This window comes from Kitasatospora sp. NPDC033851 (assembly GCF_055576085.1).
Genome location: NZ_JBVIRL010000005.1, coordinates 225,661 through 282,372, shown reverse-complemented (window position 1 = coordinate 282,372; position 56,712 = coordinate 225,661). Strand labels below are relative to the sequence as shown.

The 56,712-nt window shown below is 73.6% G+C and carries 49 protein-coding genes (1 of these 49 only partly in view); 22 read left to right on the top strand and 27 right to left on the bottom strand.

Translation table 11 applies throughout. The annotated features are described in order from the left end of the window. Positions 1-38 precede the first annotated feature (38 nt). Positions 39-707, bottom strand: coding sequence for an NADPH-dependent F420 reductase (locus tag ACZ51D_RS12990; RefSeq protein WP_465620624.1), 669 nt, complete (start codon positions 705-707; stop codon positions 39-41). Between the two features lie 114 nt (positions 708-821). On the opposite strand from ACZ51D_RS12990, the gene ACZ51D_RS12985 reads away from it, so the two are divergent. Then, positions 822-1,244, top strand: coding sequence for a winged helix-turn-helix transcriptional regulator (locus ACZ51D_RS12985; protein ID WP_465620625.1), 423 nt, complete (start codon positions 822-824; stop codon positions 1,242-1,244). A 162-nt stretch (positions 1,245-1,406) separates the two neighbouring features. On the opposite strand, the gene ACZ51D_RS12980 is transcribed toward ACZ51D_RS12985, so the two are convergent. From ACZ51D_RS12980 to ACZ51D_RS12965, 4 genes are all read right to left on the bottom strand, one after another. Beyond that, entirely contained in the window at positions 1,407-3,050 is a 1,644-nt protein-coding gene (locus ACZ51D_RS12980) for a M4 family metallopeptidase (RefSeq protein ID WP_465662252.1), read from the bottom strand. Positions 3,051-3,544: 494 nt separating this feature from the next. Beyond that, positions 3,545-5,656 (bottom strand): protein kinase domain-containing protein, encoded by a 2,112-nt coding sequence (locus tag ACZ51D_RS12975; RefSeq protein ID WP_465662250.1) that lies wholly within the window; start codon positions 5,654-5,656, stop codon positions 3,545-3,547. A 124-nt stretch (positions 5,657-5,780) separates the two neighbouring features. Continuing rightward, a complete protein-coding gene (locus tag ACZ51D_RS12970) occupies positions 5,781-6,770 on the bottom strand; it encodes an alpha/beta fold hydrolase (RefSeq protein ID WP_465662358.1) in 990 nt (329 codons plus the stop codon). A gap of 284 nt (positions 6,771-7,054) precedes the next feature. Beyond that, positions 7,055-7,813: a dienelactone hydrolase family protein gene (locus ACZ51D_RS12965; protein ID WP_465662248.1), complete on the bottom strand. Its 759-nt coding sequence runs from the start codon at positions 7,811-7,813 to the stop codon at positions 7,055-7,057. 108 nt (positions 7,814-7,921) lie between these two features. On the opposite strand from ACZ51D_RS12965, the gene ACZ51D_RS12960 reads away from it, so the two are divergent. Then, positions 7,922-8,257 (top strand): DUF6191 domain-containing protein, encoded by a 336-nt coding sequence (locus ACZ51D_RS12960; protein ID WP_465620633.1) that lies wholly within the window; start codon positions 7,922-7,924, stop codon positions 8,255-8,257. Between the two features lie 14 nt (positions 8,258-8,271). Here the strand turns inward: ACZ51D_RS12960 and ACZ51D_RS12955 are convergent, their stop codons facing one another. Then, positions 8,272-8,658: a VOC family protein gene (locus ACZ51D_RS12955; RefSeq protein ID WP_465662356.1), complete on the bottom strand. Its 387-nt coding sequence runs from the start codon at positions 8,656-8,658 to the stop codon at positions 8,272-8,274. 110 nt (positions 8,659-8,768) lie between these two features. Beyond that, on the bottom strand, positions 8,769-9,641 hold the full coding sequence (locus tag ACZ51D_RS12950; RefSeq protein ID WP_465620635.1) for a (2Fe-2S)-binding protein: 873 nt from the start codon (positions 9,639-9,641) through the stop codon (positions 8,769-8,771). Positions 9,642-9,928: 287 nt separating this feature from the next. On the opposite strand from ACZ51D_RS12950, the gene ACZ51D_RS12945 reads away from it, so the two are divergent. The 10 genes from ACZ51D_RS12945 to ACZ51D_RS12900 all read left to right on the top strand — a co-directional run bounded on the left by ACZ51D_RS12945 (position 9,929) and on the right by ACZ51D_RS12900 (position 22,672). Continuing rightward, a complete protein-coding gene (locus ACZ51D_RS12945; RefSeq protein ID WP_465620883.1) occupies positions 9,929-10,894 on the top strand; it encodes a FecCD family ABC transporter permease in 966 nt (321 codons plus the stop codon). Further along, positions 10,891-11,925, top strand: a complete 1,035-nt coding sequence (locus ACZ51D_RS12940; protein ID WP_465620637.1) for a FecCD family ABC transporter permease — start codon at positions 10,891-10,893, stop codon at positions 11,923-11,925. Before ACZ51D_RS12945 ends, ACZ51D_RS12940 begins: the two co-directional genes overlap by 4 nt. Further along, positions 11,925-12,956: an ABC transporter ATP-binding protein gene (locus tag ACZ51D_RS12935; RefSeq protein ID WP_465662246.1), complete on the top strand. Its 1,032-nt coding sequence runs from the start codon at positions 11,925-11,927 to the stop codon at positions 12,954-12,956. Before ACZ51D_RS12940 ends, ACZ51D_RS12935 begins: the two co-directional genes overlap by 1 nt. Positions 12,957-13,002: 46 nt before the next feature. Further along, positions 13,003-13,998, top strand: a complete 996-nt coding sequence (locus ACZ51D_RS12930; protein ID WP_465620640.1) for an ABC transporter substrate-binding protein — start codon at positions 13,003-13,005, stop codon at positions 13,996-13,998. A 147-nt stretch (positions 13,999-14,145) separates the two neighbouring features. Then, positions 14,146-15,372: an ATP-grasp domain-containing protein gene (locus ACZ51D_RS12925; RefSeq protein ID WP_465662244.1), complete on the top strand. Its 1,227-nt coding sequence runs from the start codon at positions 14,146-14,148 to the stop codon at positions 15,370-15,372. A gap of 92 nt (positions 15,373-15,464) precedes the next feature. Continuing rightward, positions 15,465-17,288, top strand: coding sequence for an IucA/IucC family protein (locus tag ACZ51D_RS12920; protein ID WP_465662355.1), 1,824 nt, complete (start codon positions 15,465-15,467; stop codon positions 17,286-17,288). After that, a complete protein-coding gene (locus tag ACZ51D_RS12915) occupies positions 17,285-18,508 on the top strand; it encodes an MFS transporter (protein WP_465662243.1) in 1,224 nt (407 codons plus the stop codon). The genes ACZ51D_RS12920 and ACZ51D_RS12915 overlap by 4 nt, the downstream gene beginning before the upstream one ends. After that, positions 18,505-20,364 carry an IucA/IucC family protein gene (locus ACZ51D_RS12910; protein WP_465620646.1) on the top strand — a complete coding sequence of 620 codons (1,860 nt, stop codon included), beginning with the start codon at positions 18,505-18,507 and terminating at the stop codon, positions 20,362-20,364. The genes ACZ51D_RS12915 and ACZ51D_RS12910 overlap by 4 nt, the downstream gene beginning before the upstream one ends. Continuing rightward, entirely contained in the window at positions 20,361-21,617 is a 1,257-nt protein-coding gene (locus tag ACZ51D_RS12905) for a type III PLP-dependent enzyme (RefSeq protein WP_465662241.1), read from the top strand. The genes ACZ51D_RS12910 and ACZ51D_RS12905 overlap by 4 nt, the downstream gene beginning before the upstream one ends. Positions 21,618-21,874: 257 nt before the next feature. Beyond that, entirely contained in the window at positions 21,875-22,672 is a 798-nt protein-coding gene (locus tag ACZ51D_RS12900) for an inositol monophosphatase family protein (protein ID WP_465620887.1), read from the top strand. A 27-nt stretch (positions 22,673-22,699) separates the two neighbouring features. Here ACZ51D_RS12900 and ACZ51D_RS12895 read toward each other — a convergent pair whose 3' ends face one another. The 6 genes from ACZ51D_RS12895 to ACZ51D_RS12870 form a co-directional block, all read right to left on the bottom strand. Beyond that, the gene (locus ACZ51D_RS12895) at positions 22,700-23,902 is read right to left on the bottom strand and encodes a cytochrome P450 (RefSeq protein WP_465620650.1); all 1,203 of its coding nucleotides are present in this window, start codon (positions 23,900-23,902) and stop codon (positions 22,700-22,702) included. A 53-nt stretch (positions 23,903-23,955) separates the two neighbouring features. Next, positions 23,956-24,777, bottom strand: a complete 822-nt coding sequence (locus ACZ51D_RS12890) for a tRNA-dependent cyclodipeptide synthase (RefSeq protein ID WP_465662239.1) — start codon at positions 24,775-24,777, stop codon at positions 23,956-23,958. A gap of 519 nt (positions 24,778-25,296) precedes the next feature. Further along, positions 25,297-26,811 carry a pyridoxal phosphate-dependent decarboxylase family protein gene (locus tag ACZ51D_RS12885; RefSeq protein ID WP_465620654.1) on the bottom strand — a complete coding sequence of 505 codons (1,515 nt, stop codon included), beginning with the start codon at positions 26,809-26,811 and terminating at the stop codon, positions 25,297-25,299. Continuing rightward, complete coding sequence (locus ACZ51D_RS12880; RefSeq protein ID WP_465662237.1) at positions 26,808-28,301, bottom strand: diaminobutyrate--2-oxoglutarate transaminase; 1,494 nt, start codon at positions 28,299-28,301, stop codon at positions 26,808-26,810. The genes ACZ51D_RS12885 and ACZ51D_RS12880 overlap by 4 nt, the downstream gene beginning before the upstream one ends. Positions 28,302-28,505: 204 nt before the next feature. Continuing rightward, positions 28,506-29,231 (bottom strand): response regulator, encoded by a 726-nt coding sequence (locus tag ACZ51D_RS12875; protein ID WP_360490140.1) that lies wholly within the window; start codon positions 29,229-29,231, stop codon positions 28,506-28,508. Further along, complete coding sequence (locus ACZ51D_RS12870; RefSeq protein WP_465662234.1) at positions 29,228-31,207, bottom strand: sensor histidine kinase; 1,980 nt, start codon at positions 31,205-31,207, stop codon at positions 29,228-29,230. Before ACZ51D_RS12870 ends, ACZ51D_RS12875 begins: the two co-directional genes overlap by 4 nt. A 174-nt stretch (positions 31,208-31,381) precedes the next feature. Between ACZ51D_RS12870 and ACZ51D_RS12865 the strand changes: the two genes are divergently transcribed. Continuing rightward, entirely contained in the window at positions 31,382-32,806 is a 1,425-nt protein-coding gene (locus tag ACZ51D_RS12865; RefSeq protein WP_465662232.1) for a cation:dicarboxylate symporter family transporter, read from the top strand. Between the two features lie 111 nt (positions 32,807-32,917). Here ACZ51D_RS12865 and ACZ51D_RS12860 read toward each other — a convergent pair whose 3' ends face one another. Next, complete coding sequence (locus tag ACZ51D_RS12860; protein ID WP_465662230.1) at positions 32,918-33,895, bottom strand: hypothetical protein; 978 nt, start codon at positions 33,893-33,895, stop codon at positions 32,918-32,920. Between the two features lie 44 nt (positions 33,896-33,939). Next, complete coding sequence (locus ACZ51D_RS12855; protein ID WP_465662228.1) at positions 33,940-34,608, bottom strand: RNA polymerase sigma factor; 669 nt, start codon at positions 34,606-34,608, stop codon at positions 33,940-33,942. Between the two features lie 228 nt (positions 34,609-34,836). Here ACZ51D_RS12855 and ACZ51D_RS12850 point away from each other — a divergent pair, with 228 nt between their 5' ends. Beyond that, on the top strand, positions 34,837-35,208 hold the full coding sequence (locus ACZ51D_RS12850; protein WP_360490150.1) for a hypothetical protein: 372 nt from the start codon (positions 34,837-34,839) through the stop codon (positions 35,206-35,208). Between the two features lie 203 nt (positions 35,209-35,411). Here the strand turns inward: ACZ51D_RS12850 and ACZ51D_RS12845 are convergent, their stop codons facing one another. From ACZ51D_RS12845 to ACZ51D_RS12815, 7 genes are all read right to left on the bottom strand, one after another. Then, positions 35,412-36,014 (bottom strand): GTP-binding protein, encoded by a 603-nt coding sequence (locus tag ACZ51D_RS12845; RefSeq protein WP_360490152.1) that lies wholly within the window; start codon positions 36,012-36,014, stop codon positions 35,412-35,414. A 118-nt stretch (positions 36,015-36,132) separates the two neighbouring features. Then, the gene (locus ACZ51D_RS12840; RefSeq protein ID WP_465662353.1) at positions 36,133-36,480 is read right to left on the bottom strand and encodes a DUF742 domain-containing protein; all 348 of its coding nucleotides are present in this window, start codon (positions 36,478-36,480) and stop codon (positions 36,133-36,135) included. A gap of 200 nt (positions 36,481-36,680) precedes the next feature. After that, on the bottom strand, positions 36,681-37,091 hold the full coding sequence (locus tag ACZ51D_RS12835; protein ID WP_465620666.1) for a roadblock/LC7 domain-containing protein: 411 nt from the start codon (positions 37,089-37,091) through the stop codon (positions 36,681-36,683). After that, on the bottom strand, positions 37,088-39,910 hold the full coding sequence (locus ACZ51D_RS12830; RefSeq protein ID WP_465662226.1) for a sensor histidine kinase: 2,823 nt from the start codon (positions 39,908-39,910) through the stop codon (positions 37,088-37,090). The genes ACZ51D_RS12835 and ACZ51D_RS12830 overlap by 4 nt, the downstream gene beginning before the upstream one ends. A 138-nt stretch (positions 39,911-40,048) precedes the next feature. Next, entirely contained in the window at positions 40,049-40,912 is an 864-nt protein-coding gene (locus ACZ51D_RS12825) for an MHYT domain-containing protein (RefSeq protein WP_465662225.1), read from the bottom strand. 375 nt (positions 40,913-41,287) lie between these two features. Then, a complete protein-coding gene (locus ACZ51D_RS12820; protein WP_465662224.1) occupies positions 41,288-42,649 on the bottom strand; it encodes a cytochrome P450 in 1,362 nt (453 codons plus the stop codon). A 171-nt stretch (positions 42,650-42,820) separates the two neighbouring features. Continuing rightward, positions 42,821-43,888 carry an RNA ligase (ATP) gene (locus tag ACZ51D_RS12815; RefSeq protein ID WP_465620673.1) on the bottom strand — a complete coding sequence of 356 codons (1,068 nt, stop codon included), beginning with the start codon at positions 43,886-43,888 and terminating at the stop codon, positions 42,821-42,823. Positions 43,889-44,363: 475 nt separating this feature from the next. On the opposite strand from ACZ51D_RS12815, the gene modA reads away from it, so the two are divergent. The 3 genes from modA (at position 44,364) to ACZ51D_RS12800 (ending at position 47,324) form a co-directional block, all read left to right on the top strand. Continuing rightward, positions 44,364-45,215 (top strand): molybdate ABC transporter substrate-binding protein, encoded by an 852-nt coding sequence (modA, locus tag ACZ51D_RS12810; RefSeq protein WP_465662223.1) that lies wholly within the window; start codon positions 44,364-44,366, stop codon positions 45,213-45,215. Positions 45,216-45,313: 98 nt separating this feature from the next. Beyond that, positions 45,314-46,120 (top strand): ABC transporter permease, encoded by an 807-nt coding sequence (locus ACZ51D_RS12805; RefSeq protein ID WP_465620890.1) that lies wholly within the window; start codon positions 45,314-45,316, stop codon positions 46,118-46,120. 109 nt (positions 46,121-46,229) lie between these two features. Continuing rightward, positions 46,230-47,324, top strand: coding sequence for an ABC transporter ATP-binding protein (locus ACZ51D_RS12800; RefSeq protein WP_465662221.1), 1,095 nt, complete (start codon positions 46,230-46,232; stop codon positions 47,322-47,324). 106 nt (positions 47,325-47,430) lie between these two features. Here the strand turns inward: ACZ51D_RS12800 and ACZ51D_RS12795 are convergent, their stop codons facing one another. Both ACZ51D_RS12795 and ACZ51D_RS12790 read right to left on the bottom strand, forming a co-directional pair. Then, positions 47,431-48,090 (bottom strand): response regulator transcription factor, encoded by a 660-nt coding sequence (locus ACZ51D_RS12795; protein ID WP_465620678.1) that lies wholly within the window; start codon positions 48,088-48,090, stop codon positions 47,431-47,433. Positions 48,091-48,196: 106 nt separating this feature from the next. Further along, a complete protein-coding gene (locus ACZ51D_RS12790; RefSeq protein WP_465662219.1) occupies positions 48,197-49,468 on the bottom strand; it encodes a sensor histidine kinase in 1,272 nt (423 codons plus the stop codon). A 235-nt stretch (positions 49,469-49,703) separates the two neighbouring features. Between ACZ51D_RS12790 and ACZ51D_RS12785 the strand changes: the two genes are divergently transcribed. Genes ACZ51D_RS12785 through ACZ51D_RS12775 form a run of 3 tightly spaced genes read left to right on the top strand, consistent with a single transcriptional unit; the run spans position 49,704 to position 52,143 of the window. Beyond that, positions 49,704-50,621, top strand: a complete 918-nt coding sequence (locus tag ACZ51D_RS12785) for an ABC transporter ATP-binding protein (protein ID WP_465620682.1) — start codon at positions 49,704-49,706, stop codon at positions 50,619-50,621. Further along, on the top strand, positions 50,618-51,364 hold the full coding sequence (locus tag ACZ51D_RS12780) for a hypothetical protein (RefSeq protein ID WP_465620684.1): 747 nt from the start codon (positions 50,618-50,620) through the stop codon (positions 51,362-51,364). Before ACZ51D_RS12785 ends, ACZ51D_RS12780 begins: the two co-directional genes overlap by 4 nt. Before the next feature lie 29 nt (positions 51,365-51,393). Further along, positions 51,394-52,143 carry a hypothetical protein gene (locus ACZ51D_RS12775; protein WP_465620685.1) on the top strand — a complete coding sequence of 250 codons (750 nt, stop codon included), beginning with the start codon at positions 51,394-51,396 and terminating at the stop codon, positions 52,141-52,143. Positions 52,144-52,341: 198 nt separating this feature from the next. Here ACZ51D_RS12775 and ACZ51D_RS12770 read toward each other — a convergent pair whose 3' ends face one another. Beyond that, on the bottom strand, positions 52,342-53,481 hold the full coding sequence (locus tag ACZ51D_RS12770) for a helix-turn-helix domain-containing protein (protein WP_360490177.1): 1,140 nt from the start codon (positions 53,479-53,481) through the stop codon (positions 52,342-52,344). 87 nt (positions 53,482-53,568) lie between these two features. Between ACZ51D_RS12770 and ACZ51D_RS12765 the strand changes: the two genes are divergently transcribed. Both ACZ51D_RS12765 and ACZ51D_RS12760 read left to right on the top strand, forming a co-directional pair. After that, positions 53,569-54,624 carry a ferredoxin reductase gene (locus ACZ51D_RS12765; RefSeq protein ID WP_465662217.1) on the top strand — a complete coding sequence of 352 codons (1,056 nt, stop codon included), beginning with the start codon at positions 53,569-53,571 and terminating at the stop codon, positions 54,622-54,624. A gap of 7 nt (positions 54,625-54,631) precedes the next feature. Then, a complete protein-coding gene (locus ACZ51D_RS12760) occupies positions 54,632-55,750 on the top strand; it encodes a fatty acid desaturase family protein (RefSeq protein ID WP_465620689.1) in 1,119 nt (372 codons plus the stop codon). A 33-nt stretch (positions 55,751-55,783) separates the two neighbouring features. On the opposite strand, the gene ACZ51D_RS12755 is transcribed toward ACZ51D_RS12760, so the two are convergent. Together ACZ51D_RS12755 and ACZ51D_RS12750 are read right to left on the bottom strand one after the other, a co-directional pair. Then, positions 55,784-56,584 (bottom strand): aminoacyl-tRNA hydrolase, encoded by an 801-nt coding sequence (locus ACZ51D_RS12755; RefSeq protein ID WP_465620691.1) that lies wholly within the window; start codon positions 56,582-56,584, stop codon positions 55,784-55,786. Positions 56,585-56,685: 101 nt separating this feature from the next. After that, on the bottom strand, positions 56,686-56,712 hold the 3' end of the coding sequence (locus ACZ51D_RS12750) for a hypothetical protein (RefSeq protein WP_465620693.1). The gene runs 498 nt beyond the window's last position; only the last 27 of its 525 coding nucleotides appear in the window; its start codon lies beyond the right edge, outside the window; its stop codon occupies positions 56,686-56,688.

Sequence of the window (56,712 nt, the reverse complement as noted above, 5' to 3'; positions counted from 1 at the left end):
CCGCAGGTTCTGGGGGCCACGGCGGCCTGCCGGCCCTGCTAGCCCTCGTCGTCGGTCGCTCCCGGCGCCAGGGCCGGCGACGGGAAGACCCGGCGCGCCTCGCCGCCCGACCACCAGACGCCGATCGCGAAGACGGCCGTCGCCTCCAGCAGTCCGGCCCGGTCGAGCCCGCCGCAGTGCACCGGCAGGCAGCCCATGGAAGCCACCAGGTCGGCGACCAGCGCGGCGGCCACCGGGTCGTCCGCGCAGTACGGGACGCCGAGCGGGGTGCCGCCCTCGAAAGCGGGCCGCGGCAGGGTCCAGATGCTCTCGTGGCAGATGCCGAACACCTTGGCCACCCGGGCCGCCGGAGCCGTCGAGGCGAGCCGCGCGGCGATGGAGTCGGCGGTTCCCGTCGTGGTCAGGTGCGGGCCGTCCGCGCCCGGGGCCATCGGCACGGTGCAGTCCAGGAGGGTCCGCCCGGCCAGTTCGGCCGCCAGCGGGGCGACCACCGCCACCGCCGCCGCGGCCGGTACCGCGACCAGTACGGCCTCCCCGAACCTCGCTGCCTGCGCCGGGTCGCCGCCGTCCACCGCGCCCATCGCTGCAGCCAGTTGCTTCGCCGCCTCCGGGTCGCGACCGCCCACCAGTACCTCGTGCCCGGCCCGCACCCAGGCCCCACCGAGGGCCGCCGCCATGGCGCCCGTCCCCAGAATGCCGATCCGCATGTCCACTCCTCGCCATCGGTGCCCGACCGCAGTCGGTGCGAACTTCCGTACCCGGCACGCTAGGCGGCCCGATGCACACCGCCCGGTACGCATCGGTTCGGGCAGGATGGCCGCATGGACACCACGAGCCGCAGCGGCGAGATCGAGAAGGGGGACGGCGAGGAGGCCGACGACCTGGGCGGCGGCGCCTTCGCGGCCGACTGCCGCGCCCGGCTGGCCTTCGAGGTGATCGCCAACCGCTGGGACAGCGTTGTCGTCTACGTCCTCGGCGAGCGGGGACCGATGCGCCCGCGGGCGCTGCTCGACCGGATCGGCGGGATCAGCCCGAAGGTCCTCAACGAGGCGCTACGGCGACTGGAGTACAACGGCCTGGTGGAGCACCGCCGTTACGCCGAGGCCCCGCCACGGGTCGACTACGCCCTCACCGAGGCGGGCGCGGCCCTGCTCGGCCCGATCCGCGCACTCGGCTCCTGGGCCGTCGAGCACGGCGACGCCGTCCTCGCCGCGCAGGAGCTGCACGACATCGGCCGGTCCTGACGTGTCGTCAAACGGCAAGAAGCGGCGGGGGCGACGGTGGTCCGCACCCCGTCGCCCCCGCCGCCCATGGCCCTTCCGGCCGGCACCCACGGCCCGGCAGGGCCTCGGTTTCGCCCGAGTCAGGTCAACCCGACTCGATCAGTCCGACCCGGTCGCCCCACCTCAGTTGACGTTGACCGCCGTCCAGGTGGCGGCGACGGCGTTGTACTCCGTGCTGCCCGCGCCGTACAGGTCGGTCGCCGCGCTGAGGGTGGCCGCACGGGCCGCTGCGTAGTCGGTGGTGGACGTGAAGTACGTGGTCAGCGCCTTGTACCAGATCTGCGCGGCCTTGTCCCGGCCGATGCCGGCGAGCGTCGAGTTGTCGTACGTCGGGCTGTTGTAGTTGAACCCGTTGATGCTCTTCGCGCCGCTGCCCTCGGACAGCAGGTAGAAGAAGTGGTTGGCCACGCCGGACGAGTAGTGGACGTCCAGGTTGCCGACGTTGGCGTCCCAGTAGTCGGCGGACTGACCGTCCCTGCTCGGCTGGTCCATGTAGCGCAGCGGGCTGCCGTCGCCGTTCAGGTTGATCAGTTCGCCGACCCAGTAGTTCGGGGGGTTGGAGGGCAGGTTGGCGTAGAACTCGACCATCGTGCCCATGATGTCGGAGGTGGCCTCGTTGAGGCCGCCGGACTCGCCCGCGTAGTTGAGGTTGGCGGTCGCGGCGGTCACGCCGTGGGTCATCTCGTGGCCGGCCACGTCGAGTTCGGTGAGCGGGGCGGCGTCGCCGCTGCCGTCGCCGTACGACATGCAGAAGCAGTCGTCGCTCCAGAACGCGTTGACGTAGTTGGAGCCGTAGTGCACCCGGCTGAGGGCGCCGACGCCGTCGTTGCGGATGCCGTTGCGGCTGAAGGTGTTCTTGTAGAAGTCCCAGGTGGTGGCGGCGCCGAACTGGGCGTCCACGGCGGCGGATTCGCGGTTGGCGGCGGTGCCGTCACCGAAGGTGTCGGTGGTGTTGGCGAACAGCGAGCCGCTGCCCGAGGTGCCGTTGCTCATGTCGGTGGTGGACTGGCCGCCACGGGTGCCGTCCTTGAGCTGGTACTGCCCGCCGCTCTCCGCGGTGGTCAGCGCGACCTGGCCGACGAAGACGCCCTTGCCGGTGCCGGCGGCGGTCTGCACCTTCTCGTGGGTGGACAGCACCTGGCCGCTCGCCGCGTCGGTGACCAGGACCTGGCTGCTCGGGGTGCCGTCGGCGCGCACGCCTTCGACGGTGGTGCGGTAGGCGAGGCGGGGGTTGCCGTCGGTGGCCCAGACCACCAGTTGGGCCTTGCCGGTCTGGTGGACGTCGGCCAGCGGCGACTGGTCGGCGTCGAGGGTCGCCCCGACGGTGGCCTTGACCGCGCCGGTGGCCTGTGCGGCGGCCTGGTCGGCCGGGACCTTCGGGGTGACGCTCGGCAGGTCGATCCGCGCGGAGACCGCCTTGGAGACCGACTTCACGGCACCGTCGGCCTTCTGGTGGACGACCAGGTCGCCGCCGATCACCGGCAGGCCGGCGTAGGTGCGCTCGAAGCGCAGGTGACGGGTGCCGTCCTTGTCCACCACGGCGTCCTTGGCGACCAGTTGCTCCTTGTCGCCGAGGCCGAGCGCCTTGGCGAGCGGGCCGGCTTGGCCGCTCGCCACCGCGAGCACGGTCGCGTGCTGCTGGGCGGCCTGGGCCTGCGGCGAGGGCGAGGAGGCGGGGGCGGCCTGGGCGGCGGTGCTCACCTGGATCACACCGGTCAGCAGGGCGGTGGCCGAGAGTACGGCGACAGCCGCGAGCTTTCGCTTCACGTGGGAGTCCTTCCGGGAAACCGCGTCTGGGCGCGGTCACGCCACGTCCCGGGGGCCGGGTCGGCACCTGTGGGGCGGAACGGGCGCTGACGTGCTGAAATCCCGTGCAGTCGAGCGGCTCGCCACCAAGGGTGGGGGTGGGGGCTACCGCTGGGGATGACCACAAGCATGACAATCCAACAGATGAAATGACAGGTCTGCCTCAAGGATTGGCCAGGTCCCGCCACGGGGTAAAGGGTGTTCAAGTGGCAGGCGAATCGGGGCGATTCACCGCATCCTGCGATTCGTTTCCACTCGAACCATGTCCGACCGCCTGCGCGGCAGCCCTTCGCCCGCCGAACGGCCGTCCGGCGGGCGGATTCGATCGACCTGCGATCGACTTTTACATCTGTGTAGAACTTTCCACACGGTCCCTTGACACCCGGGTGGCGAGGGTCCGCCACCCCGCACCCTTGTCCGCGCGCCTGACGACTGCTAGGACTCCCCGGACGCCTTCACTGGAGCCGCCACTCCTGGGCCGTATTGCCGGGGGTACAGGTCACCATGGTGACCGCGTTGCCCGGACCGTTGTTGGTCATGCAGACCGAGTTCATGTAGTCGGCCAGCGTGTACGAGCCCGCGGTGGAGCCGTTGCGGACGGTCCAGTTGGTGAGGTAGCTGAACCCGTTGCTCAACGCGACCTTCCCGTCCGTGGTCTGGACGAGCTGCGGGCCGCCGTTGTTGCAGGCGTTGAAGAGGATCCACGAGCCGGGGTTGGTCGACCGCACCCAGCCGTACTGCGCGGCACCGCCGAGCACGATCGGGTTGTCGCCGTTCAGGTTGTCGTCGCGCATCCCGATCGAACGGCCGTCCTTGACGCTGACGATGGTGCTCCAGCTGTTGCCGCCGCAGGACGGGGGCCGGCTCGGGCTCTGCGGGGCCGCGGTGGTGCCGCCGCCCGTGGTCTGGGCCGGCGGCTGCGGGTTCTGGTTGGCAGGCGGGGCGGGCGGGTTGGCACCGCCGCCGGGCTGGTTCGCCTGGCCGCTACCGGACCCGTTGCCGGACGTGCCACCGGACCCGTTGCCACCGGCCCCGTTGCCGGAGGTACCACCGCCGGAGGCCGTGCCCGCACCGCCGGCCCGGCTGCCGCCCGAGGCGCCGCCGGCGTTTCCGGCCTGGCCCGGAACCGGGACGGGGGCCTGCTGCTGGTTCGGGGTGCCGGGCGCCGGCTGGTCGGGGGTCGGGGTGGCCGCCGGGGCGTCGGTCGGCGGCGGAGTGGCGGGCCCGGTGGTGGTCGCGGCGGCCGGGCTGCCGGTGACCGGGTTCGCGGAGACGGTGACCACGACCGTCGGCTGGGCGGCGGGCGGCACGGCCGCACCGGAGTCGCCGGGGCTGCGGTCGACCAACAGGGCGGTGGCGGTGCCCATCGAGATGACGACGGGGATGATCACGGGCACCAGCAGGGCGCGCCGGGACCGGCGCTTGCCGGGCTCGGTCTGCGCCTGCGACTGCACCTTCGCGACCTCGTCCGGCGAAGGGGTGTCACGCATGGCGGGAGTGACCACGGCGCCGGCCTTCGCCGACCCGCCCTTGGCCGACCCGCCCTTGGCCGGGTCGCCCTTGTCCGACGCGCCCTTGTCCGGCTCGCCCTTGTCCGGCTCGCCCGCGGGCGTCTCTCGCTCGGCTCGTTCCTTGGCTGCCGCCTCGGCTTCTCGCTTGGCCTCCCCCTCTGCCGCCGAGCCGGTGCCGGACCGGAGGGCGATCGTCCGGCTGTCGCCCGTGGCGCTCCCGGATCCGACGCCGCCGAGCGCCGCGCGGGCCGCGGCCGCCATCGCGGCGGCGTCCGCGAACCGCTCCTCGGGCTTCTTGGCCAACGCCCTGGCGACCAGCACCCGGACCGCCGCAGGGAAGGCCTCCGGCAGCTCCGGCACCGGCTGGTTGACGTGCTTGAGCGCGATCTGCAGCGGCCCGTCACCGGAGTACGGCGGCTTGCCCACCAGCAGTTCGTAGCAGACCACGCCGATCGAGTAGAGGTCGGTGGCCGGCCCGAGGGGCAATCCCTCGGCCTGCTCCGGGGACATGTAGAGCGCGGTGCCGATGATCGCGAACGGGGCGGTGAGCTTGGTGCTGGCGATCGCCCGGGCGATGCCGAAGTCGGTGACGGCCACCCGGCCGTCGGTACGCACCATCAGGTTGGACGGCTTGATGTCCCGGTGCACGATGTCCCGCCGGTGCGCGGCGTGCAGCGCGTCCAGGGCGCCGGCCACCAGGCCGAGGGCGCGCTTCACGGTCATCGGGCCGGTGTCCTCGAGCACCTGGTCCAGCGGACGGCCGTCGATCAGCTCCATGACGATGTAGGCGCAGCGCTCGTCACCGTCCGCACCGCTCTCGCCGTAGTCGTGGACGTGCACGACGCCGGGGTGGTCGATCGCGGCGACCAGCTGGGCCTCCCGGCGGAAGCGCTGGGCGGCGGTGCCGTCCTCGAACAGCTCCGAGCGGAGGATCTTGACCGCCACCTGTCGCGCCAGCACGGTGTCCTCGGCCCGCCAGACCGAGCCCATCGCGCCGCCGCCGATCTTCTCGACCAGCCTGTACCGCCCGCCGAGCACGGTGCCCGCCCCGCTCATGCCCCTGTCCCCCCGTGTGTCGTGACCCTCCCCGACGGGTCGTCGGCACACAGTGTGCCAGAGCGTGTCGTGTCCTCAGCCGCTCGGATGTGCAAAGGAATTGAGCACAACTGCCAGAGCCTTGTCAGACCTTCCGGATGTATCGGGCGTGGTCGGACACCTCCAGCGCGGCCGCGATGACCGCCCTGGGCCGGTCGGCGTGGACGGCATGACCGGCGCCGCGCACCACGATGTGCGTTCCCCTGATGGCACCGGACGCGATCTGCGACTGCAGGGCGGTCCACCGGGAGCGCAGCACCCCGGGCAGCCCCTCGGTCGCGCTCAGCACGGCCACCGGCACCTCGGGCAGCCGCGCCGTGGAGCGGCGGCGCCGGATCTCGGGGGCGGCGACGGTCGTCAGCCGGTTCTCGGCGAGGACGGTCCACCGCTGGTGGTGGTGCGCGACCACGGCCGCCTCGGCCCGGGCGATCGGATCCGCCGCTCCGGGCGAGGAGGGCGCCAGCGCCGCACGGAGCAGCCACATCCGGTTCAGCGCGGCTTCGGCGACGCGGATGGCCGGCGGCTGGAACTCCTCGTGCGCCGGGTCCACCAGGACCAGCCCGGCCACCAGCTCCGGCCGCTGCCAGGCGAGGAGTTGGGCCAGCTGGCCGCCCCAGCTGTGGCCGACCAGGACCGTCGGCCCTGCGTCCAGGTGCCGCACCAGGGCGGCGAGGTCCTCGAGCTGACCGTCCAGGGTCGGAGCTGCGGCCCGGGCCACGGCCAGGCCGGTGGCGCGCCCTGTGGCGCCACCTGTCGCACCGCCTGTCGCGCGGCCTGTCGCGCGGTGGGGCTCGCTGGCGCCGAGTCCGGCCCGGTCGTACGCCACCACCCGCCCGTGCCGGGCGAGTTCGGGCAGGACGGGCGTCCAGGTGAGCGACGGGGTGCCGCAGCCTGCGATCAGGACCACCGGCGCGCCGCCGCCCTGCCCGGCCTCGACCCAGCGCAACGCCCTTCCGCCGCGGTCGAGTTCGCCCGGCCGCACCCCGCCGGGCGTGCACTCGGCGAATGCCCGCGCGATGGTGTCCTGGACGCTCCGCAGGCCCGGCCCGCTCTGCGTCCCCCGCTTGCCTTGCATGATGTGCACGTACGGCCCCCTGGATCCGTCGCTCGGTCCCGTTCCCCCGATGCCCGCGGTCGTTACCCCGATGCCCAGCGCGACGCGACCCGACTCCTCGTCAGGCACCCGACGTTGCCCGCCGGTCCGCTCCGACGCCCGAACTCCGTCGGTCCGGGCAATGAACCGGAGGCCAACAGATCGGGCGCGGACCGTGCCGGCGGGGCCGGACGCGGCCGGGGCGGGCAGGCGAGCCGGCGGGCAGGTCGGCGGAAACCGGACGCGGGCGGACCCGCGGACGGGCCTCAGGCCGGCAGGACGCGCTTCAGCAGGCCGAGCAGCGCCTCCCAGTGCCGTTCGTCGGCGGCCGCGTCGTAGCGGATGGTGTCGGCCTGGGTGTATCCGTGCAGGGCGCCGGTGTACACCTCGGCCCGGTACCGGACGCCGGCGGCGGTGAGGGCCTCGGCGAGCCGGTCGATCTGCTCGGGCGGCAGCGACTCGTCCTGGTCGGCGTGGCCGAAGTACAGCTCGGCGGTGATCCGGTGGGCGCCCAGGTGCGGGCTGTCAGGGCGCTCGGTGGCGAGGTTGCCGCCGTGGAAGCCGGCCGCCACAGCGATCCGGTCCGGGTGGCTGGCGGCGGTGCGCAGGGCGAGGAGGGCGCCGCGGCAGTAGCCGGTGAGGCCGACCGGGCCGTCCTGGACCAGCGGGGACTCGGCGAACCAGCGCAGGTAGGCGTCCGCGTCGCGCTCGGTCACGTCGGGGGTGAGGGTGGCGAGCAGCGGGATGAGCCGGTCGAAGAGCGCGTCGTCGCGCTCCGGGTCGATGAACTCGGGCAGTTCGACGACCGGCGCGCGGCCGTTCCGGTAGTAGGCGTTGGGGACGAGCACGGTGTACCCGGCCGCGGCCAGGCGGTCGGCCGTGCTCTTCAGATGCGGCCGGAGCCCGAAGGCGTCCATGTAGAGGAGGACGCCCGGGTGGGCCCGATCGTCGTCGGGGTGGGCGAGGTAGGCGTCGGCAGTGCCGTCCGCCGTCCGGATGTTCACGAGGGTTCCGCGCACGGTCATGGTGAGGGCGCTCCTTCCGTTCGTGCGGCAGCGTAACCGGTCGGCGCGGCACCCGATCCGAACGGGCCTTCGGGGAACGCCCCTGCCCCGGTGCGGCGTTGAGCGGACATGGGGTTGATCGTGGGTGTGGTGGCGGCAGTGGCGGCAGTGCTGGGACTGGCCGTGCTGGCGGCGTGGCAGATCCGGGACGAGGCGTCACCGCGTCAGCGGCAGCGCGGGCCCGGGGTGGGCTTCGGCGTCGGCGGGATGGACGAGTTGCACGCGCTGTTCAGCCCGGGAAAGCGGATACAGGTCGAGCAGAAGAAGGAGCAACTGGCGCTGCGGGACGACGCGCAGGCCGGATCACCGCCGCACTTCGGCGTGGACCTGGACCGGGGCGTGGCGGTGCTGCCCGGCGGGACCGGAGACCCTGCGCCCGGCCCGGCGCCGCGCGACGGGAGCTGAACGGGCCCGACCGGTCAACTCCCCCAGGTGCGGGAGCAGAGCACCAGCCGGTAGCCGTCCGGGTCGGCTATCGTCACGCCGAACTCGTCCCAGTACGGGTTGTGGGCCTTGACCCGGGTGCCGCCGGCCGCCTCCAGCCGGGCGACCAGGGCCTCGTCCACCGGCGTGCCGAGGTAGACGACGAACAGGTCGTCCGGCGTCGGGGTGGGCTCCAGCGGCCGCTCCGGGTCGTGGGTGAGTTCGAAGTGCCAGGAGCCGCCGGGCGGGCCGACCATGAGCAGGTCGTGCTCGCCGGACACCCGCTCGGTGGTGCGCCACAGCACGTCGAGACCGAGGCCGCCGACATGGAAGCGCTCGGCCGCCGCGAGGTCGCGCGAGGGGCGGGCGATCCGGACCCGCATGGTGGAATCGATCACGCGGGTGACCATAGCCGATGCCACTGACAACGAACCCCGGTGCGCCGCACGGTTGCGGACGGTCCGTCAGGGACGCCAGGGATACGGCCGGGCCGTCAGAGCCGTTGCAGCCGTTCCTCGTCGGTGGTGCGCGGGCAGGTCAGGCAGGCGACGGCCTCGGGCTTGACCGCGTAGTAGAGGCAGCAGCCGAGCCGGGTGCGGGTGTGGTGGGCCCGCCCGTCGGGGGTGCGCAGGCGGCGGAAGTCGGCGGCGCCCGGGAGCGGCTGGGTGCCGCCGGGCAGGACGGCCTCGGCGGCGGCGACGGCGGCGTCCTCCGCAGCGGCTTCCTTCGAGGCAGTGTCCTTCGAGGCGGCGCTGTCCGCCTCGCCGAGCATCCGGCCGAGGTACCAGATGGCGGAGGCCAGATCGTCCGTCACCATGCCCCAGAGCGCCCGGTCGCGGCGCCGGGTGGGCCCGGCGAGCGCCGCGAGCACCGGCTCGACGTGCGCGACCACGGCGGCCCGCAGTTCGGCACGGAGCTCGTCGTCGCCGGGGAGGGTCACGTGACCGCGTGGACGCAGCGCGAGCGCGCCGGTGGGGGCGTGCAGCCAGAGGTCGGCGGGGTCGACGACGGGGACCCGCCGGGCGAGGTGCCAGGGGCCGGCGACGATCAGGCAGGTCGACCAGACGTAGTGGTGCAGCAGCCGGGAGGCGGTGACGTGCGGTCGCGGGGCGCGGCCGTGCTCGGCGGCGATGCGGTCCTCCTCGCCGGCCAGGACGGCGGCCAGCGCCCGTTCGTCGGTGGCGAGTTCGGCTCCGGAGTACCAGCCGTCGGCGGCGCGCGGGGCGGGCTCGGCAGCGTCGAGCAGGCGCAGCTCCAGCACCGGGCACAGCTCCAGCAGCCGCCGGTAGTCGCCGACGAGCGCGGTGGACGCCGCGAGCGGCAGGGCGCCGCGAGGCACGACGGGCAGGGGTGTTCCGGGAACCATCGACACTCCCGAGATCGATTCCGTATGATCGATTAAGGTGAGGCTCACCTTACAATGCCTCATGTCGCTCGGCGACCACGCAGGACCTCGCCGATCGACACATTGATCCGGCACGCCGGATCGGTCGGGGGGCAGTCGGGGGGTCAATCGGGACCGGTCGGGGGCAAACGAACCCCGCCTTGACGAACTTAGGTAAACCTAACCTAAGATATCGCCTCGTGCTGAGAACCGAACCGTCGGCCTCCACAGCCCCGGCGACGCCTCGTGCCTCGGCGGTCCGGCAGCCCTTGCTGCTGGCCGCCGGCGTGTGCGCGCTCGTGCTGTGTGCGGCCCTGAGCCTGGCCCTGGGCTCCCGATCCATTCCGCTGTCCGCCGTCGTCGACGCCCTCACCGGCGCCGCCCACGGCGGTGACGCCGATGTGGTGACGGGCCTTCGGGTCCCGCGCACGCTCATCGGGCTGGCCGTCGGGGCCGCGCTCGGCGTCGCCGGGGCGGTCGCCCAGGGCGTCACCCGCAACCCGTTGGCCTCCCCGGTCACCCTCGGCATCAACGCGGGCGCGAGCCTCGCCGTGGTCGCCGCGATCTACGTGCTGGACCTCTCCCGGCCGGTCGAGTACGTCTGGTTCGCCTTCGCCGGCGCGGCTGTCGCCGCCGTCGCCGCGTACGCGATGTCCCGGCGCGGCGGGGACCTGGACCCGGTCCGGCTCGCGCTCGGCGGCACCGTACTCACCGTGGTGCTCACCTCCTGGACCTCGGCGCTGATGCTGGCCAGTCACCGCACTCTGGACGAGGCCCGGTTCTGGCTGGTCGGCTCGATCGCCGGGCGGCACCTGGACGCCCTCACCCCCGTCCTGCCCTTCCTCGCGCTCGGTCTGGTCGGCGCCCTCGCCATCTCGCCCGCGCTCAACGCGCTGGCCCTCGGTGACGAGACCGCGCAGTCGCTGGGCGTGCCGGTGGCCCGGATCCGGGTGGCCGGGGGGCTCGCCGTCGTCCTGCTCGCGGGCAGTGCGGTGGCCGTCGCCGGGCCGGTGGCGTTCATCGGACTGGCCGCCCCGCACCTGGTCCGCCCGCTGCTCGGCAACGACCACCGCTGGCTACTGCCCGGCTGTCTGATCGCCGGTCCGTTGCTGCTGCTCACCGCCGACGTGCTCGGCCGACTGGTGGTCCGCCCGTCCGAGATCGAGGTCGGCATCGTCACGGCCTTCCTCGGCGCACCGCTGCTCGCGGTGCTGGCCCGGAAGGTGGCCCGGTGACCGCGCTCCTCCTCCCCGCCCGGGCCCTCTCCCGCCGCCGGACCCGTACCGCCGTCTGGTCGCTGGTCGCCGCCGCGCTGCTGGTGCTGCTGACCGGGGTCGCGCTCGGCACCGGGCAGGTCGGCATCCCCGTCTGGGACGCGCTGCGCGCGCTCGTCGGACAGGGCGATCCCGGCAACGTCCTGGTGGTGCAGCAGTTCCGCGCGCCCCGCGTCGTCTCCGCCCTGATCGCGGGCGCCGGACTGGCGATGGCCGGCTCGATGCTGCAGCGGCTGTTCCGCAACCCGCTGGCCGCCCCCGACACCATCGGCATCACCGGCGGCGCCTCCTTCGGCGCGGTGCTGATGCTCGCCACCGGTGCCTCCCAGCAGCTGATCCCGCTGGCCGCGGTCGGCGGCGGGCTGCTCGCGGCGCTGCTGCTCGGCGGCTTCGCCTGGCGCTCGAAGATGGCCGTCACCCGGCTGGTGCTGGTCGGCCTGGCGGTGCAGCAGGGCCTGGCCGCCGCCGTGAACCTGATGATCGTACGGTTCCCAGCCGAGCTGGCCTCCTCGGCGCTGCAGTGGACCACTGGCTCGCTCTACGGCCGCAACTGGACCGAGGTGTGGATCGGCGGCTCCGCCATCGCGCTGACCGCCGTCGGCGCCCTGCTCTGTCAGCGGCGGATCGCCGTGCTCGACCTCGGCGACGACTCCGCCGGCAGCCTCGGCCTCAACCCGGCCCGCGACCGGCTCTGGCTGCTGCTGCTCACCATCACCCTCGCCTCGCTGGCCGCCGCCCTCACCGGGCCGGTCGCCTTCGTCGCGCTCGCCGTCCCGCACCTCGTCCGGCTGCTCGCCGGGCCGCCCACCCTCGGCACGCTCGGCCTCACCGCGCTCACCGGCGCCGTGCTGCTGCTCTCCGCCGACCTCCTGGTGCTCCACGTGATCCCCGTCCACGGCCTGCCGGTCGGTGCCGTCACCGCCACCCTCGGCGCGCCCTGGCTCCTGGTGCTGATGATCCGCCAGGGCCGGCTTCCCCAGAGGAGCAGCTGATGACCTCCGTCGAGACCTCCACCGCGGCCATCGCCGTGCCCGCCGCCGCAACGTCCCCGGAGACCTCCGCCGTGCCCGCTGCCGGGACCTCCCCCGCGACCTCCGCTGTGGCCGCCGCCGTGCCCGCCGCTGTGCCCGCGAACCGGCTGGCCGCCCGGGGCCTCGGCCTGCGCTACGGCGACCGCACCATCGTCGAGGGGCTCGACCTCGAACTGCCCGGCAACGCCGTCACCGCGATCGTCGGACCGAACGCCTGCGGCAAGTCGACGCTGCTGCGCGGGCTCGTCCGACTGCTCGACCCGGCCGCCGGCACCGTCACCCTGGACGGCGCGGACATCCACCGGATGCCCGCCCGGGCACTCGCCAAGCGGATGGGCCTGCTTCCGCAGCAACCGGTCACACCGGAGGCAGTCACCGTCGAGGCGCTGGTACGGCTCGGACGGTACCCGCACCAGCGGATGCTCAGCCCGTGGTCCAAGGCCGACCAGGCCGCCGTCGAGGAGGCGCTGGAGCGCACCGGCACCGCCGAACTCCGCGACCGGCAGGTCGACCGACTCTCCGGCGGGCAGCGTCAGCGGGTTTGGATCGCGCTCGCGCTCGCCCAGGAGACCGACCTGCTGCTGCTCGACGAGCCGACCACCTTCCTGGACCTGCGTCACCAGCTCGACGTGCTCGACCTGGTCGCCGACCTGCACGCCGAGGCCGGACGCACCGTCGTCATGGTGCTGCACGACCTCGGGCAGGCCGCCCGGTACGCCGACCACCTGGTGGTGCTCAAGGACGGGCGGCTCGCGGCCGCCGGTCCGCCGTCGGAGGTGCTGACGGCCGAGCTGGTGGAGACCGTCTTCCAGGTGCCGTGCCGGATCGTGCCCGACCCGGAGACCGGCACGCCGCTGGTCGTGCCGCGGGCGCGGAATCGGGCACGGAATCGGGCACGGTGCTCCGGTGCCGCCCCCGCTGCCTCCACCGGCTCCACTTCCTCCGCTGCTTCAACTGCTTCCGCTGCGTCCGCTGACTCCGTGGCGCCCTGAACTTCCCTCCCCCGTCCCCCCGTTCGACCCGATCCAAGGAACCCCGATGAACCGCCGACTCCCCGTCGCCGCCCTCGCCGTCGCCCTCTCGACCACCCTGCTCGCCGCCTGCGGCAGCAGCGGGGACGGTGCCAAGTCCGGCGGCGACTCCGCGGCCTCCGCCTCGGCCGGCACCGCCGCCGGGTTCCCGCGCAGCGTCAAGCACGCCGCCGGCACCGCCGAGCTCAAGAGTCGGCCCAAGCGCGTCGTCGTCCTGGACAGCGGCGAGCTGGACGACGTCACCCTGCTCGGCATCACGCCGGTCGGCGCGGTGTCCCCGCACATGAAGACCGAGGGCGGGTTCCCCAATTACCTCAAGGACAAGATCAAGGACACCAAGGACGTCGGCCCGATGAACGAGCCGAACCTGGAGCTGATCGCCTCCCTCAAGCCCGACCTGATCCTCTCCTCCAAGGTCCGCCACGCCAAGGTGTACTCCCAGCTGAACGCGATCGCCCCGACCGTGCTGGCCGAGACCACCGGGTTCCCGTGGAAGGAGAACCTGGCGCTGTACGCCCAGGCGCTCGGCAAGGAGGAAGAGGCCAAGAAGGCGCTCGCGGACTACGAGGCGCGGGCGAAGAAGCTCGGCGAGGAGATCAAGGCCAAGTTCAACGGGACCATGCCGACCGCGTCGGTGGTCCGCTTCGTGGCCGGGCCCACCCGCCTGTACGCCAAGTCCTCCTACAGCGGCGTGGTGCTCAAGGACGTCGGCCTGGCTCGCCCGGCCTCGCAGGACGTGGACCAGAACATCGTCGAGGTCAGCGCCGAGCAGATCAACCAGGCCGACGCCGACCTGGTGTTCGTCACCACCGCCGACGACCCGACCAAGACCAAGGAGAGCGAGGTCCAGCAGACCCCGGTCTGGCAGGGCCTGAACGCCGTCAAGAACAACAAGGTGTTCAACGTCCCGGACGAGACCTGGATGTCCGGCATCGGCGTCCAGGCCGCCGACGCGATGCTCGTCGACATCGCCAAGGCCGCGGGTGTGGACGCGCCCCAGTAGTCGTCCCGCGAACGCCGGCGAACGGATGACAGCTGACAACCGACAGCTGACCGACAACAGCTGGCAGCTGACATGTAACAGATTTCGAAAGTTGTCAGCTGTCATCCGTTCGCCCACCCTCCTCCGCCATCCCTCCGAGGACTCTCCATGCGGCTCTACCTGCTCGCCCTGAACCCCACCGACTCGGTCACCGCCGGCTTCCTGCCCGCCGCCGCCCGGCTCGGGCTCGACGTCACCGTCCTCACCGACTGCGCCGAACCCCACCGGCAGGCCTACGCCACGCTCCCCTTCGCGGCGCCCGAAGTCCTGGAGTGCGACGTGCGCGACTTCCGCGCCGTCGTCAGCCTGGTCTCCCGCCGTGCCCTGGCCTCCCCCGACCACGCGCCCGACGCGGTGTTCAGCAACAGCGACCACCTGCAGACCCAGACCGCCCTGGCCGCCGAGTACTTCGGCCTCCCGGCCAAGGACTGGAAGGCCGCGCTGCGTGCCAAGGACAAGGGCCAGCTGCGCCGCCACCTCGCGCTGACCGGCCAGGACACCGTCTGGTCCGCCGAGTTGGCCCCCGGGCAGGACCCGGCCGAGCTGGACCCGCCGTTCCCCTGCGTGGTCAAACCGCGCGAAGGGGTGGCCAGCGAGGACGTCACCCTGGTCGCCGACGCCGCCGAACTCGCCCAGCGCTGCCAGGAGATCCAGCACCGCAGGGCCGGAGCGACCCTGGTGGTCGAGGAGTTCCTGGACGGGCAGCTGTACACCCTGGAGACCCTCGGCGACGGCCGCCGCCGACACGTCCTCGGCGGCTTCCGCACCCGGCTCTCCCCGCCGCCGGACTTCATCGAGGAGGTGCTCACCTTCGTCCCGGCGCACCCTCAGCCGGTGGTCGACCAGGTGTTCGCCCAACTCGACGCGCTCGGTGTGGGACTCGGCGCCTGCCACACCGAGTTCGTCCTCCAGCCGGACGGCCGCGCCCGCATCATCGAGGTCAACTACCGCGCCATCGGCGACCAGTGCGACCTGATGCTCGCCGAGATCCTCGACATACCCCTGTTCGAGCTCATCCTCGGCGTCCACCTGGGCCGCGAACTGCCCGCCGACCTGGCCGAGCGGTGCGCCGCCGCCCCCCGCCGGGCCCGTAACGAGGCGGTGTGCGCCGCCCGCGCCGGCGTCCTGACCGCCGCCCCCGGTCCGTCCGACGAGGTGCACGACGGCGTCCGGCTCGCATACTGCCCGCTGCGCGCGCTCGGCGAACGCCACGAGCACTACCGCACCAACCGCGACTACCTGGGCGTCATCTGGGCCGTCGGCGCCGACCAGGGCGCGGTGGACGCCGCCGTCGCCCGTTTCCTCGCCGCCAACCGGTGGGAGATCACCCCGTGACCGCCGGAGACCGGCCCGCAGCCGCCGAGGCCCGCCCCACCGGCGACGTCCACCCGATGAGCGACGTCCACCCCACCGGCGACGCCCGCCCGATGAGCGACCCCCGCGCCACGAGCCAGGGCCGTCCCACCACCGCCGCCGAGCAGCTCACCCTGCGGGTGCTCTCCGCCCTGCTCCGCGAGGACGTCCTCGGCCTGCGAACCAGCGGCGCCGTCGAGGAGCGTCCGGACGGCCCCTGGCTGACCGTCGCCGAGCTGCGACTCGCCCTGCCGGTGGCCCCGGAGGGCTTCCAGTGCGAGTACGCCGCCCGACTGCCGATGCTGGAGCTCGACGGGCACCGGATCACCGGCCCGGACACCGTCGTGGCGGCCCTCGCCGGGCTGGCCGAGGCCGAGGACCGGCCCGGCTGGGCGGACTTTGCCGAGGAGTGCCGGCAGACCCTGACCACCATGGAGCTGCACGAGCGGGCCCGCGCCGAGGTGCACGACCGGCTGACCGACCTGTACGGCGCCGACCCGACCGACTGGACCGGCCTCGCCGCCGCCCTCGGCTACGACACCCTGGCCGCCTACCTCGATCACCCGGTCTACCCGACCGCGCGCGGCCGCTCCGGCCTCACTGATCCCCAACTGCGTTCCTACGCACCCGAGTTCCACTCGGCTTTCGAACTGCGCTGGCTGGCCGTGCCAACCGACGCGCTGACCGTCCACGGCGAGCGGCCACTGCCCAGCTGGTGGCCCACCCCGGCCTGGCTCGGCCTCGCCGACCAGTGCCCCGGCGACGGCTGGACCACCCTGCCGGTCCACCCGCTCACCGTCGGCGCGCCGCTGGACGAGGCACTGGCGGCCACCGGCCTGGCCGACCGCGCGGTGCTCGCCGAACGGCCGTACCTGACCGTCGTTCCGACCCTGTCCATGCGCACCGTCGCCGTCGCCGACGACCCCGCCTGCCACCTCAAACTCCCGCTCGCCACCGCCACCCTGGGCCGCCTCAACCGCCGCACGATCAAGCCCGGCACACTGGTCGACGGCGCGGCCGGCCAGCGGCTGTTCGAGGCCGTCCTGGAGCGCGAGCCTCGGTTCGCCGGCCGGATCCTGCACGCCGACGAGCAGACCTGGGCGCACGCCGGGCACGAGCTGCTGGCCGTCCTGCTGCGCCGCTACCCGGCCGGGTTGGAGGGGGCGTCGACCCTCCCGCTGGCCGCCTTGTCGGCCCCCGCACCGGACGGCCGCCTGGTCATCGACCACCTCGCCGACCGCTACCACGGCGGCGACGTCCTGGCCTGCTACGACGCCCTGCTGGAGGTGCTGCTGGACTGGCAGACCACGCTGTTCGGCTACGGCATCGCCCTGGAGTCGCACCAGCAGAACACCTCGCTGGTGCTCGACCGGGACGGCCTGCGGTTGCTCTACAAGGACGACGACGGCCCGCGCGTGCACACCGCCCGGATGACCGCGGCCCTCGGTGAACTCGCCCCTTCCGCAGCCGAGTTCGACGACCAGCGGATCTTCGGCGACGACGACCGGGCCCTCACCGACCTGTTCGCCACCATCACCGGCCACCTCTGCACCGGCTCGCTCGCCTTCGGCCTCGCCGACCACGGCCGAGCCGAACTCCCGGACGCCCTTGCCCTGTTGCGCAAGCGCACGGCGGAGGCCATCGAACGGCTCGGGCCGGTGGGCGAGCCGCTGCGGGCGGCACTGCTGGACGCCGAGCGTCTGCCGGTCAAGGCCATGGTCACCGCCGGCACGCTGCTCAGCAAGAAGCGCTCGGGCGCCGCCGACATCAACAAGCACTACACCAGCGGCCCCAACTACCTGCGCGACCAGCCGGGCGACCACCTGCGCGACGCCGCACGCGACCCCGCGCGGGGTGCCGTACGCGACGCCGCGCACGCCGACGGGACCACCCGATGACCGTGGAGACCCTGCCGCAGCAGTCGCAGCCCTCGGCCGCGCAGTCCGGCGGGCTCGGCCGACGCCAGGTGCACGCCGTCGCGGCCTGCTACTTCGTCGCATCCTTCGCTGCGCTCGGCCTGCCGCCGTACCTGACCGCGATCCTGCCCGGACTCGGCGACCCCCAGGCCCGCTGGGCCGGCGTGCTGTACATCGTGCCGACGGTGTTCAGCGGGATCGGCGCGCCGCTGTGGGGCCGGCTGGCCGACCGCTTCGGCCGCAAGCGGCTGCTGCTGCGCGCCCAACTCGGGCTCACCGTCTCCTTCCTGCTGGCCGGAGCCGCCGACAGCCTGCCCGCCTTCACCCTCGCACTGGTCCTCCAGGGCTTCCTCGGCGGCACCTTCGCCGCCACCAACGGCTACCTGGCCGCCGCACTCGACGGGAGTCGACTCTCCCGCGCGCTCACCCTCATGCAGGGCAGCGCGCGGGCGGCCCTGGTGGCCGCGCCGATCCTGGTCGGGGCACTCTCCCCGTGGATCAACCCGCACCGCCAGTACCTGGTGATGGCCGTGCTCCCGCTCACGGCCGCGGTGTTCCTCTCGCTGCTGCCCGAACCCGAGTGCCCCGAGGCCCCGGAGGCCACCGCGGGCCGGGCGTCCGAGAAGACCGTCTCGGCATCGCTCCTGACGCTCTACGTCTTCGAGTTCGCCTTCGTCTTCGCGACGGTCATCTCCTTCCCGTACCTCATCGCCCTCGCCGAACAGCGCCTGCCCGGTGTGGACGGCATCACCACCGGCGTGCTCTTCGCCCTGCCGCACCTGTGCTACCTGGTGTTCGCCGCCCGCACCCACACCGTGTTCGGCTCCCGTCCGCACACCGGCATCGCGCTCGGCTTCGGCTTCGTCGCGCTCGGCCTGGCCGGACACGCCGTCGCGTACTCGCTGCCCGTGTTCATCGCCGTCCGACTGCTGCTCGGGGCCGGGCTCACCCTGGGCCTCGTGTGCCTCGCCGTGCTCGCCGCCGGGGCCGCCAAGGGGCGCGCGCCCGGCCGGATGTTCGGCACCCTCGAACTCGTCTCCAAGGGTGGCGCCGTCGCCGCCGGCGCCGTCGCCGCGCTGGCCAACGGGCGATTCGGCGCCGCCGCCCCCGTGGTGGCCGGAACCGCCGCCGCCCTGCTGGCCGCCGTCGCGGCCACCGCACTCACCCTCCCGTCCCTCCGCCAGCGCTGGAGTCGCCGATGACCGCCGAGCAGATGACCGACAAGCCGACGGCCCACGAGCCGACCGCCCCCGCGCCGATCGCCGACGCACCGATCACCCACGCACCGATCGCCCACGCACCGATCACCCACGCGCACCGCATCGGTGCGGGCCCGAGCACCGGCGAACTGCCCACCGCCGACGAGGCGGTGGCCCACACCCTGCTGAACTGCCTGCTGCGCGAGGTCTCCGCGCCCGAGCACCAGACCGCCGCCGACGACGGCCGTCTGCTGCTGCGGCTGCCCCGCCGCGGCGCCCTGCTGCGGGTCGCCCTGCGCCGTACCTCGCTGCTCGGCGCACACCGCTTCACCGGGCCGGTCGAGGTCGAACGGGATGGCGACTGGGCCGAGTTGGGTTGGCAGGAGCTGGCCGGGTACGTCCAGGACGAGCTGGAGCTGCGCACCGGCACGGTCAACGAGGAGTTCCTCGACCAGGTGGCGTCCAGCCACGACGGGGTCCGCCAGGGCCTCGCCCGCCGTCCGGCCGCCGGCGCCGACCGCTACCTGGAGTCCGAGCAGGCCCTGCTGTTCGGACACCGTTTCCACCCGGCCCCCAAGTCCCGCTCCGCCGCCCGCGGCGACTGGCGCCGGTACGCCCCGGAGTCCCGCGCGGACTTCCCCCTGCGCCACCTCGCCGTCCGCCCCGAACTGCTGGCCGAGGAGTCGCTGGACGGGAGCGTCAGCGCGCTGCTGGACGGCCTCGGCGAGGTGCCGGACGGCTACCGGCTGCTGCCCGTCCATCCCTGGCAGTACCAACTCATCGGCGACCACCCGCTGTTGCCCGACGCCATGGCCCGAGGCGATGTCCTCGACCTCGGCCCGCGCGGCGAGCGGTTCACCGCCACCGCGTCCGTGCGAACCCTGCACGGTGCCGACGCCTTCCTGAAGTTCAGCCTCAACGTCCGCATCACCAACTGCCTGCGCAAGAACGCCGCTTACGAGCTCACCGGCGCCGTCGCGCTCACCCGACTGCTCGCCCCGGCGCTCGCCGACCTCGCCCGGCGCTTCCCCGACGCGGCGATGCTCCGCGAACCGGCCTTCCGCACCCTCGCCCTGCCCGGCGCCGACGGCCACCCCGACCGGGCGCTGTACGAGGGCTTCGGCCTGATCGTCCGCGAGGGCTTCGGCGGCGTGCTGCGCCCCGGCGTCACCCCACTGCTCGCGGCCGCCGTCGCCGACGAGCACCCGACCAGCTCCGCGCACATCTCCCGCCTGCTGGGCGGCAGTTCGGACATGGTTCCGGACGGCGCGGCGGCGCTGGAATGGTGGCGCGCCTACCTGCGGCTGCTCCTCCCGCCGGTCCTGGCCGCCTACTTCGACCACGGCGTGGTGCTGGAGCCGCACCTGCAGAACGTGCTCATCGGCGTGGACGCCACCGGGCACCCGGTCCAGGTGCTCCTCCGCGACCTGGAAGGCACCAAGCTCGTCCCCGAGCACAACGCCGACATCCTCGCCGCCCTCCCGCCCGAGGTGGCCGGACCGATGACGTACGACGCCGAGCGCGGCTGGGACCGGGTGGTCTACTGCCTGCTCGTCAACCACGTATCCGAGCTGCTCGCCGCCCTCGCCGACCGGCACCCCGAGCTGGAATGCGCGCTCTGGCAGGCCGTCCGGGACACCCTGGAGGAGTACGGCACCGCCCACGGCTGCCCGCCCCGGCTGCGCGCCCTGCTCGCCGGCGTCCCACTGCCCGCCAAGGCCAACCTGCTGACCCGCTGGGAGCGCAAGGCCGACCGCGAGGCCGGCTACGTCCGGATGCCCTCCCCGCTGGCCGGCTCCGTCCTCGCCGAGGCCGCCCGCATGCCCGTCCGCCTTCCCGCCGGGAGCATCGCCCGATGACCGAGACCGTCCGCGCCGGCGAAACCGTCCGCGCCACCGAGACCGACCGCGCCGCCGAAACCGTCCGCAGCCACGTCGCCGCCCTCGTGCCCGACGAACTGCCCGCCTACGTCTACGACCTGGCCGCACTGCGCGAGCACGCCGCCGCCGTCCGGGCCGCGCTGCCCGAGCGGGTCGAGCTGTACTACGCCGCCAAGGCCAACCCGGAGGCGCCGCTGCTCATCGCGCTGCGCGACGCGGTCGACGGCTACGAGGTCTCCAGCGGCGGCGAGTTGGCGCACGTGCGGGCCGCCGTGCCGGACGCCCCACTGGCGTTCGGCGGACCGGGCAAGACCCCGGCCGAGATCGCCGCCGCGGTGGCGGCCGGGGTGCACCGCTGGCACATCGAGAGCGAGCAGGAACTGCACCGCCTCGCCGCCGCGCTCGCGGACCGGCCGGAAACGGTCGTGGACGTACTGCTGCGGGTCAACCTGGCCGTCACCACGGACGCGCTCGACGCCGTGCCGCTGGCGATGGGCGGACGGCCGACACCGTTCGGCCTGGACCCGGAGCAGGCCGAACGGTGCGTCCGGCTGCTCACCGACGGCGGCCCGTCGGCGCGACAGTTGCGCCTGCGCGGCGTGCACGCCCACCTGGCGAGCGGGCTCGCGGCGGCGGAACAGCTGTCGGTCGCGTCGCAGATCGTCGCCTGGTCGGCCGCGCTCGCCGAGCGGCACGGCTTCCCGCTCGAGGAGGTCAACATCGGCGGCGGGATGGCCGTGGACTACCAGGACCCGGCGGCGCGCTTCGACTGGACGGCCTTCGGAGAGGGCCTGGCCAAGCTGCTCGACGACCACCCCGGCCTCACCCTGCGGATCGAACCGGGCCGGGCGCTCACCGCCTACTGCGGCTGGTACGCGACCGAGGTGCTGGACGTGAAGCAGAGCCACGGCGAGGACTTCGCGGTGGTCCGCGGCGGCACCCACCACCTGCGCACCCCGGCAACCCGGGGGCACTCCCAGCCCTTCGAGGTGCTTGCGGTGGACGCCTGGCCGCACCCGTGGCCACGCCCCGCCGTCACCACCGGCCGCGCCACCCTGGCCGGGCAGCTCTGCACCCCGAAGGACGTCCTCGCCCAGGCGGCCGACGGCGCGGAGGGGCTGCGGGCGGCGGACCGGGTGCTGTTCGCCATGGCGGGCGCGTACGCGTGGAACATCTCGCACCACGAGTTCCTGATGCACCCGCGCCCGGGCTTCCACTACCTGGGCGGGTGAGGGCGAACGGGCGACGGCTGGCGGCTGGCGGCTGGCGGCTGACGGCTGACGGCTGACGGCTGACGGCTGACGGCTGACGGCTGACGGCTGACGGAGTTCAGTCGACAGACGACAGATAACGGCTGACAGATAACAGATAACAGATTTCAACATCTGTCATCCGTCAGCTGTCAGCTGTTCGCCTCCCCCGTCCGCCGCAGCCCCCTCCGCACACTCGTGCGACAGTGGTAAGCAGCGAAGGGAGCGCGAACGTGCTGATGGACAAGGTGGCGGAGATACTCGCCGAGGCATCGGCCGAGGCGGTGGAACCGCGCTTCCGGGCGCTGGCCGCCGGCGAGGTGATGGAGAAGGCACCCGGCGAGGTCGTGACGATCGCCGACCGTGAGGCCGAGGCCATCATCGCCCGCCGCCTGTACGAGCTGCTGCCGGTGCCCGTGGTCGGCGAGGAGGCCGTCGCCGCCGACCCCTCGCTCGCCCGCGCCCTCCACGACGAGCCCGCCGCCTGGCTGGTCGACCCGGTCGACGGCACCTCCAACTTCGTCGCCGGCCGCCCCGATTACGCCGTGATGTGCTCCCTCGTCCGCGCCGGCCAGACCGTGGCCTCCTGGATCTGGCAGCCCGCGACCGCCACCGCCTACCGCGCCGAACTGGGCGCCGGAGCCTGGCGCGACGGCGGGCGCCTCACCCGCCCGCCGGCACCGGCCGACCCCGCCAAGCTGACCGGCGTCCTGAAGAGCCGCTTCCTCGAACCGGACCACCGCCACCGCCTCGAAGCCAACTGCTCCGTGTTCGGCGAGATCCGCCCCGGCCGGAACGCCGCCGGGGTCGAGTACCCGGACATCGCCGAGGGCCGGTTCGACTTCATCCTGTACTGGCGCACCCTCCCCTGGGACCACGCCCCCGGCTCCCTGCTCGTCACCGAGGCCGGCGGCGTGTCCGCCCGGCTGGACGGCAGCCCCTACCGCCCCGAGGCCCCCGGCTGCGAGGACGGCCTCCTCGTCGCCGCCGACCCGGCCACGTGGGAGCTGGCCCGCGACGTCCTCATGGGCGCCTGACCCCGCGCAGCCACCGGCAGCACCGCGTCACCACACCACCGGCAGCCGCTCCGGCATGCGCTTGATGAACCCCGGCCGCCAGGCCAGCTGCTCGACGGGCAGGGCGAGCCGCAGCTTCGGCAGCCGCTCGACCAGGGCGGTAACGGCGATCTCGGCGTGCGTACGGCCGAGCGCCGAGGCCGGGCAGAAGTGGCGGCCGGCCCCGAAGGCGAGGTGCGGGTTCTCCGTCCGGTCGAAGTCGATCCGCTCCGGGTCCGGGAAGACCGCCGGGTCGTGGTTGGCACCCTCGACCAGGACGAGCACCAACTCGCCCTCCCGCACCAGGACATCGCCCACCTGGACGTCCGCGAGCGCCAGCCGCGGCAGCGCGTCACCGATCGACAGGTTGACCCGCAGCAGCTCGTCCACCGCGCGGCCGATCAGCGCGGGCTCCCGCCGCAACCGCTCGGCGAGTTCGGGCTGTTCACACAGATAGATGACGGCGTTCAGCAGGAAGGCCGAGGTGGACACCGCGCCCGCGCCGAACAGCGACAGGGCGACGGTGGCGAGCAGTTCGTCGCTCACCCGGTCCGAGACGTCCGGGGAGCGGCGCAGCCAGGCGAACCGCCCGAGCAGCCCGTCCACCGGCTCCGGATCGGCGTTGAGCTTCCCCAGCATGTAGCCGAGATCCCTGTACCAGTTGGGCGTTGCCCCCTCGAAGGGCACCGGGCTGGTCAGGAAGGCCACGTCGATTCCGGACATCAGCCGCCGCCAGTCGTCGGACGGGATGCCGAGCAGTCGGCAGTGCAGCGCGGCCGAGTACGGCTCGGTGAAGCCGTCGCGCAGTTCGCCGGGCGCGCCCTGCATGTCCAATGCGTCGATCAGGCGGTGGGCTTCGGCCTGCAGCCAGCCGTCGAGTTCCTTGTCGGCACGCGGGGAGAGCGTCTTCATGACGGCGTTGCGCAGCCCGGCGCTGTTGATGTTGCCCATGTTGTTGACCACCTCCGGCGGGATGGTCAGCGCGTACTGGCGCGGGACACCGGGGTTGGCGGTGTCCTTGAGGCTGAACCGTTCGTCCTCCAACACCTGCTCGGCCAGCTCGTAGCTGCTGACCAGCCAGGCGGGGTCGCCGGTCATGGTGCGGACCCGGGCGATCGGTTGCTGCTCGCGCAGCCGGTTGGCCTCCTCGGGGAGCACGTCGCCCCGCCTGGAGAGCGGGAAGGTCAGGTCGGTCGTCAGCAGTTCCGTCACGTGTGGCTCCTTGGGTGAAGCGGCGGTAAGCCCGGAGAGGGACAGGGAGTTGGCTATGCGGCCCGGGCGGGACCGGCTCCGACCGGCGCGGCTCCGGTCACGACCGGTTCGCGCCCCGCCGCCGGCAGCTCGGACGCGAGGACGGCCGGAACCGAGGGCACGTGGGCCGGCCGGACCACCGCGTAGGCCTGGCCCGCCGCCGCCCGCATCCCCTCGTCCCGCCCGAACAGGACTGGCGTGAGCGGCAGCTGCAGGTGGTAGCAGCTGACCGAGGACGACACCCCGAGTAGCGCCGGGGTGTCCAGGAAGAACGGCAGCTCGGCCGTGATGTAGCGCAGTCCGGCGGCGAGTTGGGGCTCGTTGGGAGCCAGTCCCTCGTCCAGCCGGGCGGTCAGGAAGCCGCGCGCCATGCCCTCCGCAGCGGCCCGGTACACCAGGTCGGTCCGCAGGCCGTCGACGGCCTGGCGATGCAGCCGCCGGTAGGCGTCGTCGGCGGTGAAGTCGGACAGGGCGTGCACCCGTACGGCACTCTGGGAGCCGGAATCCGCCACGCCCCGGTCGATCCGGCGGGCGGTGGCCTTGACCTCCTTGGCGGCCCGCCGCTGCGCGTGCTCGGGGGTGTGGCCGAAGGCCTCGAACTGGGTCGCGACATGGAGGTCGGCGTACACGATGTCGATGCGCTCGAAGAACTCCAGCCCCCACCCGATGAGTTCGGCGATCCGGCGGTGACTGAAATAGCTGTTCCCCGGACTGACACCGATGAGCAGGTGCTCGCCCCGCTGCCAGATCTCCCGGCACCGACGGGAGTACGGGAGGGCCTCGTACAGGCCCGCCGGGGTGGTTATCGGCTCGTCGTCCGGGATGGTTTCGCGCATGCCTTGCCTCCGCTTCACAGCATGGTCACAGGACGGGGGTTCACGTGGATTTACCGGGGTTCACAGAAATGCACGGCGGATAGGCGGAGTTCACCCGGATGCCAGGGAGTGATCACCGCGCCTGGGCGACGAGTGCCTGATCAGGCGACCTACCCCGGGGTGCCGTGTGCGCATGGTGGGGCTGCGGCCACATGAAGTTACCGCCGCTCTTCGGGATCTCCGCAAGCCCTACCCGGGGGTTGGCGGAATGTGATCACCGGGCGGCCGGAAACAGCCTGTACACCCTCGCGAAGCTATGTCCACGGACATTGTCAGGGCACGGTCCGATAGCCCCGAACAGCCTCCCACGCCAGTGTCACTTCCTCCAACACCGCTCCGGAAAAAGGCTTCTGATTTGGGAACAGAAGAAAGGGCGCCACACGAACCGTGTGACGCCCGAGCCGCGATACGTGAACCACGACGCCCGAACCGCGACGCTTGAAGCACGACGAGTGGAGCACGGCGCCTCTGGAGGAGCCGCTACCCCGCCCGTTCGCCCGCCACCTTGCGACCCGCGCCCACCACCTCCCGCAGCAGCGTCCCGACCTCCCCGGCTGTCGTGTGCGGGTTGAGCAGCGTCAGCTTCAACCGCACTCGGCCCGGCCCCGCCCCCGGCAGTTCCGTGCGCCCGACCACCGCCCGCCCGCTGCGCAGCAACAGCCGCCGCAGTCGGCCGTTCAGCTCGTCGAGTGCCTCCCCGTCCGTCACACCCTGCGGGCGGTAGCGGAAGAGGACAGCGGTGAGGACGGGGTCGGCGTGCAGTTCGAGGGAGGGGTCGGCGCGGATGGCGTCGGCGGCGACGTGGGCGAGGTCGTGGCAGGTGTCGACGAGGCGGCCGAGGCCCTCTCGCCCGAGGGTGCGCAGGGTGACGGCGAGTTTGAAGGCGTCGGCGCGGCGGGTGGTGCGCAGGGAGCGGCCGAGCAGGCTGGGGTAGCCGGCCTGTTCGTCGTCGACGGGGTTGAGGTATTCGGCACGGCGGGCGAGTGAGACGTACGTTTCGGCGCGGCGGACCAGGAAGATCCCGGCGGCGGCCGGTTGCCAGCCGAGCTTGTGCCAGTCGAGGGAGACCGAGTCGGCGCGGGCGATGCCGTCGAGCAGCGGGGCGAGCCGGTCGGAGAGCAGCGCCCCGCCGCCGTACGCGGCGTCGACGTGCAGCCAGGCGCCGTACCGTCCGGCGAGGTCGGCGGCGGCGGCCAGCGGGTCGACGGCTCCGGTGTCGGTGGTGCCGGCGGTGGCGACGACGGCGATCGGGGTCCGTCCCGCCCAGCCGGCCTCGGCCAGTGCCCGCTCCAACTCGTCTTCCCGCATCCGGAGTTGACGGTCGACGGGGACGGGGACGACGGCCCGTTCGCCGAGTCCGAGGAGTGCGGCGGCGCGCTGGACGGAGAAGTGCGCGGCTTCGGAGGCGAAGATGCACGGCCGGGCGCCCGCCGGGATCCCGTCCAGCTCCACGATGCCGTCGAGTTTCTGGTCGCGCGCGAGCATGAGCCCCATCAGGTTGGACTCGGTGCCGCCGGAGGTGAGGACCCCGGTGGAGCGCCGGGGGTCGTAGCCGACCAGTTCGGCGAGTTCCGCGAGCAGCGCGGTCTCGAGCGCCGTGGCGGCGGGGGCCTGGTCCCAGGAGTCCTGTGACGGGTTGAGGGCGCTCACGGCGAGGTCGGCCGCGGCGGCGACGGCGAGCGGCGGGCAGTGCAGGTGGGCGGCGCAGGCGGGGTCGGCGGGGTCGGCGGCGCCGTAGGCGAGGAGTTCGGTGAGGCGGGCGAGCGCGTCGCGGCCGCGGGCGGCGGCCAGGGCGTCGCCGACCAGCGCGGCGATCTCGGCGGGGCTGCCGGCCGGCAGTGGTCCGGAGCGCATGGCGGTGCCGGTGTCCAGGGCGTCGAGGACGGTGGCCAGCAGTGGCCCGAGCGCACCGGGCCCGGCCGCACCGCCGGACAGGGCGTCCGGCGCGACCTCGCCCCCCGGCAGCCCGACCGGTCCGGTTCCGGGCCCGCTCACCGCTCGGCCTTCCCCGCACCACGCGCCGACGGCGACGCCGCCGCAGCCCCAGCCCCAGCCCCAGCCCCAGCCCCAGCCCCAGCCCCAGGAGCCTCCACCAAAGAAGAAGAAGCCGCCGCGATCGCGTCCGCGAGCCGCTCCAGTACCGCCGCCACCTGCTCGTCCGTGATGGTGAGCGGCGGGAGCAGCCGAAGTACCGCGTCGTGGCGCCCGCCGAGTTCGACGATCAGCCCCCGCGCCAGGCACGCCTCCCGCACCCGGACGGCGAGCGCCGGGTCCGCCGGGTGGGCCCCGCAGGCGTCGGCCTCGGCCGTCGGGTCGACCAGTTCGACCCCCAGCATCAGCCCCCGCCCGCGCACGTCGCCGATCACCGGCAGTTCGCCCGCGAGTTCGCGCAGCCGGGCCGTCATCCGCTCGCCGACGACGGCCGCCCGTTCGGCCAGGCCGTGCGCCGCGACGTACCGCAGGGTCGCGGCTCCGGCGGCCATGGCGAGGGTGTTGCCGCGGAAGGTGCCGGTGTGGGCGCCGGGCCGCCAGCCGTCGTAGTCCTCGCGGTAGACGACGACGGCGAGCGGCAGGCTGCCGCCGATGGCCTTGGAGAGCACCATCGCGTCCGGGACGACTCCGCTGTGCTCGACCGCCCACATCGCGCCGGTCCGGCCGACGCCGGTCTGCACCTCGTCCACGATCAGCGGGATGCCGCGCTCGGTGGTGATCCGGCGCATCTCGCGCAGCCAGCCGTCGGGGGCGGGAACGACGCCGCCCTCGCCCTGGACGGCCTCCAGGATCATCGCGGCGGGCGGCACCACACCGCCCGCCGGATCGTCCAGCAGCCGCTCGACGTACGTCGCGGCGAGGGCGGCGCCCGCTTCGCCGCCGACCCCGAACGGGCAGCGGTAGCCGTACGGGTAGGGCAGCCGGACGACCTCGCCGCCGCTCGGCAGCGGCTCCTTGACGGCGACGTTGCCGGTGAGCGCGAGGGCGCCGGCGGTCATGCCGTGGTACGCGCCGGTGAAGGCGAGCGCGCCGGGGCGGCCGGTGGCGGTCTGCATCAGCTTGAGCGCGGCCTCGACGGCGTCCGTCCCGGCCGGGCCGCAGAAGTGCACCCGGGCGCGGGTGGCGAACTCGGCGGGCAGGCTCTCGAACAGAGCGCTGGTGAAGTCGTCCTTCTCGGCGGTGGCGAGGTCGAGCAGGTGCAGCGGGGCGCCGCTGTCGAGGGTGCGGCGGATGGCTTCCAGCACCACCGGGTGGTTGTGGCCGAGGGCGAGCGTGCCGGCGCCGGAGAGGCAGTCCAGGTAGCGCCGCCCGTCGGCGCCCTCGACGGTCATGCCGTTGGCGCGGACCGGGACGATCGGGAAGGAGCGGGCGTACGTTCTGGCGGCGGATTCGCGGACGCGCTGACGGCGCAGGATGGCCTCACCGGTGGCCGGGGGCGGGGTCTGAGCCGGGGCTCCGGAGGCGGCCTGGGCAGGTACGGCAGCGAGCGACACGACAACCCCCAGGAGAAGTTAGGTAAGCCTAACTTTATCGCTCCTGACCTGGCGGAATGCCCGCGGGTCACCCAGAATCACCCGAGCGGGTGAACCTCCCCCGGTTCCGCCCCACGCCCTCCTCCGACTCCCCCTGCCGTTCTCAACGACCGCCGCACCGAAAGGTCACGCCCCACCCGGCCCGCCCGGCCTCGCGTCCGGTCCTCAGGGCTTCGCCTTCCACCGGTAGCAGAGTTCCGGCCGCCCGACGTTGCCGTACTGCGGCTCCCGCACCGCCCGCCCGGTGTCCACCAGGTGCTCCAGGTAGCGCCGCGCGGTGATCCGCGAGACCCCGGCGGCGGCGCCCGCGGCCGCCGCCGACAGCCCGGTCGCGGCCTCCCGCAGCACCGAGGCGACGGTGTCCAGGGTGGGCGCGCTCAGCCCCTTCGGCAGGGTGCTGCGCTCGGGGGTGCGGAGCAGGGCGAACGCCTGGTCGACCTCGTCCTGGCCGGTGGCCTCGCCGGTGCGCCCCAGACTGTCGCGGTAGCGGGCGTAACGCTCCAGCCGGTCGTGCAGGGCGGCGGCACTGAACGGCTTCAGCAGGTACTGCACGACCCCGGCCGAGACCGCCTGCCGGACCATCGCGAGGTCGCGCGCCGAGGTCACCGCGATGACGTCGGTACTGTGGCCGGCGGCGCGCAGCGTACGGCACAGCTGCAGCCCGTGGCCGTCCGGCAGGTAGAGGTCGAGCAGGGTGAGGTCGACGGGAGTCCCGGCGGCGCGGGCCCGGTCCAGGAAGCGCAGCGCGTCCGCGCAGCTGTGGACGGTGCCGGCGGCGTGGAAACCGGGCTCGCGCTCGACGTACAGGGTGTGCGCGGCGGCCGCCACCGGGTCGTCCTCGACGACCAGGACGGAGATCCCCGGCGGCTCGGTTTCGTGGCGCGAGGTCATGCCCGAACCCCTTCCGGCTCGCGTCCTTGCCGCTCCCGCCCCTCCGGCTCACGCCCTCTCGGCCCTCCCGACCCCTGCGGTTCCTCCGACATCTCCGACTCCCCCGACATCTCCGACTCCCCCGACTCCCCCGGGTCCCCCGGTCGGCCGGCCAGTGGCAGCCGGACCGTCAGCACCGCGCCGCGCTCGCGCCCGACCTCGACGGTGCCGCCGTTGCGCCGAGCGGCCTGGGCGACCAGCGCCAGCCCGAGGCCGTGCCCGCGGCCGTCCTGCTTGGTGCTCCAGCCGCGCCGGAACACGTCCTCGACGGCCGAGGGGTCGATGCCCGCGCCGGTGTCGGCGACCCGCAGCAGCAGACAGTCGCCGTCCGTGCCCTCACCACCAGCGCTGTCCGAGGAGCCACCGCCGCCCGAGGAGCCGCCGTCCTCCGAGGAGCCATCGCCGCCCGCGGGGCCACCGCCCGAGAACCCACCGCCATCGACCCGCGCCGTGACGGTGACCTCCGGCGGGACGGGGCTCTGCGCGGCTCCGGCGATGGCGGCGTCCACGGCGTTGTCGATCAGGTTGCCGAGGACGGTGATCAGGTCCCGGGCGGAGAGCCCGGGCGGGAGCACCCCGTCGTCGATCCTGCTGTCCTCGGTGAGGGTCAACTCCACGCCCCGCTCGGCGGCTTGGGAGGCCTTGCCGAGCAGCAGCGCGGCGAGCACCGGCTCGCCCACCGCGGCGACCACCCGGTCGGTGAGCTGCTGGGCGAGCTCGAGTTCGGCGGTGGCGAACTCCACCGCCTGTTCGTGGCGGCCGAGTTCGATCAGCGAGACGACCGCGTGCAACCGGTTGGCGGCCTCGTGCGCCTGGGCACCGAGCGCCTCGGTGAAGCCGCGGACGGAGTCCAACTCGCCACTGAGCGCCTGCAGTTCGGTGTGGTCCCGGAGGGTGACCACCCGGCCGAGGCCAGTGCCGATGGTGGAGGTGTTGAGCACCACGACCCGCTCGGCGGTCAGGTGCACCTCGTCCCGGACCGGCTCTTCACCCAGGACGGCCGCCACCAGCGCCTCCGGCAGGTCCAGTTCCGCCACCGGTCGCCCGTCCACGTCGCCTGCCAGGCCGAGCAGTTCGCGGGCGGCGTCGTTGCACAGCACGACCCGGTGCGAGCGGTCCAGCAGGACCAGTCCCTCGCGCACCGAGCGCAACGTGGCCTGGTGGTACTCGTAGAGGTGGCTGAGCTCGTCCGGCCCCATGCCGTGAGTGTGCCGCCGCAGCCGGGAGTTGGCGAGATAGGTGCCGACTCCGCCGAGCGCGAGCGCGGCCACCGCCACCCCGACCAGGGCCATCAGCGGGCCGCTGAGCTGCGCGGAGATCGACTCGACGGTGCGGCCCGCGCTGACCAGCGCGATCACCCGGTGCCGGTCGTCCCATACCGGCGTGACCACCCGGACGGACGGGCCGAGCGTGCCGGTGTACGTCTCGCTGCGGGTCTGCCCGGCGAGCGCCCAGTCGATGTGCCCGAGGTAGCGCTTGCCGATCTGCTCGGGCAGCGGGTGGGTCCAGCGCACGCCGTCGGTGTCCATGACGGTGATGAAGGAGACCCCGGTGTCCGTCCGCACCTGCTCGACGTACGGCTGGAGCACCGTGGTCGGGTCCGGGCCGGTGACCGCGGCCCGGACGGACGGCGAGTCGGCGACGGCGTGGGCGACCGCGGTGACCTGGCGGCGGGCCGCGTCCTCGTTCCGGTCGGCGGTGAAGAGGTACGCGAGCACCGCGCCGCCCGCGACCACGGCGGCGACGATCACCACCTGGACGACGAACAGCTGCCCGGCCAGGCTGCGGACCAGCCGACGGGGAAGGCGCCGGGGCAACCTGCGGGGCACACCCGACGGACGGGGCAACCTCGACGGACGGAGCAGGCGGGACGGACGGAGCAGGCGGAGCAGGGAGAGCCGTCGGCGCGGGGCGGTGGGGGCGGTGCGCTCGGACATGCCAGCCAGTGTGCACCACGGGCGGCTCGGCCGACCCTGCTGCACCGGTGCCGACCCTGCTGCACCGATCGTGAACTCTATGAACGCAAACGTGACCTCCGTCACGCCTCGGCACATAGTTCGGAGCGGCCCACCACCCGGGGCCGCCAGGACTGCAGGGCGAAGGAGCCGCAGATGTCGATCGCTGGAGCCGCAACGGCGGGGGGACCCAGACACAAGGACCGGACCCACTACCTCTACCTCGCCGTGATCGCCGCGGTGATCGCGGGCGTGGTGGTCGGGCTGGCCGCCCCCGGCTTCGCCGTGGAGCTGAAGCCGGTCGGCACCGGGTTCGTCAATCTGATCAAGATGATGATCAGCCCGGTGATCTTCTGCACCATCGTGCTGGGCATCGGCTCGGTGACCAAGGCGGCGAAGGTCGGCAAGGTCGGCGGCCTGGCCCTCGGCTACTTCCTCGTCATGTCGACCGTCGCACTGGCCATCGGCCTGGTCGTCGGCAACCTGCTGGAGCCCGGCGGCGGCCTGCACCTGACCGCCGCGCTGGCCAAGTCCGGCCACGCCCAGGCGGCGGCCGGCGGAGCCCAGTCGACTGCCGACTTCCTGCTCGGGATGATCCCCGACACCATGTTCTCGGCCCTCACCCAGGGCAAGGTGCTGCAGACCCTGCTGGTCGCCCTGCTCACCGGCTTCGCCCTGCAGGCGATGGGCCCGGTCGGCGCCCCGGTGCTGCGCGGGATCGAACACGTGCAGCGGCTGGTCTTCCGCGTCATGGCGATGATCATGTGGGTCGCGCCGATCGGCGCCTTCGGGGCGATGGCCGCCGTGGTCGGCGCCACCGGCACGGCCGCGCTGAAGAGCCTCGCGGTCATCATGATCGGCTTCTACCTGACCTGCGCGCTGTTCGTCGTCGTGGTGCTGGGCACGCTGCTGCGCCTGGTCGCCGGGGTCAATGTGTTCGCGCTGCTGAAGTACCTCGGCCGCGAGTTCCTGCTCATCCTCTCGACCTCCTCCTCCGAGAGCGCGCTGCCCCGCCTGATCGCCAAGATGGAGCACCTGGGCGTCAGCCGCCCGGTCGTCGGCATCACCGTGCCGACCGGCTACAGCTTCAACCTCGACGGCACCGCGATCTACCTCACCATGTCCTCGATCTTCATCTCCGAGGCGATGGACAAGCCGATGTCGATCGGCGAGCAGCTCTCTCTGCTGGTGTTCATGGTGATCGCGAGCAAGGGCGCGGCCGGGGTCACCGGCGCCGGCCTGGCCACCCTCGCGGGCGGGCTGCAGTCGCACAAGCCCGCGCTGGTGGACGGGGTCGGCCTGATCGTCGGCATCGACCGCTTCATGTCCGAGGCCCGCGCGCTCACCAACTTCGCGGGCAATGCCGTCGCCACCGTGCTGATCGGGCACTGGACCGGTGAGCTCGACACCGAGCGCGCCCACCGGGTGCTGGCCGGCGAGGTGCCGTTCGACGAGCTGACCCTGGTCGACGGCCACGGCACCGACGGCCACGACACCGACGGCCACGGCGAAGGCGGCCCGGCGCCGGAGGAGGAGCCCGAGACCGCCCCCGCCCGGGGCGCCGCGCCCGCCGCCGCCTGAGCGACCGCGCGTCCCCTTCACTCCCCCGGTCCGGCGCCTCCCCCACCCCCCGGAAACGGCGCCGGGCCGGGGGCCCTTCCGTCCCCCGGCCCCGACGCCATGGGCCGCCCGTCACAGCTCCTGCGAGCCGCTGACCGCCCAGGCCACCCCGCTGGCCGGATCCTCCAGCGCGACGTGCAGGTGGTGCAGCCCGGCCGCCGGCTCGTGCCAGGTGAAGCAGCGCATCCGGGCCACCAGCGCGTTCACCTCACCCGGCACCGGCCCGTCCGCCCCGGCCATCGCCGCCAGCGCCCGCCACAGCCCCAGCCGCCCGTGCGCGCAACCCTGCGCCCGTCCGACGGCGGCGGCCCGTACCAGCGCCGGGTAGGCGAGCGCGAACGGCAGGTACCCGCCGACCACCCGGCGGCCACGGGCCAGCAGCGCGGCCGCCAGCGGGGCCTGGCCGCGGACACAGACCACCTCCGCCCACGGCGCCAGCGCGCCCAGCTCGGCCAGCGCCCGGGTGACCCGCTGCCCGACCGGCCGGCCGTCGGCCCGCGCCACGGGCGCCGGCAGCTCCACCTCGCCCAGGCCCTCCCGGCTGGCCGGCAGGGTCAGCAGCGCGCTCCGCGCGCCTCCGCCGGGCAGGTACTCCCGCACCCGCGCCGGCTCCTCCCACCCCGCCGCCTCCCACGGCTCCAGCCGCAGCGGCACACCCTCCGGATCGGGCTCGGCCCCGTACGAGAGGTCCTCGCCGAGCAGCACCCGGGTGTGCGCGACCAGCCGGCGCACCGGGGCCGGGCCGAGCAGCGGCGCCAGCCGCAGCCAGGAGTGCCGGGTCGCGAGCACCTCCCACAGCGGGCCGGCGTCGTGGTCGGCCACCCCGGCGACCGTCCCCTCGCCGCCGTCCCGGTCGAACAACCGGACGGCCAGCTCGGGCGGCGCCGCGTAGGCGATCAGATGGCCGAGCGGCGCGGTCAGGGCCGCCGCGGTCTCCTCCCCCGCTTCGACCACGGCGGCCGCCCGGCCCTGCCGGTAGGCGGCGAGCAGCTCGTGCCAGCGGCCGCCCTCGGCCAGGGCACGCAAGCGGCGGTCCTCGTACGTGATCACGATTTGAGCGTACGGGCCGGGGCGGCGCATCAGCTGACTTGCCGTCAGCTCGGTGCGTCGGGCCGCCGCGCGGCGGGCGGCGGACGACCCCAGTCCGCGCCCCGCTCACCCTCCCGCCCACGCTCCCGTTCGCGCTCCCGTTCGAGGACGGCGCGCAGCCGCCCGTGGGCCCGGCGGCGGGTGACGGCCAGGGTGCTGCGGTGCAGCCCGAGCAGTTCGGCGGCCTCGTCGACGCTGTAGCCGTCGAGGTCGACCAGCGCCACCGCACGGGCCTGCTTGGCGGTCAGGAAGCCCAGCAGCCGGACCACCTCCCAGCGCGCCTGCAGCTCGGCCATCCCACCCGCCCGGGGATCGGGCATCGCGCAGCCCCGCCCGGCCCGTTCGCCCGCCTCCGGCACCTCGGGCATCGGGACCCTCCGGCGCTCCCGGCGCCACTGGTCGCGCAGGATGTTCACCATCGCGGTGAACGCGTAGGCGTACGGCTGCGGATGGCCGAGGAAGCGCTCCGGCCGGCGGGCGATCCGCAGGTAGACGTCGTGGACGACGTCCCCGGCGGCGAGCGGACTTCCGGTGAGCGAGGCGGCCGCCTGCTGGAGGCGGGGCAGCAGATCGGTGAACAGCCGGTTGAAATCGGCCGGTTGACCGCCGCTCTCGCACGGGCCGAAACCCTTTTCCGGCCCGCCGCCCACTCGTCGACCGCCGCAATCCGCCATGCCGCTCTCCCCGGGAATCGGCACCCCGAACGCCCGATCGGGCCTGGTCGCAGCCCAATCGGAGCCGTTGTGACACAGGTCACATCATAGTTCGTCGTCTCACTGTTCGCAGTCATTCGTATGCAATACGTCACCGGCCGTACGGGGAGCGGGAATTCGTCCCCGCCCACGCATCCGGACGGCCGGGGCGCTCCACCCATTGAGAACCGTCCAGCAAGGAGAAGCACCATGCGAGGCTGCATCGCCAGGAAGATCGCCACGTTCGGGATGGCCGCCGCGGCCACCCTCGGCGTGCTCGGGACCACCACCCTGCCGGCCGCGGCGGCGCCCGCCCCGGACCAGAGCATCACCCCCGGGTCCATCGCGGCGTCGAACACCGTCGCCGCCGCGCCCTACCACTGCGTCATCACCGCGAACTACGGCTGGCGCTGGGAGGGCTACTGCAACATCTACTCCGGCTGGCTGCGCACCATCACCTACTGTGCCAACGGCACGCACACCACCGGCCTGTGGATCGGCGCGCGGCCGGAGGCCTGGGACGTCTGGGGCAACTGCCCGGGGTCCGCCTGGACGAAGATCGTCTTCCAGTGGCACAGCTGAACGTGCCCCTGCGACCTGGCGGCCCCGGCGCGGACGGCGGCCGACGGTCGGCGGGGTGAGGGGCGACAGGTAACAGGTACCAACTGACAGCTGACAGATTTCGAAATCTGTCAGCTGTCAGTTGTCGGCTGAACTCTGTCAGCTGAACGCTGTTATCCGAAAGCTGTCATCTGACCGCCGACGCCCGTCACACCGACACCACCTCACCCGAACCCCGCCGGCGCGGCGTCCGCGAGCAGCCGGGCGGCGCGCACCCGGCCGGCGTGCTCGACCAGGTTGATCAGCACCTCCTTCCCCGACGACCGGTGGCGCGCGTCGCAGAGCAGCACGGGCGTGCCGGTGTCCAGGTCCAGCGCGCGGGCAACCTCGTCCGGGCCGAACTCCCCGGCCCCGGCGAACCGGTTGACCGCGACCACGAACGGGATGCCCCGGTGCTCGAAGAAGTCGACGGCCGGGAAGCAGTCCGTCAGGCGGCGGGTGTCGGCGAGCACCACGGCACCCAGCGCGCCCTGGGCCAACTCGTCCCAGAGGAACCAGAAGCGGTCCTGCCCCGGAGTGCCGAAGAGGTAGACCGCCAGACCCTCCCGGATGGTGATCCGCCCGAAGTCCATCGCCACCGTCGTGGTGCTCTTGCGCTCCACACCGTCGAGGTCGTCCACCCCGCGCCCGACCTCGGTCAGCCGCTCCTCGGTGCGCAGCGGGCGGATCTCGCTGACCGCGCCGACCAGCGTCGTCTTGCCGACCCCGAAGCCGCCCGCCACCAGGATCTTGAGCGCGAGCACGGTGCCGTCGGGGTCCTCCGCCACCGACGCTCCGGAAGACCCGGAAGCCCCGGACGGGTCGGACGGGTCGGACGGGTCGGACGGGTCGGACGGGTCGGACCGGTGAGACCAGCAGGACGGATCGGACGGACCGGATCGGTGGTCAGAGTGCGCGGAGTCCATGGATGACCTCCTGGAGGATGCGCTCGTCGGGGAGCAGGGCGGGCGGGACGGGGCGGTTGACCCGGATGAGTCCGGCCGCCAGCAGGTCGCCGAGCAGCACCCGTACGACGCCCACCGGCAGGTCGAGGTCGGCGGCGAGCTCGGCCACGGACAGCGGGGTGCCCCGGCACAGCGCGTGGATGCGCGCCTGTTCGGGACCGACCGGCGGCTCGGGCGCGTCCGGGGCGAGCGCCGGGTCGGGCAGGACGCTGACGACGACGGCGATCAGGTCGAGCTGTTGCCCGCCGGCCCCGGTGCGCCCCCGCGTCATGGCGTACGGGCGGACCAGCGGGCCGGCCTCCTCGTCGTACCAGCGGGCCCGGTGGGCGGCGGCGAGCGGGTTGCGGGGGTGTCGCCCGGCCGCGGCCGGCGGGTGTTCCGGATGTCGCTCGGCGGACCACCCCTCGCGGGACGGCCGCTCGGCAGACGGCCCCTCGGAGGACGGCCGCTCGGCAGACGGCCCCTCGGCGGACGGGCGGGGCACCGGGCTCACCAGCCGTCCACCGCGCGCGCCGGGGTGCTCAGGTGCTCCCCGACCCGGCGGACCAGTCCGGCCATCTCGTAGGCGATCAGACCGAGGTCGGCCCGGGCGGTGGCGAACACGGCCAGGCAGGTGCCCTCCCCGGCGGCCGCGACCAACAGGTAGCCGCCCTCCAACTCGACCATGGTCTGCCGGACTTCGCCCGCGCCGAAGTGGCGTCCGGCGCCCTTGGCCAGGCTGTGGAAGCCGGAGGCGATGGCGGCCAGGTGCTCGCCGTCCTCGCGCGGCAGGCCGGCCGAGGCGCCCGTGGCCAGTCCGTCGGCGGAGAGCATCACGGCGAAGCGGACCTCGGGGGCGCGCCGGACCAGCTCGTCGAGGAGCCAGTTCAGTTCTCCTGCGCGGTGGGTGGTGCCGATCACGGGCGCTCTCCTTCGGGTCGGGGCGGGAACAGGGGACCGCGCGGGCCCTGCGGCGGTGGGAGGTCGGCGGGCTGCTGAGCGGTGGGTCGGCCGGCGGGCCGGTCCGCGAGACGGTCGTACCGTCCGCCCTCGGGGCGCAGGCCGCGCGCCCACCCTTCCTGGAAGGCCGCCATCGCCGCACGCGCCGCCTCGGGGCTGCGGCCCTCATGACCGCCACCCTCGTGGGCGCGACGTTCGGGGCCCGTACCCGGCGCCGTGGGCGGTCCGGCGGTGGCGGCGGTCATACGGCGGGGGCGGGGGCCCGGTCCGGTCGGGGCCTCGCGCAGCTGCGGAACGAGGCTCGCCTGACGGGTCCGACGCGGCAACTCCTGGCGCCCTGAATCGAGTTGGCGATCGGCGGGCACCTGATCCGGCTGCGGATCCGACTCCGACTCCAGGCTCCTTCGGTACGGCTGCGGCGGCCCGGACTGCGGACGGAGGGCGGCACCCGGGCCCCCGTCCGCAGCCGGGCCGGCCACCCGGGCACTCGAGGCCCGGATGGGGGTGCGGCGCGCCGGCCCGGGGTCGCTCCCCCGGACGCCGAACGGCGGCAGTGCCCCATCCTCCGGCGGTGGCCCACCCACCGCCGGAAGTCCTTCACTCCCCGCATCGCGCAGGCTGTCCCCGCCCGTCGGGCCGAACTCCCGCTCGACCCAACCCGGGTACGCGCGCCCGACCGAGACCGGTGCGGCAGGATCGACCGGTGCGACGCCCGGCTCCGGCACCGGATCGTACGGTTGATGCAGCCCGTCCGCCGCCCCGTCGGTCAGCAGCGCGGTGGGCAGCAGGACCACCGCGGTGGTGCCGCCGTACGCGGAGGTCACCAGCGAGACCTTGACTTCCTGCCGCCGGGCGAGCCGGCTGACCACGAACAGGCCGAGCCGGTCGCTGTCGAAGAGGCCGGTCTGCTCGGCCGTGGCGATCCGGCGGTTGGCGGCGGCCAGGGCCTCCGGGCCCATGCCGAGGCCGCGGTCCTCGATCTCCAACGCGTAGCCGGTGCCGACCTGTTCACCCCGGATGTGCACCCGGGTGCGCGGCGGGGAGAAGCCGGTGGCGTTCTCGACCAGCTCGGCGACCAGGTGGGTGAGGTCCGCGACGGCGTGCCCGGCGACGGCGGCGCGCGGCAGCGGGTGCACCTCGACCCGGGCGTACTCCTCGACCTCCGAGACGGCCGCGCGCACCACGTCCACCAGCGGGACGGGCCTGCGCCAGGCCCGGCCGGGGGCGGCGCCGGAGAGGATGATCAGGCCCTCGGCGTGGCGGCGCATGCGGGTGGTGAGGTGGTCGAGCCGGAACAGGTCGGCCAGCTCGGACGGGTCCTCGGTGCGGCGCTCCATCGCGTCCAGCAGGGCGAGTTGGCGGTGCACCAGGACCTGGCTGCGCCGCGCGAGGTTGACGAACACCCCGGATACCCCGGACAACACCTCGGCCCGCTCGACCGCCGCCGTGACGGCCGCCCGCAGGACGGTGCCGAGCGCCCGGTGCACCTGGCCGATCTCGTCACCCCCGCCCACCGGCCCCGGGGCCTCGGCTCCGATGTCCACCTCCTCGCCCGCCCGCAACTTCCGGATGGTGGCTGGCAGTTTGCGACCGGCCAGCTCAAGTGCCTTATTGCGCAGGCCGATCAGGTCGGTCACCAGTCCGCGCCCGATCTGCACCGAGATCACCAGCGAGGCGACCACGCCGACCAGACCGAGCAGAACGGCCATCCCGGCTGGGGTGAACAGGCCCAGGGCGTAAGGACTCTGGCGCTCGGAGGCAACCCGTCCGGCCTGGTCCTCGATGGCGCGCAGGCCGCTCACGACATTCCCGGCGACCATCGCCCACCGGTCCGCCGGCACCGCGGCGACGACCGTCCGACCGTCGGCGGCGGCACGGACCCTCTCCTCGTACCCGACCAGCTCGCGATGATCCTGGCCGCCGGTGACGGCGAGCAGCGCCGCCCGGTCGGCGGAGCGCAGGTCGGCGGCGGAGCTCCGCTCGAACTCCCGCCGGGCGAAGGCCGTGCCGGAGAACTCGCGCAGCTGGTCGTCGCCGAGCGCGCCGGTGAGCTGGGCGACTCGCAGCAGCGCGCCCTCGCGGGCCAGCAGTTCGCGGGAGCGGGCCAGCTCCAGCAGCGCCCTCGTGTCGGCGGCGGCCGGATGGTCCTGCAGCAGCGTGACGGCGCCGGCCGCGGCAAGCGCCCGGTCCACCGCCTCGCCGTACGCGGCGTACACCTCGGGCCAGCCGACGCTCCTGGCCAGCACGCGCCCGCGCAGCTCGGGCAGGGCCGCGAGGGCGGCGCCGAGGGCGTCCAGGCGGGCGGCGGCGTCACCACCGAGGCCCTGGGCGTCGGCGCGGTTGTAGCCCTGGTCGGGGTGCCGGGGATCGGGGTACAGCGGGGTGATCGCGCGGTCGGTGGTGGCCGAGGCCTCGCGCAGGGCGCTCACCCGGGCCTCGGTGGGGGCGGTCGCCGGGGCGGCCAGCAGCTGACCGGCTGCGGCGCGTTCGGCCTGCAGCCCGACGATGGTCCCGGCGACGGGGGTGAGCACGGTGCGCTGGGCGTCGCGCTGGCGCAGCAGATCCCAGACGCCCTGGGCGGTGGTGACGGTGGCGAACCCCCACAGGGCGATGATCGAGACGACCGGGACCATCAGCAGGGCGATGATCCGGGCCCGGACGGTCCGGGGGCGCAGCCCGTGCAGCCCGTGCAGCCATGTGCCGGGCCGCGGTGGACGGGCGGGCGGCCCGGCATGGGCACCCCGACGGGCACCGGGGGCGGTACCGCGGTCTTCTCGCATGGATGAGGAGCCTTTCGGGCGGGGCAGGGGCGGGCGGAGGCGGAGGCGGAGTGGTCGGGAGCCGCACGAGGCCTGACGCGCCCGGGCACGCAGTGTCCAGGTGGCCGCGCTCAGGTGGCCGCGCTCAGGTTGCCGCGCTCAGGCGGCGCGGTCGTGGTGCTCCGCGTCGTGGCGCTCGACTCCGGGGAGAGCGGGCTCGGGCGGTTCGGGCACGGGGGGCGCGGCAGTGGCGGGGAGCTCCTCGATGGCCGGCTCGCCCGCCTCCCGGTAGCCGGCCCGCTCCTGGGCGGTCGGCGAGAGCGCGACGAAGGCCGAGGCGAGGAAGAGGAACGAGCCGAGGCCGACGGCCAGCGGGAAGACGAACTCCATCGCGCCGGCCCCGCCGAGGCCGCCCCGGCCCGGCTCCAACCGGACGTGCACGGCGGCCATGCCGGTGTAGTGCATGCAGCTGACGGCGAGGCCCATGGCCAGCGCGGCGGCCCCGGCCGCGTAGACGTTGCGGATGGTCACGGCGGCCCGGAGCGCGGCCGTGGCGGCGCCGACCGCGACCAGTACGGACAGCGCGACCGTCCCGGCGTCGTAGCTCAGAGCGCCGTGCATTCGTACGGCGGCCATGCCCAGGTAGTGCATCGCGGCGACGCCGAGGCCGGTGGTGACACCGCCCGCCAGCAGGGAGAGGCCGCGGTGCGCGCCGTAGCAGACCACGGTCAGACCGAGGCCGGTGACCAGCACCGCGACCACGAGGCTGAGGACGGTCAGCGGGACGTTGTAGCGCAGCTCGGTGCCGTCGACGGCGAACCCGAACATGGCGACGAAGTGCATGGTCCAGATGCCGGAGCCGATCGCGGCGGCGGCCGTGACCAGCCAGTTCCGCCGGGCGGCACCGCTCGCGGCCAGACCGCGCAGCGTGCAGCGCAGCCCGAGGGCGGCGCCGGCGCAGGCCATCAGGTACGAGAGGGCGGGGGTCAGCCAGCCGAGACTGAGGGGGTTGAGGGTGCCCATGGGACCTCCGGTCGACCGGTCGGGCCCGGGGCGGTTCGCGGTGCGCCCGGGCTCCCCGGGCCGGGCGGACTCCATGCGATCGGCGGCGAGGCGCTGTCAGATCCGTGGGGACCCGGTCTCGTCATATGCCATTCGCATGTGCGCTTTCGGCCTGGGGTGCGTGGGACGCTATCGAGGGGCCGGAAACCGCCACCCGAAGATCTGAAAAGCTGCCCACGAGCGACGGGCGGTGTGTTCGAATGACCCGGTCGTATGCCCGGACGGCAGGCGGCAAACAACAAACAGCGGACGGATAACAGAGTTTGACATCTGTCATCTGTCCGCTGAAAGTTGAACGCCGACCGCCGACCGCCGACCGCCGACCGCCGAACCAGCTCAGCCCGCGGCCGCCACCCGGATCCGCATCGGGCTCGCCGCCCGCAGCGTGATCCCCTGGGCGAGCGCGACCCGCCGGTCCACCGCCTCCACCTCGAAGTCCCGCAGCAGCACCGCCAGGCTCAGCACCGACTCCAGCATCGAGAAGTGCTGCCCGATGCACGCCCGCGGCCCACCGCCGAACGGGAACCAGGCGTAGCGGTGCCGGGCCTTCTCCTCCTCCGGCAGGAAGCGGTCCGGGTCGAAGCGCTCCGGGTCCGCCCAGTGGTCGGGGTGCCGGTGGGTGACCAGCGGCGCGACGACGACCTGGGCCCCCGCCGGGATGACGTACCCGTCGATGACGGTCTCGTCGACCGCCCGCCGGCCGACCAGCGACGCCGCCGGGTAGAGCCGCATCGCCTCCTTCAGCACCCGGGTGATGTAGGGCAGTGCCTCCAGGTCCGCCGCCGTCGGCGCCCGCCCGGCCAGGACGGTCCGCGCCTCCTCCTGGGCGAGCTTCCGGTGCTCCGGATGCTTGGCCAGCAGGTGCAGCGCAAAGGCCAGCGAGGTGGCCGTGGTCTCGTGCCCGGCGATCAGGAACACCAGGACCTGGTCGCGGAGTTCGTCCGGGTCCAGCCGTTCCCCGTCCTCGCCGCGCGCCCGCCCCAGCAGCGTGAGCAGGTCGTCCGCGTCCTCGTTGTCCCCGCGCGCGGCGCGCTCCGCGATGATCCGGTCACAGACCTCGTACAGCGCCCGCTGGGCGCCGAGGCCGCGCCGGTTGCCCGGGGTCGGCCAGGTGCGCGGGACCCGGACCGGGGCGAAGCCGCGCTCCTTGACGTACTCGCCGAGCAGCGGGAAGTTGTGGTGGACCACCTCGACCGCTTCCTCCACGTCCGCGCCGAAGAGGATCCGCGCGACCGCCCGCATCGCGAACCGCGACATCTCCTCCGCCGCGTCCACCACCCCGTCCGGCACCGCGCGCCAGCGCTCGGTGAGCGACTGCGCCTCCCGCGCGATCACGTCCGCGTAGCCGTCCACCCGGCGGTGGGTGAACAGCGGCTGGATCAGTCGGCGCTGGCGCTGGTAGTCCTCGTCCTGGCTGGTCAGCAGGCCATTGCCGACGCTGGTCCGCAGCTCGTCGTAGAAGGCGCTCTCCTTGCGGAAGTTGGCCGCCTCCCCGCCCAGCACCTTCTGGACCCCGTCCGGGGAGAACACCGCGTAGAACTCGACCCGTAGTCCGGGCGGGCCGGCCTGCAGCCGCACCACGTCGCCGTGGTCGCGGCACGCCGCGAGGTAGGTGCGCAGCGGCCGGCGGGTGAGGTCGAACAGCGACCCGACCAGCGGATTGCCGACCGGTCCGGGTATGACGGTTTCGGTGGCCATGGGTGACTCCTTCTGCACAGGGATGCGCACCGACAACTCTACTGACGGGTAGTCAATGCCGGAAGGATCGTGCAACCAGTGCCGTCAGGACAGCCGGCGCGGCCGGCGCAGCCACCGCGGCCAGCGCGGCGACGGGACAGCCAAGGCAGCCGGTCCCGTCGGCCTCTCGGCCTACTCGTACTCGGTGCCGCCCTTGCGCGTCAGGTAGGCGTCGCTGACCACCTTGGCGATCGCCCGCCCGCCGAGCTTCATGCTCCAGCGCTCGGTCACCGGCCGCACCACCACGCCCTCGCGCAGGTGGAGTTCGCGCCCGGAGCAGGTCTCCTTGCCGTGGGCGTGCGCCAGCACGGTCTCCGGGTCGAACGGCCCGCGCCACAGCTCGGGCACCAACGGCAGCTCACCGTCCAGCAGTTCGGGCGCGGACAGCCAGGTCAGCCGCCCGTCCACCACGGCCGACACGTCGAAAGCCGCGTACCCGGGCCGCCCGGCGCGCGCGGAGACCCCGTAGGCCAGGTCCTGCACGCCCTCGCCGAAGACCTCGCCGAAGATACCGACCCGCTCGGCGCCGAGCCGCTCCGCCAGCCGGGCCGCCACCGCCGGGATGTCGTACGCGCGCACCGCCCGCCAGTAGAGGTTGCGCTCGTCCTCGGCCAGCGCCAGCCCCTTCGCACCGATCCCCTTGGACGACACCTGCACCTCGCCGGTCTCGGCGGTGTACGTGACCAGGCAGCAGCTGCCGTGCAGCTTCTCGGTCAGCACCACCGGCTCGCCGGGCTCGAAGACGTCGGGGTAGCGCTTGAGGTTCTCGATGTCCACCCAGGGCAGCAGGTCCGGAGCGCTGACCACGTCGCCGCTCATCGAGGTCGGCACCGGCGGCTGCCACTTGACCACGCCGAGCAGCTCGGCGAAGTCCGCGCCCTGCTCGGCCGCGGCCGCCAGGTCGGTGTCGGCGAGTGCGGCGGGCCGGCAGACGATGCCCTGGGACAGCTCACCGCGCAGCCGTACCGCCCTCACCCGGTTCGCCCGGGAGCCGGCCAGCTTGCCGGTCAGGCCGAGCTCCGCGATCAACTCCTCGGGGAGGACGGACTGTTCGGGAATGTAGACGGCGTGGTCTCCGGTCCGGTACGCGCCCCTCGCGACCACCGCCCGGTAGAGGCCGACCTGTGCGAGCTCCAGAGCATCGGCGTTCGGGTGCTCCAGGATGGTCAGCTTCTCGACGGTGACGCGCAGCGTGGACATGGACGGACTCCTCCCCTTGGTCCGACCGTGGCGGCGCGCTTCCGCGGCCGTGGTGGCTCGCACGCGCAGCTCGGTCGTGTGTACGGACGGCGACCACTCTGACCGCTCGACCGCCTTGGCGCGACGCATTTTCCGCACGCCCCGACCTCACCCCACGCCACCCCACGCCCCCGACATCACCCCACGCCCACGACATCACCGCGCCGCCCCGCCGCCCCGCCGCCCACGCCCGCGCCATCCCGCCAACCACCCTGTCGACCACTGCCAACCACCCTGTCGACCACCCCGTCGGCCACCCCCACCGCGCCCGTTTGAGCCATCCCACAGCAGGCCCGCGGCCCCCACCCGTCCCCGCCTGTGCGAAGCAACAGAGGATTTATCGCTCGCATTTGCGGCACTATGATCGCCGTAATGGCCGCAGCTGCGGCCAGTCCCTCGCGCCCCTTCCGGCGCGCACCCCGGAGGGGAATCACCGATGAGCACCCGTACGACCGGCACCACCCGCAGACTCGCCGTCGCCGCAGCGGCTCTCGCCCTCAGCCTCGGGGTCACCGCCTGCGGCAGCGACGGCGGCAAGTCCTCCGGCTCCGCGGCGTCGACCGCCTCCTCCTCCGGGTCCTCCGCCGCCGCGGGTGGCGGTGTGCCGAAGGCCGGCGGCGCCATCACCGTCTTCGCCGCCGCCTCGCTCAAGGAGAGCTTCACCGAGCTGGGCAAGAAGTTCGAGGCGGCCAACCCCGGCAGCAAGGTCACCTTCAACTTCGGCGGCAGCTCCAGCCTCGCGACCAGCATCAACTCCGGTGCCCCGGCGGACGTGTTCGCCGCCGCCAGCCCGGCCACCATGAAGACCGTGACCGACGCGGGCGGCGCGAGCGGCCAGCCGGCGACCTTCGTCAAGAACACGCTCACCATCGCCGTCCCCAAGGGCAATCCCAAGCACATCGCGGGCCTCAAGGACCTCACCGGCTCCGGTGTGAAGGTCGCGCTGTGCGCAAAGGAGGTGCCCTGCGGCGCCGCCGCGCAGACCGCGCTCAAGGCCGCCGGCGTCGACCTCACCCCGGTCACCCTGGAGCAGGACGTCAAGGGCGCGCTCACCAAGGTCGAACTGGGCGAGGTCGACGCCTCACTGGTGTACAAGACCGACGTGCAGGCCGATGCTGCGAAGATCGACGGTGTGGACTTCCCCGAGGCCGACAAGGCCGTGAACGACTACCCGATCGCCGCCCTCGCCAAGGCACCGAACAAGGACGGCGCCGCCGCCTTCGTCACGTACATCCAGTCGCCCGAGGCCAAGCAGGTGCTGACCGCGGCGGGCTTCCAGGCACCGTGAGCGACCGCACCACCGGCCCCGGGAAGCAGCGCGCGAGCCGCGGCCCCCAGGACCGCCGGGACCGGACCGCCGGCGACGCGGCAGGACCCGCGCAGGTCCTGCCGCGCCGCCGGCGCCGGTCGCGCACGCACCGCGTCCCGGTCACCCTGCTGCTCCCGGCGCTGCTCGGGCTGGCGTTCCTGATCCTCCCGCTGGTCGGCCTCCTGGTCCGGGCGCCGTGGAGCGCCCTGTCCGAGCAGCTCACCAGCCCCGCCGTCTGGGACGCGCTGCGCCTGTCGCTGATCAGCGCGACGGCGGCGACCGCCGTGTCGCTGGTCCTCGGGGTCCCGCTGGCCTGGCTGCTCGCCCGCACCGAGCTGCCGGGCCGACGGGTGATCCGGGCGCTGGTCACCCTGCCGCTGGTACTGCCTCCGGTGGTCGGCGGTGTGGCGCTGCTGCTGGTGCTCGGGCGGCGCGGCATCGTCGGCTCCTGGCTGGACTCAGCCTTCGGCGTCACGCTGCCGTTCACCACCACCGGGGTCGTGATCGCCGAGGCGTTCGTGGCGATGCCGTTCCTGGTGATCAGCGTCGAGGGCGCGCTGCGGGCCGCCGACCCCCGTTACGAGGAGGCCGCCGCGACCCTGGGCGCCTCCCGGCTGACCGCGTTCCGGCGGGTCACCCTGCCGATGATCGCACCGGGGATCGCCGCCGGGGCCGTGCTGGCCTGGGCCCGGGCGCTCGGCGAGTTCGGCGCGACGATCACCTTCGCGGGCAACTTCCCGGGACGCACCCAGACCATGCCGCTGGCCGTCTACCTGGCCATGGAGTCCGACCCGCAGGCCGCGATCGCGTTGTCGCTGGTACTGCTCGTGGTCTCCGTCGCCGTCCTGGTCGGCCTGCGCGACCGCTGGCTGTCGACCCCGTGACACCGCCCGCCCCCGCCCGCGCCTCCTCGGACGCCCCCGTGAACGCCTGGACACCGACCCGAGACACCCGAGACACCCGAGACACCCGAGACGCCTGGACGCCGACCCGATGAGCACCTCGAACCCCGCGCACACCGAACGCCTCCCGAGCGCCGCCCTCGACGCCCGGCTGCGGGTCGACCGCGCCGCGTTCACCCTCGACCTCGCCCTCACCGCCGCCCCCGGCGAGGTGATCGCACTGCTCGGCCCGAACGGCGCCGGCAAGTCCACCGCGCTGCGCGCCCTCGCCGGCCTGCTCCCGCTCTCCGGTGGCCACCTGCGCCTGGACGGCCGCACCCTGGAGGACCCGGCCGGGCGCGTGCACACCCCCGCCGAGGAGCGGCCGGTCGGCGTGGTGTTCCAGGACTACCTGCTCTTCCCGCATCTCAGCGCGCTCGACAACATCGCGTTCGGCCCGCGCTGCCAGGGCCGCCCCAAGCGCGCGGCCCGGGCCGAGGCCGCCGCCTGGCTGGAGCGGATGGGCCTGGCCGACCACGCCTCGGTCCGCCCCGGCCGGCTCTCCGGCGGTCAGGCGCAGCGGGTGGCGCTGGCCCGGGCGCTCGCCGTCCGCCCCCGACTGCTCCTGCTGGACGAGCCGCTGGCCGCCCTGGACGCCCGCACCCGCCTCGACGTACGGTCCCAACTGCGGCGCCACCTGGTCGAGTTCGACGCGGTGGCGGTGCTGGTGACACACGACCCGCTGGACGCGATGGTGCTGGCCGACCGGCTGGTGGTGATCGAGCACGGGCACGAGGTGCAGTCCGGCAGCCCGGCCGAGGTGGCCCGGCGGCCGCGCACCGACTACATCGCCCGCCTGGTCGGGCTGAACCTGTACCAGGGCCGGGCCGAGGGGACGCATGTCACGCTCCCGGACGGCACCGTCCTGGCCACCGCCGAGGAGCTGGACGGCCCGGCGTTCGTCGCCTTCCCGCCGTCCGCGGTGACCCTCTACCGGGAGCGGCCGCGGTCCAGCGCGCGCAACCTGTGGCAGGTCGAGGTCACCGGCCTGGACCTGCACGGCGACCGGGTCCGCGCGGACCTGGCCGGCGACCTGCCGATGGCCGCCGACCTCACCCCGGCCGCCGTCGCGGAGCTGGAACTGGCGCCGGGGGTCACGGTCTGGGCCTCGGTCAAGGCCACCCAGACCCACGCCTACCCGGCCTGAGCCGCCACCCGCCGCCCGCCACCCCCTGCCGGGCCCACGGAGGCCACGGGGCCCGAAGACCATGGGGGCTACGGGTGCTACGGGGGGCTACGGGGGGCTACGGGGACTACTCCGACGGCTCGACGAACCCCGACTCGTACGCGGCGATCACCGCCTGGGTGCGGTCGCGCGCACCCAGCTTCGCCAGCACGCTGCTGACGTGCGTCTTCACCGTCTGCACACCGAGGAACAGCTGCTCGGCGATCTCCCCGTTGCTGAGGCCCCGGGCGACCAGCCGCAGCACCTCCGCCTCCCGCTCGGTCAACGCCGCCCGCTCCATGGCGGCGCGGGCGGTCGGGTTGCCGTGCCCGGCGGCCAGGCGGCGGATCGCGGCCGGGAACAGCAGCGACTCACCCGCCGCCGCCAGCCGTACCGCGTGGGCGATCTCGGCCGCGCGGGAGCGCTTGAGCAGGAAGCCGTCGGCGCCCGCACGCAGCGCCTGGTAGACGTAGTCGTCGTTCTCGAAGGTGGTCACGACCAGAATCCGCGGCGGCCGCTCCCCCGGGGCGACGGGGCGCAGCAGCTCACGGGTGGCCGCCAGTCCGTCCATCACGGGCATCCGGACGTCCATCAGCACGACGTGCGGGCGCAGTTCACGCGCCAGGGCGACCGCCTCCGCGCCGTCGGCCGCCTCGCCGACGACCCGCAGGTCGCCCTGCGCCTCCAGGACGGCCCGCATGCCGGCCCGGACCAGCTCCTCGTCGTCGGCGAGCAGGATGTCCGTCATCCCCGTAGCGCCCCCGGCCATCCCCCGCGCACCCCCGGTCATCCCGCGCACATCTCCGGCCATCCCCGCGCACCCCCGCTCGGGCTGTCCGCCACAAGATCGTTCGTCACGAGCCCAAGCGTAGGGGCAGCCGGACGGTCAGCACCCACTCCCCGCTCCCGTCCTCCGCCGCCCCAGCCGTCGACTCCCCGCCGAGCAGCGTGGCGCGCTCGCGGATGCCGCGCAGGCCCTTGCCGCCCTTGCGCGCCCCGCCTGCCGCCGTCCGCACCCCGCCCACCGAGGGCCTCGCCCCGCCGCCGGGCAGCCGGCTGGCGCAGCGCAGCTCCAACTGCCCGGCCCGTACGGCGATCCGGACGTCGACCGGTTCGCCGGGCGCGTACTTGAGCGCATTGGTGACCCCTTCCTGGACGATCCGGTACGACTCGCGGGAGAGCACCCCGGGCAGCGCGCCCACCGGCACGTCGATCCGCGCCTCGACCGGGCTGCCGGCCGCGCGGGCGGTGTCGAAGAGTGCGGGCAGCTGGTCGATGCCGGGCTGTTCGGTGGCCACGCCGTTCGCCCCGGCCGGGGTTTCGCGCAGCAGGACGAGGGTGCGTTCGAGGTCCTCCATGGCCTGGCGCCCGGTCTCCTCGATGACTTCGAGCGCCCTGGCGACGAAGGCCGGGTCCCTGACCTCGCGCGCCGCGCCGGCCTGAAGGACCGTCACCGTCAGTGCGTGGCCGATCGAATCGTGCAGTTCGCGCGCCAACCGGTTGCGCTCCAGCAGTCGTTCGGCCCGCAGCTCCGCCTCCGCCAGCCGCTCCGCCGGGGACGGGCCCAGCAGTCTTACCGCCAGGGCGAGTTGGAGTCGGCCCGCGCACACCAGGAACCAGCCGAAGCCGAGCACCAGCAGCGGGAGGAGCGGGAGGTACCGGAGCGCGTCCGGGCCGGTCAGCCGACCGTAGGCCGCGGCCAGGCCGAGGGCCATCGCGAACCCGACCACCGAACCGAGCGCGACCCGCCCGACCAGCCAGCCGGCCGTCCGCCGCCGGTCGGCCCAGCTGCGGGAGGGGTCGATGGCGATGTCCTCCTCGCGGTCGGGCACCAGCAGCAGCCGGGCCTGCACCCCCTCGGCGCGCCGCGCCGCCGGCACGAGGGCGACCACCACCAGCAGCACGGTGTCCGACGTGACACTCGCCATCAGGATCTCGCCGAGGCCCTTGTGGTACGTCCCCGGATAGATCATCAGGACGACGCCCGCGAAGATCCACCCGACCAGCAGGTGCACCAGCCGCGCGTACGTGGCGCCGGCCAGCAGCGGCGCGAGAAACCTGGGTACGGCCGTCGTGGATACACCGTTCCCGGGCGCGCGGGCCTTGAGCGCTGCGATCTTGGGCATCCGGCCATCCTGCCAGGTCAACCATGCCGCCGGGCTCCCGCACCGGTCGCCCGCGATCTCCCTCCGAGGAGGGAGGCGGATCCCCGCCCCGGCGGGATCCGCCGCACCCGCCCCCTCCGGTCGAATGGAACCACCGACGGACACCACCGCCGGACACCACCGCCGGGGACCGCCGACGGACACCACCGCCGGACACGACCGGCGCAGACCGCAGCCCGAGGAGGGGAAGGCGACCGTGATCGAGATCCAGGGCCTGACCAAGGAGTACGACGGCCGACGCGTCGTCGACGAGCTGACCTTCGAGGTCCGACCCGGCGTGGTGACCGGCTTCCTCGGCCCGAACGGCGCCGGCAAGAGCACCACCATGCGCCTGGTCCTCGGCCTCGACCGCCCCACCGCCGGCCGCGCCCTGATCGACGGCCGCCCGTACACCGAACTCGCCGACCCGCTGCGCCGGGTGGGCGCGCTGCTGGACGCCCAGGCCCTGCACGGCGGGCGGACCGCCCGGGGCCACCTGCGCTGGCTCGCCGCGAGCAACGGGCTGCCGGAGCGCCGGGTCGGCGAGGTGCTCGCCCAGGTCGGCCTGGCGGACGCGGCCGGGCGCCGGATCCGGAGCTTCTCGCTCGGCATGCGCCAGCGCCTCGGCGTGGCCGCCGCACTGCTCGGCGACCCGCCGGTCCTGATGCTGGACGAGCCGGTCAACGGCCTCGACCCCGAAGGCATCCGCTGGATCCGCACCCTGCTGCGCGACCTGGCCGCCGAGGGCCGGGCGGTACTGGTCTCCTCCCACCTGATGACCGAAATGGCCCTCACCGCCGACCACTTGGTGGTGATCGGCCGCGGCCGGCTGCTCGCCGACGCCGCGACCTCCGACTTCATCGACCGCCACGGACGCACCCGGATCCGGGTGCGGGCCGTCGACCCGACCAAGCTGGCCGCCCTGCTCGGCGGCACCGGCCATGACCTCGACGCCACCGAAGTCGACGGCGGCGCCTGGGAGGTGAGCGGCGCCGAGCCCGAGCGGATCGCCGCGCTCGCCGCGGCCAACGGCGTGGTGCTGTACGAGATCGCCGTCCAACAGGACTCACTGGAGGAGGCGTTCATGCGGATGACCGCGGACAGCGTCGAGTACCGGGCGGAGGCCGCCGTATGAGGTCGGCCGCCTTCGGCGCCTTCCGCGCCGAACGGGTCAAGCTCTCCACCCTCCGCTCGCTCTGGGTCACCCCGCTGCTCGCCCTCCTGCTCACCGCCGGGGCCACCACGGCCGTCGGCGCGGCCCTCGGCGGCAGGGACCGCAACATCACCGACGACCCGAGCATCGGCGTCTTCTACGGGCTCAACTTCGGTCAGGCGGCGCTGGCTTGCTTCGGCATCCTGCTGATCGGCCAGGAGTTCAACACCCGGATGATCGACGTTTCGCTCACCGCCGTGCCCCGACGCGGCCGACTGTACGGCGCCAAGCTGGCGCTGGGCGGGCTGGTCGGCCTGGTCGTCGGCGCCGTCGGGACGGCGGGCGCGTTCGCCGGGTACGCGGCCACCGTCCCCGGCGCCTGGGACGGCCCGCCCCTCGTCCGCAGCGCCGTCGCCGGTGTGCTCTACCAGGCGCTACTGGTGGTGTTCTGCCTCGGAGTGACCACCGCGCTCGGCAACCTCACCGCCGCCATGGGGCTGCTGGTCCCGACCGTCTTCCTGCTCTCGCCGCTGCTCAGCGGCGTGCCCGGGATCCGCCGGGTGGTCCGGTTCCTGCCCGACCGGGCCGGCCAGTACGCGCTGCGGTACGTCGACGACCCGCAGGTCGGGTACGGCCACTGGACCGGACTGCTGATCATGGCGCTCTGGACGGCGCTGGCGGCGTACGGCGGCCTGCGGGCGATGCGCCGTAGCCCCACCAAGTAACCCCGGATGAACGGGAGATGGGAGAGACCGTGAGCACGCTTTCCGGCGCCCTGCGCGCCGAACGGATCAAGTTCACCACCCTGCCCTCGCAGTGGGCGGCCCCGCTGGTCGCACTGGCGCTGACCGTCGGCATCACGGCGGCGGTCAACGCCGCCTACGGGGCGAAGGACCACACCCCCGGAGCGGACCCGGCCGGCGGGATCTTCTACGGGCTGCTGTTCGGCCACGTCGCCGTGGCCTGCTTCGGAATCCTGCTGATCGGGCCGGAGTTCAACACCCGCATGATCGGCAGCTCGCTCACCGCCGTCCCGCGACGCGGTCGGCTCTACGGCGCCAAGCTCGCGCTCGGCGCCGGGCTGGGCCTGCTGCTCGGGTTGGTCTCCACGGCGGGATCGTTCCTGGCCGTCGACGCCACCGCCGGCCTGGACTTCTCCACCCCGGGCCTGACCCGAAGCTTCCTCGCCGGTGTCCTGTACCACCCGATGATGGTGTTGATCTGCCTCGGACTGACCACCATGCTGGGCAACTTCAGCGCCGCACTCGGCCTGCTCACCCCGATGGTCTTCCTCGGCACCACATGGCTGGCCGCCATCCCCGGCGTCCGCGAGGTCGGCCAGTTCCTGCCCGACCGGGCCGGCCTGTACGCGATGCGCACCCAGCCGGAGCCGGGCGTCCACTACGGGCACTGGACCGGGTTGCTGATCATGGCGCTCTGGACGGCGCTGGCGGTCCTCGGCGGCCTGCGGGCGATGCGCCGGTACGAGGCGTCGGGCGGGTAACGGCAGACAGCGAACAGATGACAGGGTTCAGCTTTCAGATTTCGAAATCTGTCATCTGTCTGCTGTTCGCTGTTCGCTGTTCGCTGTTCGCTGCCATCCGCCAGCCGCCACAGCGCCGGGTGCCGCGATCACCGTGCAGCCGCCCGGGGCGATCTCCCTGTACGGGGGTCCTTGCTGGTCGCACAAGAGATCAAGGGCCTAACTGACCCGAAGACCCACCGCCAGGGTCAGTTCAAGGACCCGGTGCGGCGATGCGAGATCCGGAAACAGCTCCCGCAGCTGCGACATCCGGTACCGGACTGTCTGGGGATGGACGAACAACGCCGCCGCCACCTCGTCCCGCCTGCCCTGGTGCAGCAGCCACGCCCGCAAGGTCTCCTCCAGCCGCCGTGCGGTCGCGGCAGGCAAGGTCCGCAACGGTGCGAGGGCTCGGGCACGCAGGTCTGCGAACGCGTCCACGTCGGCGCTCAGCACCAGCTCGGGAAGGTGGTCCTCGGTGTCGCGAATATCAGAGGAGAGGGAGCGCGCGCGTGCGGCTCGTGCGTACGAGGCGGACGCACGAGTCCATGGCCGTGCCGGACCGACCACGGCGGTGCGGTCGGTCAGCTGCCGCAAGAGGTGTGATCGGTCGGCATCGGGGACGAGCAGCACACCGGTGGCGTCCGGCAGATCGTCGAGGACGAGAGTGCTCGGGTCGAGCGCGCGGTAGGCGGGCCGGGCCTGGGCGGCGGGCAGCAGGACGGCGGTCAGCGAAACCGGGGGCTGCCACCCGGCCCGTTGAGCAGAGGCCAGCAACACGTCCGGGCTCGCGCCGGCGAGGAGGTCGCGGGCCAGGTGTTCCAGGTGGCGCTCGTGGGCCCTGCCCCGGGCGGCCAGTTCGTCGGCATGGCCCGCGGCGCTCGCGGCGGAGAGCTCGTCGATGTAGGCGAAGGTCAGCTCGGCGAACTTGGCGACCTCGGCGGCGGGCAGACCCGCGGGTACGGCACCCGCTGCCAGGCATCGCCAGGCCACGCGGGCGCCGACGCGGTAGGCACTGAGCAGGGCGTCCATCGAACGGCCGTCGCGCACCTCGCCGCGGCCCAGCTCGTAGGCTGCGTCACCGGCGTCGCCACCCGTGGCGTTCCCGCTCGCGAGGTCCAGGTAGTGCCCCAGGGCGGTGCGGACGGCTCGGCGGATGGTGCCGCCCATGCGGCCCGAAAGGGCGTTGGCATAGGGAGGGACCTCGTCAATGATCGCCTCGACGACCTCGTCGGCGGTGGCCGTCAGCACAGCCCGAAGCGCGGTGACCGTCGTCTCATCCAGGACCAGCTCGCTGGCCCTCAGGATTGCATGGCTCACGTTTTTGTTCCCTGCGAACAATTCAGCCGACCAGATTTACGTCCTATGGTCAGGACTTTACGCCCTGAGGCGCAGCAAGCTGGAGTCATGACGAGTGCAGCCCTCCGCAGCAGGGCGTGGAAACTGCTGGAGATGGTCACGACGCCGCTGCTGCCGTCGGACTACCTCGACCTGGTCAGCCCGCTGCGTGCGGGCGCGGACCTGCGTGGGCGCATCGAGGCCGTGCACCCCGAGACGGGTGACGCCGCGACCATCGTGATCAGGCCGGGACGGGGCTGGCGCGGCCACACGGCCGGTCAGTACGTGCGGATCGGGGTCGACGTCGACGGGAGGCGCCTGTGGCGTGCCTACTCCATCACCTCGCCGACAAACCGCCAGGACGGCCGCATCACGATCACCGTGAAGGCGATCCCGGACGGCAAGGTCAGCAACCACCTGGTCCGCAGGGCGACACCGGGCACGCTGATCCAGCTCGACCAGCCGACCGGTGACTTCGTGCTGCCGCAGGCCACGCCCGCCAAGGTGCTCTACCTGACGGCCGGCAGCGGCATCACGCCCGTGATGGGCATGCTGCGCGACATCGAGTTGGACGACGTCGTCATGGTCCACTGCGCGCCGCAGCCGCAAGACGTGATCTTCCGCGGCGAACTGCACAGCCTGGTCGCGGACAAGAAGCTGCGCCTCACCGAGGTGCACACCAACCAAGGCGGCAGGCTCGACATCGCCCGTCTCGGCGAACTCGTGCCCGACTGGGCCGAGCGCGAGACCTGGGCCTGCGGGCCCGCGGGCCTGCTCGACGCCGCAGAGGAGCACTGGACCGAGCACGGCGTCCGAGAGCGTCTGCGCACCGAACGGTTCCGCCCCCGCATCGTCGTCACCGGCGACGGCGGCGAGGTCACGTTCAGCGCCACCGGCAAGACCGTCGACGCGGACGGCGCCACGCCGTTGCTGGACGTCGGCGAGGAAGCCGGCGTGCTGATGCCCTCCGGGTGCCGTATGGGCATCTGCTTCGGCTGCGTCACGCCGCTCAAGGCGGGCGCCGTCCGCGACCTGCGCACCGGCGAGATCACCGAGGCCGAACCGGGCGTCCTCATCCAGACCTGCGTGTCCGCCGCGGCGGGCCCCTGCGACATCGAACGGTAGAGGCACCTTGACCGCCATCGACCCCACCGCCCACCTGACCGCGGAGCAGATCGAGGAGCTCGGCCGCGAGCTGGACGCGATCCGCGACGAGGTGATCGCCGATCGCGGCGAGAAGGACGCCGCCTACATCCGCAAGGTCATCTCGGCGCAGCGCAAGCTCGAGCTGGCCAGCAGGGGCGTGCTGCTGTTCTCGATCTTCCCGCCCGCGTGGCTGCTCGGCACCGCCGGTCTGTCCGTGGCGAAGATCATGGACAACATGGAGATCGGCCACAACATCCTGCACGGCCAGTGGGACTGGATGCGGGACCCGAAGATCCACTCCACCACCTGGGAGTGGGATCACGTCTCGCCGTCCGAGCAGTGGAAGCACTCGCACAACGAGCTGCACCACACGTACACCAACGTGATCGGCAAGGACAACGACCTCGGCTACGGCATCATGCGCGTCGACGAGGACCAGAAGTGGCACCCGTTCCACCTCGGCCAGCCGCTGTGGAACCTCGTCAACGCCTGCTTCTTCGAGTACGGCATCGCGGCGTACGACCTGGAGCTCGGCAAGAACCTGCACAAGCGCCGCCGCAGGAACCCGGAGTTCCGCGCGCGGGCCAAGGCCGTGGGCCGCAAGATCCGCAAGCAGGTGCTCAAGGACTACGTGATCCACCCGCTGCTGTCGGGCCCGTCGTTCCTCACCACGCTGGCCGCCACGTTCACCGCGAACCTGGTCCGCAACATCTGGACCCACTCGGTGATCATGTGCGGGCACTTCCCCGAGGGTGTCCAGGTCTTCGAGCGCCGGTCGATCAAGGGCGAGACGCGCGGCCAGTGGTACCTGCGCCAGATGATGGGCTCGGCGAACATCAGCGGCAGCAGGGCCATGCACTTCATGACCGGCAACCTGTCGCACCAGATCGAGCACCACCTGTTCCCGGACCTGCCGAGCAACCGGTACGCCGAGGTCGCGGTGAAGGTGCGCGCGCTGTTCGAGAAGTACGAGCTGGAGTACGTCACCGGACCGTTGCCGAAGCAGGTGTTCTCCGCGTGGCGCAAGGTCTTCCGGCTCTCGCTGCCGAACAAGAAGCCCAAGGTCACGACGCCGGACCGGGAGCAGGAACTCGTCGCGGCCTGATCCCCGGTACCGGTTCTCCGGGTGACGACGCGTTCACGAACGCCGAAGGCGCGGGGTGGGGCAGTAGCGCTCGCCTCCTTCGACTGCAACAGTCGGCCCGGGGGCGATCTCGGTGAAGCCCGCGTCCCGGACCACCGGCAGCCCGCTGCGGAGGAGTTCCTCCCACGCCTCGGGCTCGGCCGTCCGCACCGCCAGCGCGAAGCCGGACTCCGCCCACTCCTTGCGCTGCGTCTCGTCCAGCTCCCACCACGCGAGCTGGGCGGCGTGTCCGGTCTGGGCCATGGTCTTGCCCGCGCTCATCTCCAGCTCCGGGTTGAGCCACAGCACCGGCAGCCCCGGCTCGGGCGCGCCGACCTCGGCGGTCTCCTCCAGGTCCGTCCCGGAGACCTGCAACTTGGCGAGTTCCTTCGGCCAGCCGTCCAGCGGGATCGGCGGGAACACCCGCACCTCCGCCTCCCGCCCCCGCACCGTGATGCCCGGCAGCTCCCCGGCCCGGCGCCACTCCCCGCCACGGGCCCGCCGGACCACCTTGCGGATCCGGGCGTCCTCCCAGGCCGCGACCCGCTCGGCCCACTCGCCGTCCGCCTCGGTCACCCGCGGGTCGGCCAGCAGGGTGAGCACCGCCCGGGCCGAGGTCTCCAGCGCGTCCGTCCGCCCCGGCGGGGTGGCCCGCTCCAGTCGGACGAGCAGCGGCAGCACGTACTGCGGCCGCGCGTCACGACCCTCGGGGGCCGGGGATTCGCCGGAGCCCGCGTCAGTTGCGGAAGGCGAGGCAGGTGAGGCAGGCGAGGAAACCGGGGGAACGGAAGCCGGGGCATCGAACGGAGAAGTCACCCGTCCAGCATGCCAGCCCCACCCGGCCCGGCTCGGCCCACCCCGTCCGGCCCGCTTTCGGCCCCCTTTCGGCCCGCTTTCGGCCCCGGTTCAGCCCCCGTTCAGCGCAGCCGCTGCCGCAGCTCGTC

Bases quoted from the DNA above. Each gene is read 5' to 3' on its own strand.
- ACZ51D_RS12990 (WP_465620624.1), bottom strand. From the start codon at position 707: ATGCGGATCGGCATTCTGGGGACGGGCGCCATGGCGGCGGCCCTCGGT.
- ACZ51D_RS12985 (WP_465620625.1), top strand. From the start codon at position 822: ATGGACACCACGAGCCGCAGCGGCGAGATCGAGAAGGGGGACGGCGAG.
- ACZ51D_RS12975 (WP_465662250.1), bottom strand. From the start codon at position 5,656: ATGAGCGGGGCGGGCACCGTGCTCGGCGGGCGGTACAGGCTGGTCGAG.
- ACZ51D_RS12970 (WP_465662358.1), bottom strand. From the start codon at position 6,770: ATGCAAGGCAAGCGGGGGACGCAGAGCGGGCCGGGCCTGCGGAGCGTC.
- ACZ51D_RS12965 (WP_465662248.1), bottom strand. From the start codon at position 7,813: ATGACCGTGCGCGGAACCCTCGTGAACATCCGGACGGCGGACGGCACT.
- ACZ51D_RS12960 (WP_465620633.1), top strand. From the start codon at position 7,922: ATGGGGTTGATCGTGGGTGTGGTGGCGGCAGTGGCGGCAGTGCTGGGA.
- ACZ51D_RS12955 (WP_465662356.1), bottom strand. From the start codon at position 8,658: ATGCGGGTCCGGATCGCCCGCCCCTCGCGCGACCTCGCGGCGGCCGAG.
- ACZ51D_RS12950 (WP_465620635.1), bottom strand. From the start codon at position 9,641: ATGGTTCCCGGAACACCCCTGCCCGTCGTGCCTCGCGGCGCCCTGCCG.
- ACZ51D_RS12935 (WP_465662246.1), top strand. From the start codon at position 11,925: ATGACCTCCGTCGAGACCTCCACCGCGGCCATCGCCGTGCCCGCCGCC.
- ACZ51D_RS12930 (WP_465620640.1), top strand. From the start codon at position 13,003: ATGAACCGCCGACTCCCCGTCGCCGCCCTCGCCGTCGCCCTCTCGACC.
- ACZ51D_RS12925 (WP_465662244.1), top strand. From the start codon at position 14,146: ATGCGGCTCTACCTGCTCGCCCTGAACCCCACCGACTCGGTCACCGCC.
- ACZ51D_RS12920 (WP_465662355.1), top strand. From the start codon at position 15,465: ATGAGCGACCCCCGCGCCACGAGCCAGGGCCGTCCCACCACCGCCGCC.
- ACZ51D_RS12915 (WP_465662243.1), top strand. From the start codon at position 17,285: ATGACCGTGGAGACCCTGCCGCAGCAGTCGCAGCCCTCGGCCGCGCAG.
- ACZ51D_RS12910 (WP_465620646.1), top strand. From the start codon at position 18,505: ATGACCGCCGAGCAGATGACCGACAAGCCGACGGCCCACGAGCCGACC.
- ACZ51D_RS12905 (WP_465662241.1), top strand. From the start codon at position 20,361: ATGACCGAGACCGTCCGCGCCGGCGAAACCGTCCGCGCCACCGAGACC.
- ACZ51D_RS12900 (WP_465620887.1), top strand. From the start codon at position 21,875: ATGGACAAGGTGGCGGAGATACTCGCCGAGGCATCGGCCGAGGCGGTG.
- ACZ51D_RS12890 (WP_465662239.1), bottom strand. From the start codon at position 24,777: ATGCGCGAAACCATCCCGGACGACGAGCCGATAACCACCCCGGCGGGC.
- ACZ51D_RS12875 (WP_360490140.1), bottom strand. From the start codon at position 29,231: ATGACCTCGCGCCACGAAACCGAGCCGCCGGGGATCTCCGTCCTGGTC.
- ACZ51D_RS12870 (WP_465662234.1), bottom strand. From the start codon at position 31,207: ATGTCCGAGCGCACCGCCCCCACCGCCCCGCGCCGACGGCTCTCCCTG.
- ACZ51D_RS12865 (WP_465662232.1), top strand. From the start codon at position 31,382: ATGTCGATCGCTGGAGCCGCAACGGCGGGGGGACCCAGACACAAGGAC.
- ACZ51D_RS12855 (WP_465662228.1), bottom strand. From the start codon at position 34,608: ATGGCGGATTGCGGCGGTCGACGAGTGGGCGGCGGGCCGGAAAAGGGT.
- ACZ51D_RS12850 (WP_360490150.1), top strand. From the start codon at position 34,837: ATGCGAGGCTGCATCGCCAGGAAGATCGCCACGTTCGGGATGGCCGCC.
- ACZ51D_RS12830 (WP_465662226.1), bottom strand. From the start codon at position 39,910: ATGCGAGAAGACCGCGGTACCGCCCCCGGTGCCCGTCGGGGTGCCCAT.
- ACZ51D_RS12825 (WP_465662225.1), bottom strand. From the start codon at position 40,912: ATGGGCACCCTCAACCCCCTCAGTCTCGGCTGGCTGACCCCCGCCCTC.
- ACZ51D_RS12820 (WP_465662224.1), bottom strand. From the start codon at position 42,649: ATGGCCACCGAAACCGTCATACCCGGACCGGTCGGCAATCCGCTGGTC.
- ACZ51D_RS12815 (WP_465620673.1), bottom strand. From the start codon at position 43,888: ATGTCCACGCTGCGCGTCACCGTCGAGAAGCTGACCATCCTGGAGCAC.
- modA (WP_465662223.1), top strand. From the start codon at position 44,364: ATGAGCACCCGTACGACCGGCACCACCCGCAGACTCGCCGTCGCCGCA.
- ACZ51D_RS12800 (WP_465662221.1), top strand. From the start codon at position 46,230: ATGAGCACCTCGAACCCCGCGCACACCGAACGCCTCCCGAGCGCCGCC.
- ACZ51D_RS12795 (WP_465620678.1), bottom strand. From the start codon at position 48,090: ATGACGGACATCCTGCTCGCCGACGACGAGGAGCTGGTCCGGGCCGGC.
- ACZ51D_RS12790 (WP_465662219.1), bottom strand. From the start codon at position 49,468: ATGCCCAAGATCGCAGCGCTCAAGGCCCGCGCGCCCGGGAACGGTGTA.
- ACZ51D_RS12780 (WP_465620684.1), top strand. From the start codon at position 50,618: ATGAGGTCGGCCGCCTTCGGCGCCTTCCGCGCCGAACGGGTCAAGCTC.
- ACZ51D_RS12765 (WP_465662217.1), top strand. From the start codon at position 53,569: ATGACGAGTGCAGCCCTCCGCAGCAGGGCGTGGAAACTGCTGGAGATG.